Origin of the sequence: uncultured Microbacterium sp. (assembly GCF_947488465.1) — a bacterium.
Taxonomy (GTDB): domain Bacteria; phylum Actinomycetota; class Actinomycetes; order Actinomycetales; family Microbacteriaceae; genus Microbacterium.
In genome coordinates, this window is record NZ_CANKZA010000001.1 from 1 (window position 1) to 56578 (window position 56578).

General features: G+C 65.8%; 53 protein-coding genes, 1 tRNA gene and 2 pseudogenes (1 of these 56 cut by a window edge). 30 read left to right on the forward strand and 26 right to left on the reverse strand.

What is annotated here, in order from left to right:
* Positions 1-321 precede the first annotated feature (321 nt).
* From Q0653_RS00005 to Q0653_RS00015, 3 genes are read right to left on the reverse strand one after another with little or no spacing between them, the layout of a single operon-like run.
* The gene (locus Q0653_RS00005; RefSeq protein WP_298744005.1) at positions 322-1962 is read right to left on the reverse strand and encodes a DNA repair helicase XPB; all 1641 of its coding nucleotides are present in this window, start codon (positions 1960-1962) and stop codon (positions 322-324) included.
* Positions 1963-1997: 35 nt separating this feature from the next.
* On the reverse strand, positions 1998-3716 hold the full coding sequence (locus Q0653_RS00010; protein ID WP_298941674.1) for a helicase-associated domain-containing protein: 1719 nt from the start codon (positions 3714-3716) through the stop codon (positions 1998-2000).
* Position 3717: 1 nt separating this feature from the next.
* A complete protein-coding gene (locus Q0653_RS00015; protein ID WP_298744000.1) occupies positions 3718-3999 on the reverse strand; it encodes a multidrug ABC transporter ATPase in 282 nt (93 codons plus the stop codon).
* Between the two features lie 151 nt (positions 4000-4150).
* On the opposite strand from Q0653_RS00015, the gene Q0653_RS00020 reads away from it, so the two are divergent.
* The gene (locus tag Q0653_RS00020) at positions 4151-4534 is read left to right on the forward strand and encodes a cold-shock protein (RefSeq protein WP_298744039.1); all 384 of its coding nucleotides are present in this window, start codon (positions 4151-4153) and stop codon (positions 4532-4534) included.
* Positions 4527-5156 carry a DUF3027 domain-containing protein gene (locus Q0653_RS00025; protein ID WP_366521943.1) on the forward strand — a complete coding sequence of 210 codons (630 nt, stop codon included), beginning with the start codon at positions 4527-4529 and terminating at the stop codon, positions 5154-5156. Before Q0653_RS00020 ends, Q0653_RS00025 begins: the two co-directional genes overlap by 8 nt.
* 121 nt (positions 5157-5277) lie before the next feature.
* Here the strand turns inward: Q0653_RS00025 and serC are convergent, their stop codons facing one another.
* Entirely contained in the window at positions 5278-6396 is a 1119-nt protein-coding gene (gene serC, locus Q0653_RS00030) for a phosphoserine transaminase (RefSeq protein WP_298743996.1), read from the reverse strand.
* A 99-nt stretch (positions 6397-6495) separates the two neighbouring features.
* On the opposite strand from serC, the gene Q0653_RS00035 reads away from it, so the two are divergent.
* The 6 genes from Q0653_RS00035 to Q0653_RS00060 all read left to right on the forward strand — a co-directional run bounded on the left by Q0653_RS00035 (position 6496) and on the right by Q0653_RS00060 (position 14965).
* A complete protein-coding gene (locus Q0653_RS00035; protein WP_298743994.1) occupies positions 6496-7203 on the forward strand; it encodes a metal-dependent transcriptional regulator in 708 nt (235 codons plus the stop codon).
* Positions 7204-7435: 232 nt separating this feature from the next.
* Positions 7436-8344, forward strand: coding sequence for a M23 family metallopeptidase (locus Q0653_RS00040; protein WP_298941679.1), 909 nt, complete (start codon positions 7436-7438; stop codon positions 8342-8344).
* 194 nt (positions 8345-8538) lie between these two features.
* Positions 8539-9036: an HNH endonuclease gene (locus Q0653_RS00045; RefSeq protein WP_298743990.1), complete on the forward strand. Its 498-nt coding sequence runs from the start codon at positions 8539-8541 to the stop codon at positions 9034-9036.
* Positions 9037-9223: 187 nt separating this feature from the next.
* Entirely contained in the window at positions 9224-9934 is a 711-nt protein-coding gene (locus tag Q0653_RS00050; protein ID WP_261607488.1) for a hypothetical protein, read from the forward strand.
* A gap of 1 nt (position 9935) precedes the next feature.
* Positions 9936-11477, forward strand: a complete 1542-nt coding sequence (locus tag Q0653_RS00055) for a DNA polymerase Y family protein (RefSeq protein WP_298941682.1) — start codon at positions 9936-9938, stop codon at positions 11475-11477.
* Entirely contained in the window at positions 11477-14965 is a 3489-nt protein-coding gene (locus Q0653_RS00060) for an error-prone DNA polymerase (protein ID WP_298943059.1), read from the forward strand. The genes Q0653_RS00055 and Q0653_RS00060 overlap by 1 nt, the downstream gene beginning before the upstream one ends.
* A gap of 63 nt (positions 14966-15028) precedes the next feature.
* Here Q0653_RS00060 and Q0653_RS00065 read toward each other — a convergent pair whose 3' ends face one another.
* Positions 15029-16336, reverse strand: coding sequence for an HNH endonuclease signature motif containing protein (locus tag Q0653_RS00065; protein ID WP_298941684.1), 1308 nt, complete (start codon positions 16334-16336; stop codon positions 15029-15031).
* Between the two features lie 204 nt (positions 16337-16540).
* Here Q0653_RS00065 and Q0653_RS00070 point away from each other — a divergent pair, with 204 nt between their 5' ends.
* From Q0653_RS00070 to Q0653_RS00080, 3 genes are all read left to right on the forward strand, one after another.
* Entirely contained in the window at positions 16541-17098 is a 558-nt protein-coding gene (locus Q0653_RS00070; protein WP_298743983.1) for a hypothetical protein, read from the forward strand.
* A 168-nt stretch (positions 17099-17266) separates the two neighbouring features.
* Complete coding sequence (locus Q0653_RS00075; RefSeq protein ID WP_298941689.1) at positions 17267-18223, forward strand: NAD(P)-dependent alcohol dehydrogenase; 957 nt, start codon at positions 17267-17269, stop codon at positions 18221-18223.
* Between the two features lie 24 nt (positions 18224-18247).
* A tRNA-Arg gene (locus Q0653_RS00080) sits at positions 18248-18319 on the forward strand.
* Between the two features lie 226 nt (positions 18320-18545).
* Here the strand turns inward: Q0653_RS00080 and Q0653_RS00085 are convergent.
* On the reverse strand, positions 18546-19676 hold the full coding sequence (locus Q0653_RS00085) for a site-specific integrase (RefSeq protein ID WP_298941691.1): 1131 nt from the start codon (positions 19674-19676) through the stop codon (positions 18546-18548).
* 487 nt (positions 19677-20163) lie between these two features.
* Between Q0653_RS00085 and Q0653_RS00090 the strand changes: the two genes are divergently transcribed.
* The 5 genes from Q0653_RS00090 to Q0653_RS00110 all read left to right on the forward strand — a co-directional run bounded on the left by Q0653_RS00090 (position 20164) and on the right by Q0653_RS00110 (position 33720).
* Complete coding sequence (locus tag Q0653_RS00090; RefSeq protein WP_298941693.1) at positions 20164-23046, forward strand: SNF2-related protein; 2883 nt, start codon at positions 20164-20166, stop codon at positions 23044-23046.
* A gap of 72 nt (positions 23047-23118) precedes the next feature.
* Positions 23119-25089 carry a site-specific DNA-methyltransferase gene (locus tag Q0653_RS00095; protein ID WP_298941696.1) on the forward strand — a complete coding sequence of 657 codons (1971 nt, stop codon included), beginning with the start codon at positions 23119-23121 and terminating at the stop codon, positions 25087-25089.
* The gene (locus tag Q0653_RS00100; protein ID WP_298941698.1) at positions 25089-28079 is read left to right on the forward strand and encodes a DEAD/DEAH box helicase family protein; all 2991 of its coding nucleotides are present in this window, start codon (positions 25089-25091) and stop codon (positions 28077-28079) included. The genes Q0653_RS00095 and Q0653_RS00100 overlap by 1 nt, the downstream gene beginning before the upstream one ends.
* A 151-nt stretch (positions 28080-28230) precedes the next feature.
* The gene (locus tag Q0653_RS00105) at positions 28231-30804 is read left to right on the forward strand and encodes an AAA family ATPase (protein WP_298941700.1); all 2574 of its coding nucleotides are present in this window, start codon (positions 28231-28233) and stop codon (positions 30802-30804) included.
* A 174-nt stretch (positions 30805-30978) separates the two neighbouring features.
* Positions 30979-33720: an AAA family ATPase gene (locus Q0653_RS00110; RefSeq protein ID WP_298941701.1), complete on the forward strand. Its 2742-nt coding sequence runs from the start codon at positions 30979-30981 to the stop codon at positions 33718-33720.
* Positions 33721-33833: 113 nt separating this feature from the next.
* Here the strand turns inward: Q0653_RS00110 and Q0653_RS00115 are convergent, their stop codons facing one another.
* The 3 genes and pseudogenes from Q0653_RS00115 to Q0653_RS14020 all read right to left on the reverse strand — a co-directional run.
* A complete protein-coding gene (locus Q0653_RS00115) occupies positions 33834-34418 on the reverse strand; it encodes a DUF6036 family nucleotidyltransferase (protein WP_298941702.1) in 585 nt (194 codons plus the stop codon).
* Between the two features lie 2 nt (positions 34419-34420).
* Positions 34421-34786: a hypothetical protein gene (locus tag Q0653_RS00120; protein ID WP_298941703.1), complete on the reverse strand. Its 366-nt coding sequence runs from the start codon at positions 34784-34786 to the stop codon at positions 34421-34423.
* Between the two features lie 66 nt (positions 34787-34852).
* Positions 34853-34996 (reverse strand): annotated as a pseudogene (locus Q0653_RS14020) (helix-turn-helix transcriptional regulator); the annotation flags it as partial.
* A gap of 51 nt (positions 34997-35047) precedes the next feature.
* Between Q0653_RS14020 and Q0653_RS00125 the strand changes: the two are divergent.
* On the forward strand, positions 35048-35212 hold the full coding sequence (locus tag Q0653_RS00125) for a hypothetical protein (RefSeq protein ID WP_298941705.1): 165 nt from the start codon (positions 35048-35050) through the stop codon (positions 35210-35212).
* Positions 35213-35240: 28 nt separating this feature from the next.
* Here Q0653_RS00125 and Q0653_RS00130 read toward each other — a convergent pair whose 3' ends face one another.
* The 5 genes and pseudogenes from Q0653_RS00130 to Q0653_RS00145 all read right to left on the reverse strand — a co-directional run bounded on the left by Q0653_RS00130 (position 35241) and on the right by Q0653_RS00145 (position 39127).
* Positions 35241-35576 (reverse strand): hypothetical protein, encoded by a 336-nt coding sequence (locus Q0653_RS00130; RefSeq protein ID WP_298941707.1) that lies wholly within the window; start codon positions 35574-35576, stop codon positions 35241-35243.
* Positions 35577-35666: 90 nt separating this feature from the next.
* Positions 35667-35768 (reverse strand): annotated as a pseudogene (locus Q0653_RS14025) (DUF2510 domain-containing protein); the annotation flags it as partial.
* Positions 35769-35871: 103 nt separating this feature from the next.
* Complete coding sequence (locus Q0653_RS00135) at positions 35872-36765, reverse strand: HNH endonuclease (RefSeq protein ID WP_298941709.1); 894 nt, start codon at positions 36763-36765, stop codon at positions 35872-35874.
* A gap of 452 nt (positions 36766-37217) precedes the next feature.
* Complete coding sequence (locus tag Q0653_RS00140; RefSeq protein WP_298941710.1) at positions 37218-37763, reverse strand: GIY-YIG nuclease family protein; 546 nt, start codon at positions 37761-37763, stop codon at positions 37218-37220.
* Positions 37760-39127 (reverse strand): hypothetical protein, encoded by a 1368-nt coding sequence (locus Q0653_RS00145; RefSeq protein WP_298941711.1) that lies wholly within the window; start codon positions 39125-39127, stop codon positions 37760-37762. Before Q0653_RS00145 ends, Q0653_RS00140 begins: the two co-directional genes overlap by 4 nt.
* 179 nt (positions 39128-39306) lie before the next feature.
* Here Q0653_RS00145 and Q0653_RS00150 point away from each other — a divergent pair, with 179 nt between their 5' ends.
* Positions 39307-40032, forward strand: a complete 726-nt coding sequence (locus tag Q0653_RS00150; RefSeq protein ID WP_298941712.1) for an NYN domain-containing protein — start codon at positions 39307-39309, stop codon at positions 40030-40032.
* A gap of 10 nt (positions 40033-40042) precedes the next feature.
* Here Q0653_RS00150 and Q0653_RS00155 read toward each other — a convergent pair whose 3' ends face one another.
* The 3 genes from Q0653_RS00155 to Q0653_RS00165 all read right to left on the reverse strand — a co-directional run bounded on the left by Q0653_RS00155 (position 40043) and on the right by Q0653_RS00165 (position 42018).
* On the reverse strand, positions 40043-40597 hold the full coding sequence (locus Q0653_RS00155; RefSeq protein WP_298941714.1) for a DnaJ domain-containing protein: 555 nt from the start codon (positions 40595-40597) through the stop codon (positions 40043-40045).
* Positions 40594-41076 carry a hypothetical protein gene (locus tag Q0653_RS00160; RefSeq protein ID WP_298941716.1) on the reverse strand — a complete coding sequence of 161 codons (483 nt, stop codon included), beginning with the start codon at positions 41074-41076 and terminating at the stop codon, positions 40594-40596. Before Q0653_RS00160 ends, Q0653_RS00155 begins: the two co-directional genes overlap by 4 nt.
* Before the next feature lie 111 nt (positions 41077-41187).
* On the reverse strand, positions 41188-42018 hold the full coding sequence (locus tag Q0653_RS00165; RefSeq protein ID WP_298941717.1) for a nuclease-related domain-containing protein: 831 nt from the start codon (positions 42016-42018) through the stop codon (positions 41188-41190).
* A 222-nt stretch (positions 42019-42240) separates the two neighbouring features.
* Here Q0653_RS00165 and Q0653_RS00170 point away from each other — a divergent pair, with 222 nt between their 5' ends.
* Positions 42241-42921 carry a hypothetical protein gene (locus Q0653_RS00170; RefSeq protein WP_298941719.1) on the forward strand — a complete coding sequence of 227 codons (681 nt, stop codon included), beginning with the start codon at positions 42241-42243 and terminating at the stop codon, positions 42919-42921.
* Entirely contained in the window at positions 42903-43649 is a 747-nt protein-coding gene (locus tag Q0653_RS00175) for a hypothetical protein (protein ID WP_298941721.1), read from the forward strand. Before Q0653_RS00170 ends, Q0653_RS00175 begins: the two co-directional genes overlap by 19 nt.
* A gap of 14 nt (positions 43650-43663) precedes the next feature.
* On the opposite strand, the gene Q0653_RS00180 is transcribed toward Q0653_RS00175, so the two are convergent.
* The 3 genes from Q0653_RS00180 to Q0653_RS00190 all read right to left on the reverse strand — a co-directional run bounded on the left by Q0653_RS00180 (position 43664) and on the right by Q0653_RS00190 (position 46149).
* Positions 43664-44269 carry a DUF262 domain-containing protein gene (locus Q0653_RS00180; protein ID WP_298941723.1) on the reverse strand — a complete coding sequence of 202 codons (606 nt, stop codon included), beginning with the start codon at positions 44267-44269 and terminating at the stop codon, positions 43664-43666.
* Positions 44270-44809: 540 nt separating this feature from the next.
* Positions 44810-45658: an SDR family NAD(P)-dependent oxidoreductase gene (locus Q0653_RS00185; protein ID WP_298941724.1), complete on the reverse strand. Its 849-nt coding sequence runs from the start codon at positions 45656-45658 to the stop codon at positions 44810-44812.
* A gap of 74 nt (positions 45659-45732) precedes the next feature.
* Positions 45733-46149: an OsmC family protein gene (locus Q0653_RS00190; protein ID WP_298941725.1), complete on the reverse strand. Its 417-nt coding sequence runs from the start codon at positions 46147-46149 to the stop codon at positions 45733-45735.
* 97 nt (positions 46150-46246) lie between these two features.
* Here Q0653_RS00190 and Q0653_RS00195 point away from each other — a divergent pair, with 97 nt between their 5' ends.
* The 6 genes from Q0653_RS00195 to Q0653_RS00220 all read left to right on the forward strand — a co-directional run bounded on the left by Q0653_RS00195 (position 46247) and on the right by Q0653_RS00220 (position 50566).
* Positions 46247-46999: an ATP-binding cassette domain-containing protein gene (locus tag Q0653_RS00195; protein ID WP_298743925.1), complete on the forward strand. Its 753-nt coding sequence runs from the start codon at positions 46247-46249 to the stop codon at positions 46997-46999.
* Entirely contained in the window at positions 46996-47667 is a 672-nt protein-coding gene (locus Q0653_RS00200) for a methionine ABC transporter permease (protein ID WP_298941728.1), read from the forward strand. Before Q0653_RS00195 ends, Q0653_RS00200 begins: the two co-directional genes overlap by 4 nt.
* Before the next feature lie 17 nt (positions 47668-47684).
* On the forward strand, positions 47685-48488 hold the full coding sequence (locus Q0653_RS00205; protein ID WP_298743921.1) for a MetQ/NlpA family ABC transporter substrate-binding protein: 804 nt from the start codon (positions 47685-47687) through the stop codon (positions 48486-48488).
* Positions 48489-48625: 137 nt separating this feature from the next.
* On the forward strand, positions 48626-49450 hold the full coding sequence (locus Q0653_RS00210; RefSeq protein WP_298941729.1) for an alpha/beta hydrolase: 825 nt from the start codon (positions 48626-48628) through the stop codon (positions 49448-49450).
* Positions 49451-49491: 41 nt separating this feature from the next.
* On the forward strand, positions 49492-49881 hold the full coding sequence (locus Q0653_RS00215) for a hypothetical protein (RefSeq protein WP_298941730.1): 390 nt from the start codon (positions 49492-49494) through the stop codon (positions 49879-49881).
* Between the two features lie 10 nt (positions 49882-49891).
* The gene (locus tag Q0653_RS00220; protein WP_298941731.1) at positions 49892-50566 is read left to right on the forward strand and encodes a thermonuclease family protein; all 675 of its coding nucleotides are present in this window, start codon (positions 49892-49894) and stop codon (positions 50564-50566) included.
* 9 nt (positions 50567-50575) lie between these two features.
* On the opposite strand, the gene Q0653_RS00225 is transcribed toward Q0653_RS00220, so the two are convergent.
* A complete protein-coding gene (locus Q0653_RS00225; protein ID WP_298743914.1) occupies positions 50576-51169 on the reverse strand; it encodes a hypothetical protein in 594 nt (197 codons plus the stop codon).
* The gene (locus Q0653_RS00230) at positions 51166-51729 is read right to left on the reverse strand and encodes a helix-turn-helix transcriptional regulator (protein ID WP_298743912.1); all 564 of its coding nucleotides are present in this window, start codon (positions 51727-51729) and stop codon (positions 51166-51168) included. The genes Q0653_RS00225 and Q0653_RS00230 overlap by 4 nt, the downstream gene beginning before the upstream one ends.
* A 325-nt stretch (positions 51730-52054) precedes the next feature.
* Here Q0653_RS00230 and Q0653_RS00235 point away from each other — a divergent pair, with 325 nt between their 5' ends.
* Positions 52055-53551 carry a SulP family inorganic anion transporter gene (locus tag Q0653_RS00235; RefSeq protein WP_298941734.1) on the forward strand — a complete coding sequence of 499 codons (1497 nt, stop codon included), beginning with the start codon at positions 52055-52057 and terminating at the stop codon, positions 53549-53551.
* Between the two features lie 38 nt (positions 53552-53589).
* Positions 53590-54087, forward strand: coding sequence for a MarR family transcriptional regulator (locus tag Q0653_RS00240; RefSeq protein ID WP_298941736.1), 498 nt, complete (start codon positions 53590-53592; stop codon positions 54085-54087).
* A gap of 6 nt (positions 54088-54093) precedes the next feature.
* On the opposite strand, the gene Q0653_RS00245 is transcribed toward Q0653_RS00240, so the two are convergent.
* Positions 54094-54570 carry a MarR family transcriptional regulator gene (locus Q0653_RS00245; protein ID WP_298941738.1) on the reverse strand — a complete coding sequence of 159 codons (477 nt, stop codon included), beginning with the start codon at positions 54568-54570 and terminating at the stop codon, positions 54094-54096.
* Between the two features lie 141 nt (positions 54571-54711).
* Here Q0653_RS00245 and Q0653_RS00250 point away from each other — a divergent pair, with 141 nt between their 5' ends.
* Entirely contained in the window at positions 54712-55056 is a 345-nt protein-coding gene (locus Q0653_RS00250; RefSeq protein WP_298941740.1) for a hypothetical protein, read from the forward strand.
* Positions 55053-55379 carry a peptide ABC transporter permease gene (locus Q0653_RS00255; RefSeq protein WP_298743903.1) on the forward strand — a complete coding sequence of 109 codons (327 nt, stop codon included), beginning with the start codon at positions 55053-55055 and terminating at the stop codon, positions 55377-55379. The genes Q0653_RS00250 and Q0653_RS00255 overlap by 4 nt, the downstream gene beginning before the upstream one ends.
* 5 nt (positions 55380-55384) lie before the next feature.
* Here Q0653_RS00255 and Q0653_RS00260 read toward each other — a convergent pair whose 3' ends face one another.
* The 3 genes from Q0653_RS00260 to Q0653_RS00270 all read right to left on the reverse strand — a co-directional run.
* Positions 55385-55729 (reverse strand): protein-L-isoaspartate carboxylmethyltransferase, encoded by a 345-nt coding sequence (locus tag Q0653_RS00260; RefSeq protein ID WP_298941742.1) that lies wholly within the window; start codon positions 55727-55729, stop codon positions 55385-55387.
* A gap of 141 nt (positions 55730-55870) precedes the next feature.
* A complete protein-coding gene (locus Q0653_RS00265) occupies positions 55871-56230 on the reverse strand; it encodes an Lsr2 family protein (protein ID WP_298941744.1) in 360 nt (119 codons plus the stop codon).
* A 13-nt stretch (positions 56231-56243) separates the two neighbouring features.
* On the reverse strand, positions 56244-56578 hold the 3' end of the coding sequence (locus tag Q0653_RS00270) for a LuxR C-terminal-related transcriptional regulator (RefSeq protein ID WP_298743897.1). It continues 529 nt past the right edge of the window; only the last 335 of its 864 coding nucleotides appear in the window; its start codon lies beyond the right edge, outside the window; the stop codon is at positions 56244-56246.

The following is a 56578-nucleotide window of genomic DNA, read 5'->3' on the forward strand; positions in this document are numbered from 1 at the left end:
AATGCGCCCCCTGATGGTGGGCGCAGGACGAGGGGGCTCAATCTGCCCCGTACCAGCGAGGGGGTGGGCAGAATGCGCCCCCTGGATGGGGGTGCCTGGAGGAGGGGCTCAATCTGCCCTGAGGAGGGTGGGGTGGGCAGAATGCGCCCCCTGATGGTGGGCGCAGGACGAGGGGGCTCAATCTGCCCCGTACCAGCGAGGGGGTGGGCAGAATGCGTCCCCTCAATGGCGGGTGTCTGGATGAGGGGGCTCAATCTGCCCTGCATCCGGGCGTGGAGGGGGCACGTTCTGACCCCTGGATGCCGGGCAGACGCCGGTGGTTCAGGCGGCGATGCCGTCCGCATCCAGGATCGTATAGCTGTAACCCTGCTCGGCGAGGAACCGTTGGCGGTTCTGCGCGAAATCCTGGTCGACCGTGTCGCGCGCGATGAGCGTGTAGAAGCTGGCCGTGTGGCCGTTCGACTTCGGGCGCAGCAGCCGGCCGAGGCGCTGGGCCTCTTCCTGGCGTGAGCCGAACGAACCCGACACCTGGATCGCGACAGAGGCGTCGGGCAGGTCGATCGAGAAGTTCGCGACCTTCGAGACGACGAGCACGGGCACGCGTCCCTCGCGGAAGGCGCCATAGAGCTCTTCGCGCTCGTCGACCGGGGTCGAGCCGGTGATCTTCGGCGCGTCGAGGGCGTCGGCGAGCACATCGATCTGGTCGAGGTACTGACCGATCACGAGGATCTGTTCCCCCGCGTGGCGCGCGACGAGGTCGCGCACGACACCGATTTTCGCGTGCGCCGTCGCAGCCAACCGGTAGCGCTCATCGTCGGCTGCTGCCGCGTATTCGAGGCGATCGGATGCCGGCAGATCCACCCGCACTTCGTAGCAGACGGCCGGGGAGATGAACCCTTGGGCCTCGATCTCCTTCCACGGCGCGTCGAAGCGCTTGGGGCCGATCAGGCTGAACACATCGCCCTCCCGGCCGTCCTCGCGCACGAGCGTCGCGGTGAGTCCGAGGCGCCGCCGGGCCTGCAGATCGGCGGTCAGCTTGAACACGGGCGCGGGCAGCAGGTGCACCTCGTCGTAGACGATGAGGCCCCAGTCCAACGCATCCAGCAGAGCGAGATGGGCATATTCGCCCTTCCGCTTCGCCGTGAGGATCTGGTAGGTCGCGATCGTGACGGGCTTGACCTCCTTGGCCTGGCCGGAGTACTCGCCGATCTCCTCGGGCGTCAGCGACGTGCGCTTGAGCAACTCGTCGCGCCACTGGCGGGCGCTCACCGTGTTGGTCACGAGGATGAGGGTGGTGGTCTTGGTCTCGGCCATGGCGGCGGCGCCCACGAGGGTCTTGCCCGCGCCGCAGGGGAGCACGACGACACCGGATCCACCCTCCGTGAAGATGTCGACCGCCTGTCGCTGATAGGGCCGCAGCGTCCAGCCGTCTTCGGCGAGATCGATTTCGTGCGGCGTGCCGGGCGTGTAGCCCGCGTGATCTTCGGCGGGCCAACCGATTTTCAGCAGCTCTTGCTTGATGTGTCCGCGCGCCCAGGCGTCCACGACGAACGTGTCGGGGGCGGGGCGGCCGATCAGCAGCGGTTGGATGCGTTTGTTCTTGGCGACTTCGGCCAGCACCGCGGCATCCATCGCTCGGAGGATCAGAGTGCCCTCGGCGTCGCGTTCGATGACGAGGCGGCCGTAGCGCCCGACGGTCTCGCGGATGTCGATCGACACCGACGGGGGCACCGGGAAGCGCGTCCATTGTTCGAGCGTCGCGAGCATGTCGTCAGCGGTATGTCCCGCGGCGCGGGCATTCCACAGACCCAGGCGCGTGATGCGGTAGGTGTGGATGTGTTCGGGGGCACGCTCGAGTTCGGCGAAGATCGCGAGCTCGTGGCGCGCGCTTTCGGCCTGCGGGTGGGCGACCTCGAGCAGGACGGTACGGTCGCTTTGGACGATCAGGGGGCCATCAGCCATAACGGGAAAGTCTACCCGCGCTGGCTGAGGGAGGCTCAGACCGGGCGGACACTCACGATCGACGAGATCGGCAGGGTCCGTTCGACGTCGGCGCCGCGGTCGCGTCCGCGCAGGCGTCCGCCGCCGAGGCCGGTGACTTCCAGCGTGACCTCTCTGTCGCTGCCATCGGGAAGCCGGACGACGACCACCAAGATCGCGCGTGACCGAGCGGCCTGTTCGAGCTCACGGCCGAGCCAGGCAGCGTCGGCGTCGCTGTCGTGCGCGGCGCGCAGGCGTGCCACGAGCGGCGCGAACGCAGCTCGGGGATCGGGCTTTTCGGCAGCCTCGGGCGCGAGCCGGTGGCGGTCGAGCGTGCGCCGGTTTCCTTCGACATCGACGGCGACGACGGGATAGCGCGCGTCAGCGATGAGCCAGAAGGCGGTATCAGGGCTCGAGCGCGTGGCCAGCCCTTCCCCGTAGGCCACGAGGCCGAGCGGACGCAGAGACTGATCGACGGCGACGGCGCGCAGCAATGCGCCGTCGTCGCTCGTGACGACGGTCTGACCGGTCGGATCGGGTCCGACGCGGATCGCCCCATGACGACTCGCGGATCGCTCGATCTCGTAGGCGAGCGGCTGCGGAAGACCGGTGAGTGACAGCGCCTCGAGGAACTCACGCACGGTGTCGGCCGTCTCGCCTGCCGTGAAGGCTTCGGCGAGGGTCTCGGCCGTGAAGCGGTAGGTGGATGCCTGGGCCCGCGACTCCCGGCGCGTCATCGCGCGCAGGCGCATGTCCAGGTGCGGGGCGAGCGGCCCTGGCGCGATCGCCGTGAGGTCGTTCTGCAGGTACACGCGGTCGACCTCCGGCGGAAGCAGTGCCTGCAGGGCCGCGAGATCCGCGTCTCCTCCCGCGGCGAACCCACGTGCCCAGCCGGCGGGTTCGCCGGCGGGGGAGAGCACCGCCCACCGTTCGAGTTGACCGCGTAGCAGGTCCGCACGCGCCGGCCACGTTGGATCGAACGGGTAGGCGCCGGGCCAGTGGGCCACCGGCATCCAGCCGCCGTCGGGGCTACGGAGCGCGGGCGGGAGGGTGTCACGGAGGCGGCGGGCGACGGCATCCCAGCGGTCGACCGTGCCGCCTTTCATCCACTCGATGCCCGCGCGCGTCACGAGCCAGTGCCGGTCGTCGACGGCGAGCAGTCCCGCGCGCTCGGCGATCGCGATGAGTTCATCGGCGGCGAAGCCATCGATGACCGCTCCCGATTCGACGAAGCGGCGGCGGTCGGCCGCGCCGAGAAGCCCCGAACCGATGCGGGAGGCGGGGACGATCAGTGTCGCCTGCAGCATGTCGGCCAGCGCGGCGGAAGCCGCGAACGCGCGCTCGGCGGCGTGCTCATCGGTCGAGGGAAGCGCGGCCTCGGTGTCCGCGGCATCCGGTGCCACGCGGTTCACGAGCGCGCGTCCCGCGATCACGGCGCTGTACGGCAGACCCTCGTCGTCGACAAGTGCGCGCTCGTGCAGCCGGTCGCGCGCGGCGCCTGCGGGGAGGGGGGAGCCTGCATCGAGGGCGGCGTCCAGAGCGTCGGCGTCGTGGGCCGGCAGCTCGACGAGCGTGCGTGCGATCGATGCCGGGTCGAGCAGGGCATCGGCCGCGTCGAACGCGTCGGACCAGGGGGCCGACGCCGAGGCGTGCCGAAGGACGAGGAGGTGCGCCAGGGACGCGTCATCGAGCTGTGCGAGGCGACTCGCGAGCGATCGTGCGTCAGAGGCGACCACGTCAGCGCGCCTTGTTGGCGCGTGACCTCCGGACGAAGGTCATGATCAACACCGTCAACAGCAGCAGGAAGGCGATGATCGGGGCGATGTAGAGCAAGGCGCTGACGATGGGCCACACGCCCGACTGGAAGTCGGCGTACGCGAGGCCGGATGAGGTGCCGATCATGATCGCGATGAAGCACACGATCGACAAGACCAACAGGCCCAGCGACATGAAGGCGAGGATGCGATCGATGCGGCGAACCGGCAGATCGTCGCGCGAAGGCGGAGTCGAGTGAGACATCACCCTTCAGCCTACTGCGCAATCACGCGTCGTCGCGGTGGTGGTGCCGTAGGCTGGAAGATGGTGCCGTTCGGCGCCCGTTCGCCGTGTCTGCACGGCGCACGCCCCACAACACGTACCCGCTCGGCGGGTGTCGATCAGCGAGGTTGAGATGCCCACCGGCAAGGTCAGGTTCTACGACGAGGAAAAGGGCTTCGGCTTCATCTCCGGCGATGATGGCCAGGACGTCTTCCTGCACGCGACGGCGCTTCCGGCGGGCACATCCGCTGTCGCGCCCGGTACCCGGCTCGAGTTCGGCGTCGCCGACGGCAAGCGGGGTCTGCAGGCGCTCGCCGTGCGCGTGCTCGATGCTCCGGTGAGCCTCGCCAAGCGCAACCGGATGAAGGCCGATGACATGGCCATCGTCATCGAAGACCTCGTGAAGGTGCTCGACAACGTGGGTGGGGATCTGCGCCGCGGGCACTACCCCAACGCGGGTCACAGCAAGAAGGTCGCGGCCATTCTGCGCAAGGTCGCCGATGACCTCGATGCCTGAGACTCCCGACGAACGGCTGATCGGCGCGCACGATCTGGCGCTCGCGGCTCTGCACGAGATCACTCCGGCGCGCACGGTCGGCGCGCCCGTGGGGCACACGGTCGAGGATGACGGCGTCGTCTCGCTCCGCTTTCAGAACCTGCAGCCCGGCTACCCCTCGTGGTTCTGGACTGTGAGTGTCGCGGTGGTCGAGGGATCCGAACCCACCGTGCTCGAGGTCGAATTGCTGCCCGGCGAGGGCGCGCTGCTCGCACCGGAATGGGTGCCGTGGGCCGAGCGTCTGGCCGACTACCAGGCGGCCCAAGCCGCGGCCGCTGCCGAGCACGGTGACGCCGCGGACGATTCCGACGACGCCGAGGATGACGACGACCTCGACGAGCTCGATGACCTGGACGCGTCGGACTTCGACCAGGACGGATCGCCGATCCTGCACGCCGGTGACGTGGACGGGGTCGACATCGACTCCCTCGACGAGGACGCCGACGACGAGGACGAGGACGAGGACGACGACGACGAGGACGACGCCGACTCCCTCGACGAGGACGACGCCGACTCCCTCGACGCGGACGACGCCGACTCCCTCGACGAGGACGACGCCGACGGCTCTGACCGGACTTATTGAGTCGGTTTCGGTCGCGCTCTGCGCGCGGGCCGCGCTCAGTCGCATGGCCGGCGTGGCCGGTGGCGCCTCATGCGCCACACCCGGTCACACCAGCACCACAGACCATACGACTCGAGTGGTATCAGCCGCGCATCGCGTCGATCGTGTAATCGATGCACTTGATGAGCTGGCGGACGTCGTCAGGGTCGATCGAGACGAACGTCGCGATGCGCAGCTGATTGCGGCCGAGCTTGCGGTAGGGCTCTGTGTCGACGATGCCGTTGGAGCGCAGACTCGCGGCGACCGCCGCGGCATCCACCGACTCGTCGAAGTCGATCGTGACGACCACGGGGGAGCGGTCGGCCGGGTCAGCCACGAAGGGCGTGGCCACGGGTGACGCCTCGGCCCACTCGTAGAGGGTGCTCGACGACTCGGCTGTGCGCGCGGCGGCCCAACCGAGTCCTCCGTTACCGTTGATCCACTCGAGTTGCTTGTCGAGGAGGAACAGCGTCGAGACCGCCGGTGTGTTCAGCGTCTGGTTGAGTCGCGAGTTGTCGACGGCGTTCTTCAGGCTGAGGAACTCGGGGATGTACCGACCGGATGCCGCGATCCGCTCGATCCGTTCGATCGCCGCGGGGGAGACCGCCGCGAACCACAGGCCGCCGTCGGAGCCGAGGTTCTTCTGCGGCGCGAAGTAGTAGACGTCGCTGTCTATGACGCGGAAGTTGATGCCTCCCGCGGCGCTGGTGGCATCGATGACGGTGAGCGCGCCCTCGTCGCCGACCACACGGGTGACCGGGGCGGCGACACCGGTCGAGGTTTCGTTGTGCGGCCACGCGTACACGTCGACGCCGTCGACCGGCTCGGCCGCCACGCGGGCGCCGGGGGTGGCCTTGCGCACGTCGGGAGCCTCGAGCCAGGGTGCGCCGGCCGCGGCGGCGAACTTGCCACCGAACTCGCCGAAGACAAGATTCTGCGCGCGCTTTTCGATGAGGCCGAAGGATGCGGCATCCCAGAACGCCGTCGATCCGCCGTTGCCGAGGATGATTTCGTAGCCGTCCGGCAGACGCAGGAGGTCGGACAGGCCCATCCGCACCTGGCCGACGAGGCTCTTGATCGGAGCCTGGCGGTGCGACGTGCCGAGCAGCACCGCGCCGGGACCGGCGAGGGCTTGAACCTGTTCGGAGCGGACCTTCGACGGGCCGCAGCCGAAACGTCCGTCGGTGGGCAGGATCTCGCGGGGCAGCGTCACGTGGGCCATGGACCGATTCTAGGGTCGCGCGCTCCGGATGCCGGACTCGGGGCCGTCACAAACGGATAGGCTGGGAGGGCATTTCCGACCCGTGCACCGAGGCCAGCCATGACCGATCTGATCGACACCACAGAGATGTACCTGCGCACCATCCTCGAACTCGAGGAGGAGGGAATCGTTCCCCTGCGCGCGCGCATCTCCGAGCGTCTCGGTCACTCCGGGCCGACCGTGTCGCAGACCATCGGCCGGATGGAGCGCGACGGCCTCGTGATCGTCACCGACGACCGGTCGCTGGAACTCACGGAATCCGGTCGGCAGAAGGCCGTCGACGTGATGCGCAAGCACCGCCTCGCCGAGCGCCTGCTCAGCGACGTGATCGGGCTGGACTGGGCATATGTCCACGAAGAGGCCTGCCGCTGGGAGCACGTCATGAGCGAGCAGGTCGAGCGTCGGCTCGTCGAGCTGCTCGGACACCCCACCGAGTCGCCCTACGGCAACCCCATCCCGGGACTTGCTCAGCTCGGCGACGTGCCCGCGAACACGTTCGACCAGGGTGTCGTCGGCCTTGTGCGCCTGCTCAACGAAACGGGTGGGCCGGTCGACGGCACCGTGCGGCGTCTGGCTGAGCCGGTGCAGGTCGATCCCGAACTTCTGGAGCAGCTGCGGGATGCCGGTGTCATGCCGGGCGGCACCGGAAACTATCGGTTCAGCGAGGGGTACGTGCTCGTCCAGATGGACGGAAAAGATGAGGGTCTCGAGCTTCCGGTCGAGGTTGCGTCGCACATTTTCCTCGTGGATGCGCGTCCGCGAGCCTGAACGTCGCCAGGGAAGCACCTGGACGCAGGAACCCACAGCGTGACTTATTCGTTACCTTCCGTTACCCTGGGGAAGTCCGTCGGCGAGAAGCCCGCCACAGGATCGCCGCGCGAATTGCCTCACCGGCTCGTCGTTCGCACGGTGCACCCGTACATCTGTGCATGACACTGAGTGCCGACGAGCCAGCATCCCCCCTGCTTTCGGGAGGCGTGCGGAGGCGCCGGAGGATAGCTTGGCTGAACAGTTCGACTCGTCGACGGAACCCGAAACCGGACCGACGAACCCAGATCAGCGCGGCCGCGCGCGACGTTTCTTGACTCAGCGGTCGGCCGCCCGACCTCCTGTCGCCGCGTCGACGGCGGTCGCGAAGACGCCGAAGTCGGCGCGCCCGGGACGCTCGACGGCCCATCCGGTCCGGAGTTTCCTGACGGTCACCGCGGTTGCGGGACTCGTCGCCACGGTCGCCATCCCCGCGTTCGCGGCTGGCGCCGGAACCCCGGCAGAGGCGGTCACCCTTCAGCAGGTTGCGGCCGAGAATGCGCAGTCGCTCGTCGTCGCCTCCGAGGCAACGCCCGAGGCGCTCGCTCGCGACAGCTACTCGGCGACCACGCCCGAAGAGATCCAGACCAAGAAGGACGAAGAAGCAGCGAAAGCGGCAGCTGCTGCGCGCATCGCCGCGGCGGCAGCATCGTCGTCGTCGTCCAGCTTCTCGGTCACCTACAGTGGCGCCATCGCGCAGTCGATCGCCTCGTCCGGTTCGGTCGTGCGTCCGCTCACCTCGTTCAACAGCTTCGGAACGCCGTATGCCGGTCACAAGGGCACCGACTACATGGCCGACCGTGGCACGCCGATCTACTCGATCGCCGACGGCGTCGTCGTCGAATCGGCCGAGAGCAGCAACGGCTGGGGCGTCTACGTCAAGATCGCCCACAACATCAACGGCACCACCGTCACGTCTCTCTACGCGCACATGTCCTATGGCACGCGTCGGGTCACGGTCGGCCAGACCGTCTCGGCCGGACAGCTGATCGGACAGGTCGGTGACACCGGACGCGCGTTCGGCACCCATCTGCACCTCGAGATCTACGTCAGTGGCTCATGGGTGAATCCCGAGAGCTGGTTGCAGGCCAACGTCAGCTGACTGTCTTACACTGATCCCGATGCGCGACGCAGAGGGAGATGAGATGGATCGAGTTCCCCGCATTCGCTTGGCGGATGGGATCGGTCGGCATGTCCTTCGGCATCGTGAGTTCGACTGCCGCGGCTATCGCCCTGGAATTAAGGCACTGTCTTCATGACAGTGCCTTTTTTCGTCCCTTCTCGAGAGGACATCGCATGCGCACTCTGGTCCTGAACGCCGGCTACGAGCCCCTGGCGATCGTCTCGTTCAAGCGCGCCCTCGTGCTCGTCATGAACGATAAAGCGACGGTCATCGAGCGCATCGACGGTGATCCGGTGTGGGGGATCCGGGGGGTCTACGAACGTCCCGCGGTGATCGTGCTGACCCGTTATGTGCGGATTCCGGGTAGTCGCCGGGTGCCGCTCACACGCCGCGGCGTGCTGCGCCGGGACGGACACCGCTGCGCGTACTGCGCGAAGGGCGCCACGACGATCGACCATGTTCTGCCCCGGTCGCGCGGCGGCGCGGACTCGTGGGAGAACCTCGTCGCGTGTTGTCTGCGGTGCAACAACGTCAAGGGTGACCGCACTCCGCAGGAGATGGGCTGGGAACTGCGCTGGATTCCGCAGCCGCCGCGCGGCGGGCAGTGGACTGTGCGCGGCACCGAGCGGGCCGATCCGACCTGGGAGCCCTACCTGTCACTCGCCGCCTGACCCTTGTCCCACTCTGGGTGGGTGTTGTCCCACTTGGGGCGGGGTGTGTCCCATTTGTGGCTGGTTTTCAGGGGCGGAAACAGCCACTTTTGGGACATGGTCACCGCGCGGGGAGCGATGTCGGAGGCCGTCTGTATCTTCGATTCCGCAGGTTGAGTTACTAGAACAAAAGTTCTAGCCTGTCGGAATGAGGTCGATCGTGGGTAACGCGGCGGTCGCAGACGAGGTGACGCGTCTGCGCGCGCAACTCGAGCGCGTGCAGGGGCGGCGCCTCGATGCGCCGGTGTTGCCGGTGCACCCCGCTCTGGCTGCGTTGCTGCCCGGCGGAGGACTGCGTCCGGGATCGGCGTACTCGCTCGGGTCGTCGACCTCGTTGCTGTTCGCGCTGCTGGCGCGCCCGTCGCACGACGGTTCGTGGTGCGGTGTCGTGGGGGTTCCGCGCCTCGGCGCCGAGGCGGCCGAGAGCGCGGGCGTCGACCTCTCGCATCTCGTGCTGATCCCCGATCCGGGGGAACGCTGGCTGGCCGTTGTCGCCACGATCGCCGAAGTGCTGCCGGTGGTGGCTGTCCGGCCGCCGGCACGGGCGAAGGATGCCGAGATCTCCCGCCTCGCGGCCCGCATGCGCGAACGGGGATCGGTGTTGCTGGTTCAGGGCCCGTGGCCGCAGACCGAGGCGATGATCGACATCGCCGATCCCGTGTGGGCGGGCCTCGGCGACGGGTACGGGCTGCTCGAGCAGCGCGAACTCACGGTGACGGTATCGAGTCGGCGGTTTCCCGTTCCGCGCCGTGGCCGGATGTTGTTGCCGGATGCCGGTGGCTCGCTCACCGCGCAGCGTACGGCGCCGGTGCCCGCGCCGGGCTGGGACCGGGCCGAGCGCCTGCCGGCGGCGGTGTGAGATGGGTGACGCTCCCGTACGCACCCTCGTCGTGTGGGTGCCCGATTGGCCCGTCGTCGCCCTCACCCGCGACGGCGACGATCCGCCCGATCCCGCGCTCCCGATCGCGATCTTCGCGAAGGGCGCAGTGGTGGCATGCTCGCCGGCGGCGCGCGCCGAGGGCGTGCGGCGGGGGCAACGGCGCCGCGATGCGCAGTCACGGTGCCCCGCGCTCGTGGTGGCCGAGGACGATCCCGTGCGCGATCAGCGGACGTTCGCGCCGTTGGTCGCCCGGCTCGAAGACCTCGCCCCGGGGGTGCAGCTGCGCCATCCCGGGCTCTGCGCGCTACGCGCACGCGGCCCCGCGCGGTACTACGGCGGTGAGGCAGCTGCGGCGACCGTGCTCGCGGGAGTGATCGCCGAGTTCGGTCTGCCGGATGTGCGAGTGGGAGTTGCCGACGGGCCGTTCACTGCCGAGCAGGCGGCGCGCTCGGGTACGCATCCCGACGCCCCGGTGCGGATCGTTCCGGCCGGAGCGGCGGCATCCTTTCTCGCGCCGTTGCCGGTCACGGTGCTCGCCGAAGACGACATCGTGTCGCTGTTCGCGCGCCTGGGGGTGCAGACCCTCGGCGCTGTGGCGGCCATGCCCGAAGCGCGTCTCATCGAACGGTTCGGCGCCCGCGGGGCGCGACTGCATGCGCTGGCCGGTGGCGCTGATTCGCAGCCGGTGACCGCGCGCACGCCGCCGCCCGAACTCCACCGTGAGGTGACGTTCGAGCCGCCGGTCGAGGCGGCCGAGCAGGTGGCCTTCGGGGTGCGGGTGCCGGCGGAGGAGTTCGTGTCGCGGCTCGGTGCGCTGGACCTCGTCTGCACCGAACTGCGCGTCGTGCTCACCGGCGACCGGGGGGAGCGCAGCGATCGGGTGTGGCTGCATCCGGGGTCGTTCGATGCTGCCGCGATCGTCGACCGCGTGCGGTGGCAGCTGGCCGAGCAGGGTCTGCGCAGCGGTGTCGAGCGCGTCCTCCTCGAGCCGGAAGGGGTGGATGCCGCCTCCCACCACACGGCGCGCCTCTTCGGTGGCGGCCCGGAAGAGCGGGTGCACCATGCGCTGTCGCGCGTGCAGGCGATGCTCGGGCATCGGGGCGTGCTCACTCCGGCGATCGGGGGCGGCCGCTGGCTGGCCGAGCGACAGGTACTCGTGCCCTGGGGAGACGCGGTATCGGGCGTCCGCGATCGAGCACGGCCCTGGCCGGGGAGTCTGGCCGGGCCCCTTCCGGCAACCGTGTTCGCCGAGGTACTCGCGGTCGAAGTGGTCGACGCGGACGGTGACATGGTCGCTGTGGGGGCCCGCGATGAGCCGACGGGGGAGCCCGCGGTGCTCGTCGTCGCCGGCCGAGGTCGCCGCATCCGCGGCTGGGCGGGGCCGTGGCCGATCGTCGAACGCGGGTGGGATCCTGAGCGGGCGCGCCATGCGCACCGGTTCCAGGTGCTCGACGACGACGAACGCGCATGGTTGCTCGTCTGCGAAGAGGGCGCGTGGCACGCCGAGGGGGTGTACGACTGATGGGCTTCCACAATCCCTCGGTGTCGTGGTCCGAGATGGAGCGGCTCCTCAGCGGTCGTCCACCCGACGGCGGTGATGGGCCTGCGTTCTCGCACAAACGCGGCTCATATGAGCCTCCGCCGATCGAGCGTCCGGAGGGCGCGGTACCGTACGCCGAGCTCCACGCACACTCGTCGTTCTCCTTTCTCGATGGCGCGTCATCGCCGGCGGAGCTTGCCGAAGAGGCCGAGCGGCTCGGGCTGCACGCCCTCGCAATCACCGATCACGACGGGTTTTACGGGATCGTCCGGTTTGCCGAAGCGGCCGAGAAGTTCCGGGTGAAGACCGTGTTCGGCGCCGAGCTCTCGCTCGATCTCTCCGCGCCGCAGGCCGGCGCCCCCGATCCGGAGGGCTCGCACCTGCTGGTGTTGGCCCGAGCCGAAGAGGGGTACCACCGGCTCGCCGCGGCGCTCACCCATGCACAATTGGCCGGCGGGGAGAAGGGGCGCCCGCTCTACCGCCTCGACGAACTGGCCGACCAGGCCGAGGGGCAGTGGGCGATTCTCACGGGATGCCGGAAGGGCTTCGTCCGTCAGGCCCTCGCCGCCGAGGGGCCCGCGGGCGCGGCCGCGGAGCTCGACCGGCTGGTGGACCTGTTCGGGCGTGACGCCGTGCACGTCGAACTCATCGACCACGGCGGTCCGCGCGATACGCGGGACAACGATCTGCTGGCCACGCTCGCCCGGGACCGGGGGCTGCCGATCCTCGCGACCAACAACGTGCACTACGCCGTGCCCGAAAAAGTGCATCTCGCGGCGGCGATCGCCGCCGTTCGGGCGAACCGCGGCCTCGACGAGCTCGATGGCTGGCTTCCCGCGCATGCCGGCGCGTACCTGCGCTCCGGCGCCGAGATGGCCCGCCGGTTCCGCCGGTATCCCGGGGCGATTGCGCGGACGGTGACCCTCGCCGATGAGCTGGCGTTCTCGCTCCGGCGCGCCAAGCCCGCGCTGCCGAAGATGGTGGTCCCCGACGGGCACACGCCGATGTCGTGGCTGCGCACGTTGGTGTGGGATGCCGTGCCCCGGAAGTATCCCGACCTGGATGATGACGGCCGCGCGCGCATCGACCGGGAGCTCGCGGTCATCGAACAGAAGGACTTCCCGGGCTACTTCCTCATCGTCCACGGGATCGTGCAAGAGGCGCGGCGGCGCGGCATCCTGTGTCAAGGGCGCGGATCGGCGGCCAACAGCGCCGTCTGCTACCTGCTGGATATCACCGCGATCGATTCGATCTTCTATCGGCTGCCGTTCGAGCGGTTCCTCTCGGCGATGCGCGATGAGGAGCCCGACATCGATGTCGACTTCGATTCGGGGCGCCGCGAAGAGATCATCCAGTGGGTGTACGCGCAGTACGGCAGGGAGCGGGCGGCGCAGGTCGCCAACGTCATCCAATACCGGCCGAAGAACGCCGTCCGCGACATGGCGAAGGCGCTCGGGCATTCGCCGGGGCAGCAGGATGCCTGGTCGAAACAGGTCGAACGGTGGGATGGGCCCGTGGCCGGGTCGCACGACATCCCCGAGCGGGTGCTGGCTTATGCGGGGGAGTTGCTGAAGGCGCCGCGGCACCTCGGCATCCACTCCGGCGGCATGGTGCTCACCGATCGTCCGGTCGGGGAGGTCGTGCCGATCGAGCATGCGCGCATGGAGAACCGCACCGTCATCCAGTGGGACAAGGACGATGCCGCCTGGATGGGGCTCGTGAAGTTCGACCTGCTGGGGCTCGGCATGCTCGCGGCGATCCAGTACTGCTTCGATGAGATCGCCGCGGCGACGGGGGAGACGTGGGATCTCGACGCGATCCCGAAGGAAGAGGCCGCGGTCTACGACATGCTGTGCCGGGCCGATTCGATCGGGGTGTTCCAGGTCGAATCGCGTGCGCAGATGGGGTTGTTGCCGCGCCTGCAGCCGCGGAGGTTCTACGACCTCGTGATCGAGATCGCGCTCATCCGCCCGGGGCCGATCCAGGGTGGTGCGGTGCACCCCTATGTGCGCCGCAAGCTCGGGCACGAGAAAGTGACGTATGCGCACGAGAAGCTCATCCCGGTGCTCGAGCGCACCTTCGGAATCCCGATCTTCCAAGAGCAGCTCATGCAGATGGGGATGGCCGTGGGTGACCTCACGGGGGAGGATGCCGATGTCCTCCGCCGGGCGATGGGCTCCAAGCGCGGCATCGAGCGGATCGAGTCGGTCAAGACGAAGCTCTACGCCGGCATGGAGCGCAACGGGCTCGTGGGCGAGGTCGCCGACGACATCTACGCGAAGATCCAGGCGTTCGCGAACTTCGGCTTCGCCGAGAGCCATTCGCTGTCGTTCGGGCTGCTCGTCTATGCATCGTCGTGGCTGAAGCTGCACTATCCGGCGGCATTTCTGGCGGCGCTGCTGCATGCGCAGCCGATGGGGTTCTATTCGCCCGCGACCCTCACCGCCGATGCCCGCCGCCACGGCGTGCAGGTGCGCCGCCCCGACCTCCACGCATCGGGGGTGGATGCCGGGCTGGAGCCTCTCTCCGTGCTCGAGCCTCCATCCGGTGATCGACCCGCCGCTGATCGAGTGCCGCCCTTATCCGGTGATCGAGTGCCGCCCTTATCCGGTGATCGAGTGCCGCCGCGGAGCGGCGGTGTACCGAGATCACCCACGTCGCCTCCCACCGGCCTCCCGACCTGCACCGACCGCCACCAGCCGCCGGTGCAGGACTTCGACCCCACTGCGCCCGATGTCTCGGCGGCGCATCGCCGTGACGGCGCATTCGCCGTGCGGCTGGGGCTCGCCTCGGTCACCGGCATCGGACGGCCGCTCGCCGAGCGGATCGTCGCCGAGCGCACCGCGCACGGCGACTTCCGCGACCTCCGCGATCTCGTCCGCCGTACCGGGGCCACCGCCGCGCAGGTGGAGGCGCTGTCAACGGCGGGAGCCTTCGAAAGCATGGGCATCACGCGGCGTGAGGGCATCTGGCTGGCGGGCGATGCGGCCCAAGACCGTAGCGAATACCTTGCCGGATCGCTCATGTCGGTGCAGCCACCGTTGTTCGGCGATCAGACGAGCTATGACCTGCTGGCCGCGGACCTTTGGGCCACGGGGATCTCGACCGATGATCATCCGCTCGCGCATTACCGGGGGTCGCTCGACGGGCGGGGAGTGCTCTCTTCGAGTCAGTTGCGCACGCACGAAGAAGGACGCCGGGTCGAAGTGGCGGGGCTTGTGACGCATCGGCAACGGCCGGCGACGGCCTCGGGGATCACGTTCCTGAACCTCGAAGACGAACACGGCCTCGTGAACGTGATCTGCTCGTCGGGGGTGTGGAACAGGTATCGCCGGGTGTTGCGCGATAGTCCGGCGCTCATCGTGCGGGGAATCCTCGAGCGCTCGCCGGAAGGCGTCACGAACCTCCTCGCCGATGCGTTCGAAGACCTGCAGGTCGGGGTGCAGCACCGCTCACGCGACTTCCGGTGACCGCACCCGAGTCGCACCCAGCCGCACCCAAGCTACGCACGAGCCGCCCGAGTCGCGCCCCGGTCAGAACGGCGGCAGATCTTCGATCGTGGTCGCTCCCGTGGGCGTCGTCCAGCGCAGTCCGCCGTGGGGAATGCGGTCGAGACTCCACAGGCTCTCGTCTTTGACGGGGTGATGCGAGGCGCACTCGGGTGTGAGGTTGATCGACGAGGTAGGGCCGCCGTCGGCCCAGCGTTGTCGATGGTCGATATCGCACGATCTCGACGAGCGGATGCAGCCCGGGAAGACGCAGGTGGGGTACCGGACGCCGAGCCACCGCCGAAGGTCGGCGGGCACGCGATACGCGCGTCGCTCGACGTCGAGCACGGTGCCGGTGAACGGATCGGTGAGCACACGCCGCCACTGTGGGGCATCGGCCGCGAGGCGGAGGGCGGTGTCGAGGGGGATCGGGCCGTATCCGGCGAGCGTCGCGGGTTCGGCGCTCTCGCCCGAGGTGCCGAGTAGCGTCATCGCGGGGATCGTGATGTGGACCGTGGCCGAGGTGCCCGATTTCACATCGTCGGATTCTCGCGTGAGCAGATCGACCAGCACATCGGCGCGAATCTGGGCGAGTGTGCGCTCTTCGCCCTCGAGCGCGGCGAGATGGCGCGCGCGGCCCTCGATCGAGTTCTCGATCGCGGCGGCGTCGGTGGCCGGCACGAGCGCGTAGATCTCTGCCATGCCGTCGAGCGACGGATCGAAGGTGACGCGGCGATCGGCCGCGGCGCGGGCGTGACGCGCAGAAAGCGACTCGGAGTGCGCGCGCTCACGCGCTGCCCGCGCCCGCCGCCGAAACCGGCCCGGCGCCAGTCGGCACGCGATATCGGCGAGTGCGTTGTCGAAGGCCGACCATGCGCCCGGGTCATCGTCGGGCAGAGTCGCGGCCAGTTGTGCGGCGAAGGCCGTGTTCTGATCGGGGACGAGCCCGAGCAGGCACTGCTGCCACAGCAGCGGCAGGCGCGTCGACAGGATCTCGGCGCGATGGGCGCGGTGCCGGATCTGGGTGTCGCTGAGGCTCACGCGCACGCCCAGATCGGCCGCCGCGGAGCGCACCCCCATCGCGCTCCGGTAGGCGCGGATTTCGGTCACCGAGCGCCCGCGCGGATCATTCCACGCCGGATCGAGGGTGGGGTCGGGGCCGAGCCACGGGTCGGGCTCCGTGAAGGCGCGCTGCAGCATCCGATGGAAAAGGAGGTCTTGCTCGGCGGCCGCAGAGCGTGCGCGCCGGACGATGAGGTCGATTTCTTCGAGCTCCACATCGAGAGTGGAGCGGTGTTCGGGCTCGTCCCACGGCGAATCCCCGTCGGGGTCGTTCGTCGTGAAGTACGTCATGTTCTGACGCTACGCGGGGGCTCCGACATTGCCGTGCGGCAGGTCTTAGTTGCATTCACACAAATAGAACCCGGTAGTGGTCAGACCACAGTGGAGGATCGACATAGAGTTTTTTCAGGTTACTCCCAGGTAGCGCAAGACTGAACTCATCACACCGGATCCGGCGCACAAGGCTCGGACCGAAGCGAAGAGAAAGGTCCTCTCATGTCCGCCCCCACCGTCGCCCCCGTCCTGACCGGAAAGTCCGCTCAGACCACGACCGCGACCACGTCGGCCCTGCCGATCGCGATCGCGGTCACCCGCATCCTCATCGGCTTCTACTTCCTGTGGGCATTCCTCGACAAGGTGTTCGGGCTCGGATACGTCACGCCGGCCGAGAACGCGTGGATCGCCGGCGGCAGCCCGACGACCGGCTTCCTGACCCACGCGACCGCTGAGAGCCCGCTCGCCGGATTCTTCACCGCCATCGCCGGCAACCCGCTCGTGGACTGGCTGTTCATGCTCGGCCTGTTCGGTATTGGTGCAGCGCTCATGCTCGGTGTCGGTGTGCGCATCGCCGCGGTCGCCGGTGTCGCGATGCTGTTCCTCATGTACCTCGCCGAGTTCCCGCTGACCCTGACCGGTGCCACCAACCCGCTCATCGACAGCCACATCATCGAGATGGGCATCATGGCGATCGCGTTCTTCGCGGTGCCCGACCAGCGGCTGAGCTTCGCCGGCGTGTGGCGCGCCATCGTCGGAGACAAGACCTGGCTCTGGTGAGTTTCCCCCCCAAAGGGATTGCTGAACCGCGTACCTGACACCCCCGGCAGCGACACGCTCCCGCAATCCCCGACGTCCCCGTGGCCCCTCGCCACGGGGACGTCGTCATGCGTGGCGCGAGAAGCGACGGCCTCGCGCCCGCGGCGCCCGATCGGTCACACTGGGCAGATGAGAGCTGTCGTGTTCGACCGGTATGGCGGCGTCGACCGCTTGCGTCTGATCGATGCCCCGGTGCCTGTCCCCGGGCAGGGACAGGTGCTCATAGAGGTCGTGGCGACCTCGCTCAACCTCAGCGACTGGGAAGTGCTGCACGGGTCTCCCGCCTACGCCCGCATGGGCGGGCTGTTTCGCCCCGCGCGGCGCATTCTTGGTTCGGACATCGCTGGCGTCGTCGCGGCCGTCGGCCCGGGTGTCACCCGCTGGCAGGTCGGCGATGAGGTCTACGGCGACAATCTCGACCTCAAGGGCGGCTTCGCCGAGTTCGCCGTAGCGCCGGAGCGTGCCCTCGCCCGCAAGCCCGCCGAGCTCACCTTCGAGCAGGCGTCGACGATTCCGCAGTCCGGGGCGATCGCCGCGCAGGCCGTCGCGCGGGCGAGGCCGGGGGAGCGGATGCTGCTGAACGGCGCCGGTGGTGGCGCCGGCGTGTTCGCGATTCCGCTGGCGGTGGCCAGCGGCATCCACGTCACGGCCGTCGACAACGCCGGCAAACTCGACTTCATGCGCGAGCTCGGCGCGGCGGAAGTCATCGACTACCGCGCGGCCGACTTCACCCGCGCCGGCCCGTTCGACCTCATCGTCGACCTCGTCGCGCGCCGCTCGGTGTTCGCCTATCGCCGCGCACTCGCGCCCGGCGGCCGCGCTCTCGTCGTCGGCGGAACCATGCGGGCGCTCCTGCGCATGCTGACTCTCGGCACGCTCGTCGGGCGCCTGAGCGGCACGCGGCTCGGCGTCTTGGCGGTGCGCGAGGGGCCTGACCATTTCGCTCCGGTGGCGGATGCTGTCGCCTCCGGCGCCGTGACGATCAGGATCGACCGCGTCCTTCCGCTCGAGCGGGTGGCCGAGGCGCTGACGTTCCACGGCGAGGGTCGCGCGCTCGGGAAGGTCGTCGTGCGCGTGCGGGCGTGAGCCGCCTTTAGAATTAAGGGGCCAGCCTCTGTAGCTCAATGGAAGAGCAGTTCCGTCCTAAGGAAACGGTTGGGGGTTCGAATCCCTCCAGGGGCACACCTGTTTTTTATGTCCGACCTGGTTTTTATTGACTTTCGAGGCCACTCGGAACGCGTTTTTGGCCGCTTTTTGGCCGCATTTGAGAGTGCTGTGAGCCGTCAATGAGCAGATCCAGGGCCCTGCAGGGCGCTTCATTTGGCGTCTCAGAACGCCGATTTTGATGGTTTCGACCGTTTCGAGCGTCACGGGGTACGTCCGGAAACTGAGCATTCTGCTCTCCGCGTCAGCGCGGCCGGCGGTAGCGCGTTTGCGGACCCGCGGGCAGCGCTATCAGCGGCATGGCGTCGTTGAGGCGCGATGCGACGGCATCCAGATCGTCGTCGAACAGATCGGCATAGGTGTCGAGGGTCATCGCTGCCGACGCGTGCCCCAGCATCCGCTGCACGGCTTTCACGTTCGCGCCGGAGCTGATCGCGAGCGATGCGGCGGTGTGGCGGAGATCGTGCGGGGTCAGCCGCGGGATCGATGGATCGACCGCCTGCGCGCGCTTCACCGCGTTCGCGAACCAGCCCTGACTGCCGGAGTTGCGCATGTGACTGATCCCGTCGCCGAAGAGCAGTCCTTCTGGACCCTTGCCGGCGCAGGCCTGCTCGATCATCGGAGCGAGACGCTCCGGGTAGGGGACTGAGCGCTTCTCATGCGTCTTCGGCGTGCCGACATGGATCTCGTAGCCGATCATCACCGCGTTCTCCTCGATGACGAAGCGCTTGCGTAGCCGGTTCACGCTGCGCACCCGCAAACCGGTCGCCTCGCCCCAGCGCAGGCCGGTGTAGGCGAGCGTCAGAACCATGGTCGGATGCGCCGAGCACGCCGCCAGCGTCGCCACCTGGTCATGTGTGAGGTAGACGCGGCGCTTGCCCGGACCGTTTCGGGGGAGATTGCGAATGTGGCGGGCCGGATTGTTCGAGAGGCGACGATCATCGATGGCGACGTCGAGGATGCCGGCGAGGACGCCGAGCGCCCGAAGGACGACGGTGCGCGACTTCTGCGTCGCGAGCTCGGACACCCAATCCTGAACCTCAGACCGCCGGATCGACCAGATCTCCCTGTCTGCCCAGACCGGAGCGACGTGGTTCTTCCACGCCTGCTCGAGCGTCATGTAGTACGAGGGCTTCGACATCGGTGGCCGCTTGGAACGCAGCCAGCTGTCGACGAACATCCGGACCGGTACCCGCGACGCCACGGGATCGATGTACTCGCCCTTCGACTTCGACACCGTCACCAAAGAGAGGTAGTGCTGCGCTTCGCGCATCGTCGTGAAGCCGCGCTTCTGTGACTCGGTGCGATCCGGCTTGCGGTAGCGCACGCGGTAACGGCGCCCCTTCACCGTTTCATACGAGGTGATGGTGCCCATCTCGACCTCCGCTCGCGCCCGGGTTCATGGTCGGTATTGGGTCAGTGTCGACCACCCGTCGGGCGTCGTCAAGAAGGCGGCGGATCGAAGTGGTTAGGTGGCGGCAAACGTTGGCAATTGACAATACGAATGCCGACTTCCACATCTCCGTGCAACCGCGAGCTCCATCTCACCGAGGGAGCGCAGTCGCCTGGCTCTCCCACCGGTCACCTCACCGAAGATGCCCCCGCTAACGATGCATGCGATCGCCGGCATCGCGCGGTAAGTCACTTGAGAAGCTGGTCCCGGCGGCTCTCAAGGTCTGGTCGGGCCGATGCGTGGTGTTAGAGGTTGCCAAGTGCCCGGTACGGTGTGAGTGCACATGAGAAGTTCCTAATCGCCGCTGGAAGCGAAGGGCCCCGCGCCGCATGACACCTATCACGACACGATCGTCGCGTTGCGTGTCTTGCGCGTTGTCCTCGTGCGGTGCCGCCCACGGCGGTTGTTGATGACTTTGCTCAGCGACTACCAGGCGAAATACTTCTCGCACGAGCTGCAGCGCAGCTACGCGAACGATCATGTCGGCAAGCTGGCCGGGCTGCTCTTCGACGCTCAGGTAGAGCCGAAGCCGCATCAGATCGACGCTGCCCTGTTCGCCTTGCAGACACCTTTCCTGCCCGGTGTGATCCTGGCGGACGAAGTTGGCCTCGGTAAGACGATCGAAGCAGGAATCGTCATCTCGCAGTACTGGGCCGAGCGGAAGCGGCGCATCCTCATCATCGCGCCGTCGAGCCTGCGACAGCAATGGAAGCAGGAGCTCTTCGAGAAGTTCTTAATCCCCTCGACGATCATCGAGGCAAAGGCGAAGGATTCGCTGCTGGCTAAGTCCGACACGCGAGCGGCCGAGGTGCTCATCTGTTCTTACGACTTCGCGCTGCGTCACGAGACATCGCTCCTAAAGTCATGGGATCTCGTGGTGGCGGATGAAGCTCACCGGTTGCGGAGCTATTGGAGCGGCAAGGCCAAGATGGCCGAGGCCGTCTCGCACATTGCGCGAAGCGCGCACAAGACCGTGCTACTTACGGCGACGCCTCTCCAGAACAAGCTCGAGGAGCTCTTTGGTCTGGTATCGATTTTCGATCCGGACTACTTCTACTCGCTTGATGCCTTCCGTGAGCGCTACATCAAGAACCGTGATCTGACGGGCGACGACGATCTGGTCGAGCGTGTTGCGGCGATCTCGAAGCGCACGCTCCGCAAGGACGCCAACAAGTACATTCGATTCACGCAGCGCATGCCGCTAACGGTTGAGTTCACGCCCTCGCCCGAAGAGGTCCGGCTCTACGATCTCGTGAACGACTACCTGCAACGCGACGAGCTCTTCGCGTTCGCCGGCAGTCAGAGGCACCTCTCGGCGCTCATCATCCGGAAGCGTCTCGGGTCGTCAACTTTCGCAGTCGCGAGCACTCTCGAAAACATCGCCAACCGTCTGGCCGACGAAGCGGCATCCGGAATGCGCCGTGACAATCGAGGTGGTCTGTTCCTAGCGGAATTCGAAGCCGACGACGAGCTTGAGCCGGAAATTGTCGAAGAAGCTGAGGAGACAGCTGCGCCAAGTGCCTCTTCACATCTGGACGGCGAAACGCTCAAGAGGATGCGCGCCGAGGTTGACGAGCTGCGTGAGTATGCTGTGCTGGCTCGTTCGATCACCGCCAACCAGAAGGCCGTGAAGCTGAATGAGGCGTTGGATCTCGGCTTCGATCGACTTCGAGAGCTGGGTGCCGCCGAGAAGGCAATCATCTTCACCGACTCGACAAAGACGCAGGAGTACATCGCACGAACACTTGCTGATGCCGGCCGCGGCAAGGGGGTTGTACGGTTCAACGGCTCCAACAACGCTCCTGAGCAAACTGCGATCTACAACGCCTGGCTCAAGGCCAACCAGGATAGCGACCTAATCACTGGGATCCCGGCTGTCGATCGGCGGAAGGCACTCGTCGATTACTTCCGCGAGCACGGCACGATCATGATCGCCACGGAAGCGGCCGCTGAAGGAATCAACCTGCAGTTCTGCTCGATGCTCGTCAACTACGACCTGCCGTGGAACCCGCAGCGAGTCGAACAGCGCATCGGTCGCGTGCATCGCTTCGGGCAACAGCACAACGTCGTCGTCGTGAACTTCAGCAACAAGGGCAACCTCGCCGAGCAGCGCATCCTGGAACTTCTAACCAACAAGTTCCAACTGTTCTCAAGCGTGTTCGGTGCGAGCGACGAGGTGCTTGGCGCGGTCGAGGACGGACTCGACTTCGAGAAGCGGATTAGCGACATCCTCACCCGCTGCAGGACGGCGGGCGAAATCGATGCTGCCTTCAAGGAGCTCGAGGACCAGTTCGCGGGCGAGATATCGCAAGAGATGGCAAGTGCCAAAGCTAAGGTCTTCGATAGCCTCGACCCGCACGTACAGGATCGGCTGAAGGCATACGACGAGCAGTCGGGTGACGTGCTCAATAAATTCGAGCGACTTTTGCTGGCGATCACGCAGTATGAGCTCCGCGACGTTGCCTCGTTCGAGGGGGACGGTCGCACCTTTGTCCTGAATGAGGCGCCGACGAGCGATGCGAAGCCGGGTCGTTACTTCTTCAAGTCGAAGCCGCTCCCGAACGCGCACCAGTACCGGTACGCCAGCCCACTCGCCCAGCACGTCGCGGAGACCGCCAAGTCGCACCAGACTCCGCCGCGCGAGCTGACCTTCTCGATAAGCCAATCCGCTCGCGCCACAAACGCGGTCAAGAGACTCCAGGGCAAGAGCGGCGAGCTGACCGTCGATCTCCTTACCTTCACGATGCGAGCCCGTGACGAAGACATCTCCGAGTCGTACATGCTCGCCGGCGGCGCGACCGACGACGGCGTCTACCTAGACGAAGAGTACGTCGCCGACATTCTGGACCTCGCTTGCCTGCAGATCGCCCCCGATCCCGTTTCGGTCGACACTGGCCAGCTCGAGCCTCACCTCAAAGCGCGAGTTTCCGAGTTGGAGAAAGAAGTTCAGGGCCGAAACTCTCGCTACTACGACCAGCAGGAAGAGCTCCTCTATAGGAATCAGCAGGACCGCAAAGCCGAGCACGAGGGCAAGATCCGCGAATACCGCGCCAAGGAGAAGGACGCACGCAAGGCTGCGCGTCAGGCTGACGACCCGATGGAGCAACTGAAGCTGAAGCGCGAGGCGCGCAAGTGGGAGCGTCGCGCCGACGAGGCTGATGACGATTTCCGCGACGACCGGAAGAAGCTTCAAGTCGAGATCGACGAGAAGCTGGACATGATCGAGCAGTCACTCCAAGGGACGCAAAGCACGGAACATCTCTTCGCCATTCGCTGGCGGATCGTCCCGTGATCAGTAGCGAGTGCTGACGCTGAACATTCACATAGACATTGACACTGTGAAACTGAGGAAGGAAAATCCCCGATGAGCGAACAAATTCACGAAACGGCATCTACCACCCCGAAATTCCAGACCGAGCTCGCAGCGCAGCTGGCTGACCTGATTCCCGAGGCCATCGCCGACGGCAAGGTGGACGTGGAGAAGCTCAAGGAATTACTCGACGGTGATGCTGCTGACGGCAGCGAGCGCTTTGGTTTGTTCTGGCCTGGCAAGAAGCGTGCGTTGCGCGCCGCCCAGGAGCCCACCACCGCGACGCTTCGCCCTGACATCGATAACTCGATGGATTGGGACACGACGAAAAACGTGTTCATCGAGGGTGACAACCTCGAGGTTCTGAAGATTCTGCAGAAGCACTATCACGCCAGGATCAAGATGATCTATATCGACCCGCCGTACAACACCGGCAAGGACTTCGTCTACCCGGACAACTACAAGGAAGGTCTCGAAACCTACCTCGATTGGACGCGCCAGGTCAATGAGGAGGGCAAGAGGCTCTCAACCAACGCCGATACCGAGGGTCGCTACCACTCCAACTGGCTCAACATGATGTACCCGCGATTGAAACTCGCGCGGAATCTGCTGACTGCCGACGGGGTCATCTTCATCTCAATCGATGACCATGAAGAAGACAACCTGCGAAAGCTAGCTGGCGAGGTCTTCGGTGAGCGAAATTTCCTCGGAACAATCATTTGGCGGACGGCCACGGACAACAATCCGACAAACATTGCGACGGATCATGAATACGTGCTCGCCTATGCCCGTGACTTCGCTCATCTAAGCAACTGGGAGGCGCCATCAGACAAGGCTCAACTTATTGCTGAGCAGTATCAGGTACTTCGCGCTGAACATGGTGATGACAATGAGGCGGTACAAAAGGCACTCAGAAAATGGATCCGGAACGCCACCAAGGATGGAGACGTCGATCTCGACGGCGTCGCTCACTACTCGTACGTGGATAGCCGTGGCGTCTACTATCCCGGAAATTCGGCAAACACTAAGCCGGGTGACTATACCTACGACATCTTGCACCCGGTTACTGGACTTCCGACCGTGAAACCGCGGAACGGCTGGCGTTGGCCGAAATCGACCTTCGATCGAGCCAGCGACATGGGCGATGTCCATTGGGGAAACGATCACACGTCGGTCCCGAGGATCAAGAAGCGCATCGAGACAGCGACCCAGCTCCTCAAGAGTTTCTACTACGAGGACAACAGAGCTACCACCGCCCAAGTGGCAGATCTTCTTGGTGGGGTTAAGGCGTTCGATAACCCGAAGTCGATAAAACTCCTGCAACGGCTACTGAAGTTCGCTACTGACGGCGATGACGTGGTCCTCGACTTCTTTGCCGGGTCAGGCTCAACGGCCCATGCCGTGATGGACCTGAATGCTCGAGATGGTGGCCGCCGTCGGTTCATCCAGGTGCAACTCCCGGAGCCGACTCCGGAAAACTCTCCCGCGAGGGTCGCGGGTCACCACACGATCGCTGATGTTGCGCGGGCTCGGTTACGTGCGGCGTCGGCCCGGACTGCGTCGGATTACGCGTCCGAGATCAATGATCGCCATGAGCAAATCGACCTAGGATTCCGTTCATACGAACTTGCTGAGACCAACTTCTCCAAGTGGAAGGTGTCAAGCGATATTGACCGCAAACAGCTCGAGCAGCATCTCTTCGATCTCCGTGAGTCGAGCAGTGCCGACGACGCATCTGCGGACAACCTCCTTTCAGAGATCCTGCTCAAGCAGGGCTACTCACTCACTGAATCGATCGCAGCTCTGGACGTGGACGGCCTCACCCTCCGATCGGTGGGTGGCGGCACTGTTCTCGCGTACCTTGACGAGGGCGTCAAGCCGACGCTTGAGCAGCTGCGCTCGGTTGTCGACGAAGATCCTGCCCGCCTGATCGTCCTCGAGGACGCGTTCCAGGGCGACGACCAGCTCAAGACCAATGTGGCTCAGCTCTGCAAGAGCAAGGGCATCGAGCTTTGGACGGCGTGATGAGCAGCGGATTCAAGTTCGATTCCAGTCAGCAGTACCAGCTTGATGCGATCAAGTCGGTTGTCGACCTCTTCGATGGCCAGCCGAAGGATGCCGAAAAACTAGAGACGACGCTGCGAGGCCAGGTCGCCGCGATCGACGAGACGAGCAACGCAGCGCTGGACCTCGACCTGTCCCAGGAAGTGGGCGCGGTCGGCAACCGCTTGGTCCTCGACCGCGACACTGTCTTCGCAAACCTTCAGCGCGTGCAAGACAAGAATGGGCTCGAAGTCTCCTCCAAGCTGTTCGACGACGCGCTCGACTTCGACATTGAGATGGAGACTGGCACCGGCAAGACCTACGTCTATCTTCGTACGATCTTTGAACTTGCCGAACGGTACAATTTCACGAAGTTCGTGATCCTGGTTCCGAGTGTCGCGATCCGCGAGGGTGTCAATACGAGCATCCGACTCATGCGCTCGCACTTCGAAGACCTCTACAAGAAGCGCAACATCACCTTCGACTCGTCGGTCTACAGTGGCCAGAACGCGGAGGAGGTGCAGTCCTTCGCCACCTCGACCAATGTACAGATCATGGTCATGACGATCGCTTCCCTGCGAGGCGACAAGAACACGCGCGTCATCCACCAGACCCGTGACAAGCTGAACGGGCTCCGACCGATCGACTACCTGAGGGCGACTCATCCGGTTGTCATCATGGACGAGCCGCAGAACATGGAGTCCCTGCTGTCGCAGTCCGCTGTCGGCGAGCTCGATCCAGTCTTCACTCTCCGGTACAGCGCGACGCACAAGAAGTTACGCAACGTCGTCTACCGGCTCGACCCTGTCGACGCTCACGACCTCGGCCTCGTGAAGCAGATCGTGGTGGCGGACGTTCAGCAGCAAGGCGCAGACGCTACGCCGTACATAAAGCTCGTTGACGTCCGAAACGATAAGGGCTGGGTTGCGCGCCTGGAGTTGTCGTGCCGCAAGGCGGACGGTTCGCTGGAGCGGCGCATCGTCAACGTCAAACAGAACCAGGAACTGTCAGATCCAAGGCTGACCGGCAACGCTCGCTATGCGGGCTGGCGCATCAACGAGATGAGCCTCGAGCCTTCATTCGTCGACCTGACGCTTTACTCGGGTTACCTGCACCAGGGCGAGGCTATCGGCGGGGCCTCGGGCGCGATCTACAAAGAGATGATCCGCGAAACCATCAAGGAGCACCTCCGCAAGGAAACGCAGCTGCGAGCCAAGGGCATCAAGGTCCTCAGCCTGTTCTTTATCGATAAGGTCGAGAGCTTCCTCGGCGATGGCGCCAACAACGTTGACGCAAACGGCCAGTTCGTTCAGTGGTTCGACGAGCTGTTCCGGGAGGAACGCGCGAAGTCCCAGCAGTCGCAGGAGCTCCTGCCCCAAGACCCGGCCGACCTGCGACGCGGCTACTTCTCCGTCCTCAAAGGAACAAAGGGTGCGGCCGACACCTTTCAGGACACTACTGGTGCAACCAAGGCCGACGACGACGCCTATGAGCTGATCATGCAGCAGAAGGAACGCCTGCTCGATGAGAACGAGTCGGTGCGATTCATTTTCAGTCACTCGGCGCTCCGGGAAGGTTGGGACAACCCGAACGTGTTCCAGATCTGCACGCTGCGCGAGATGGGTGCGGAGACGGAGCGGCGGCAGACGCTAGGTCGAGGGCTACGTCTGCCGGTCGCTCAGCGCGAAGGCGGCTACGAACGCGTCGCGGATCGTGGCATCGCGACGTTGACCGTCATCGCGAACGAGTCGTATAAGCAGTTCGCGGACGCGCTGCAGAAGGAATATAAGGACGCCGGGGTCGAGATTGGCCGCGTACGCAAGGCCGAGTTCTCAAAAATCCCGCTGCAGGCAACGGACGGATCACTCACGGACGAGAACCTTGGCTACGCCGGTTCTGTGTCGATCTGGGAGCACCTCCTGTCGCAGCGCTTCATTGATCAGGACGGCGTCGTGCAGCCGAAGTTCCAGCCGAACACGCTCGGCTTCAGCTTGAACATGCCGGTCGACTTCGCGTGGGCGGAGCCGTTCGTCATCGAGCTTGTCGACCGCGCCAACATCGGGAATTACATCAAACCGAAGAGCAAGCGACAGGCTCGAACACTAAACAAGCAGCTGTTCGCTAACCCCGAGTTCGAGCAGTTCTGGGAGACGATCAGCCGCCGCACGACCTACCGGGTTGAGGTCGAGCGAGACAAGATCATCGAGAAGTCGATTGACGCGATCAAGGTTGCTCCCGAGATCGAACCGTTGCGCATCCAGGTCACCCGCGCGGGCGTGAAGGTGCTTCGTGGCGGCGCCAAGGGTCAAGAACTCGGTTCACGCCAGCAGGAGCTCAAGGGCAGCTACGACCTGCCGGACATCATCGGAGAGCTTCAGGAGGCGACTTCCCTCACCCGGAAGACCATCGTCGACATCCTTGTCGGGGGCGGCCGGCTTGAAGAGTTCATCGCTAACCCCAACGACTTCATTGCAATGGCGAAGCGGATCCTGCGCAACACACTCGCTGAGCTCGTCGTCGACGGCGTCCAGTACGAGCGGATCGTGGGCTCTGTCTACGAGCTGCGCGAGCTCCGCAAGGATGGCGAGGAGGAGAAGGAACGCTTCCTCGACCAGATGTACAAGCTCGAGAACGCTGAGAAGTCGAACTTCGATTACGTGGTCTACGACTCCGATCCGGAGCGTCAGTTCGCTGAGCTTCTCGACGGACGCGAGGACGTCAAGCTTTTCATGAAGCTTCCGGACAAGTTCAAGATCGACACCCCTGTCGGACCGTACAACCCTGACTGGGCCATCGTGAAACACGAAGACGGCGAGGAGCGTGTGTACATGATCCGCGAGACGAAGAGCACCGAGGAAGAGGTGAAGCGGCGCCCGACAGAGAACGCCAAGATCAAGTCCGCCAAGCGTCATTTCGAGGCCATCGGAGTCGGCGATTATGCAGTGTCTGTGCCCGGGAAGTGGCGAGTGTGATGCTTACATTCGGACCCGTCAACACCAAGGCGCTTGAGGTTGTCTCCCAACTCTGTGCTGACGGCGGAGACCGTGAGAGCCAACAGTGTGCAATCGAGCCGCTCGGCACGTTCCTCGAACGATTCTCTGGACTCTCTGTAGGAGCTAGTAAATGACCCTCAATGAGGACCTGGCGAGTTGGCTTGCTGCGCGGCCAGATTGGCAGAAGGACGCTGTCGCGCGCTTCTGCCGCAACGAGACACTGCCTGCTGACGACGTGTCTGCCATCGCGGACCAGCTGATCGCGGGAACGTACCCGGTTGCCACAAACGTAAAAGCCGCTGACATCCCGGGCTCGACAGCCGCAGGAGACCCCGTCAGTCTTGTTCAGGTATCGGGCGTCGAGGGTGTCAATGCTCTCGCAGAAGGCCAGACGCTCTCTTTCGGCGCCGCGGGACTGACGGTCGCCTTCGGTAACAACGCCAGCGGGAAGTCTGGCTACGCGCGGCTCATCCGTGAGGCCGTCACCGCTCGCGTCAAGGGCGCGCAACTACTCGGTGACGTCTTCTCGGATACGGATACTGCGCAGGCGGCGAAGCTCGACTACAAGGTTGGTATCAACGCCGAGACGTGGGATCTAGGTGAGCCACAGAGCACCGAACTGTCCCGAATTCGCTTCTACGACGAGGACTGCGGTGATGCGTACGTCACGACTGCCTCGGAGGCCAACTACCGGCCATCAGCGCTCACAATTCTTGACCAACTGTCCGAAGCTTGCGAAGCGGTCGCCGCTGAACTCACGCGCCGGCTTGGTGCGAACCAGACCGAGCGACCGCAGCTTCCGGTACTCCATCCAGACACTCCCGCGTCGGCGTTCCTCTCAGGCATCTCGGCCACCACCACTAAGGACGCGATCGAGGAAGCCATCACACTGGCAGAGGATCATGATGCGCGGCTAGTGAAACAACTCACGGCGGAGGCGCGACTCAAGGGAAGCGACCCGACGAAGGAGAAGAATCGGCTCACAGCGCTCGGTCGCGACTGGTCGGCTGTTGCAGCTCACGCCAAGGCAGTGGAAGACGCACTGGGTGAAAGCGAGCAGCGCGAACTCAGAGACCTGCAACAGAGGGTCGTCCAGCTCCAGGAAGCGGCGCGCATTGCATCTGCTCGCTCATTCGACTCTGAGCCTCTGCCGAGTGTTGGTTCCGAGACTTGGCGGGCGCTTTGGGAAGCAGCGCGCAAGTTTTCACTGATCGACGCATACCACGATCATGATTTCCCGGTGACAGGCAACGACGCGGTCTGCATGCTCTGTCAGCAGCCCTTGAGCGAGCAGGCCGCCGACCGACTCAGTCGATTCGAGGCGTTCGTCAAGGACACAACGTCACGAGACGCAGACACAGTCACCAAAGCGCTTGCAAGCTTCCGAAGTCACTTCGTCGACCTTCAGACCCTACCGATCGCGGTCTCTACCGCAATTAACCGACTGCAAGACGCCGGCGAAGACATGCAGTCGGTGCTTGACTGGTTCGATGCTGGGACGCGCGCAGCTGCTGCGGCCGTCGCCTGGATTGATAGCGAGGCAGGCGTCGATCTGCTTCCGCTCGCGCACTCGTTCAGAGGTCAGGCCGATACGCGCGCGCAAGCGTTGACCACGGAGGCGCGAGAAATCGACGCTTCAACATTTGCTCAAACACTTAGCGCGACGAGCAAGAAGGTCGTCGAACTGCAGGACGCCAAGACACTCCACGAGGCAAAGACGACCATCGAGACCGAGGTAACACGACTTGCCCAGCGCAAGGCGATCGAGGACGTTCGCCGCCTCACCGCAACAAACGCGATCACAACGAAACGCGGCGAGCTGACCGAGACCTACGTCACGGCCGAGGTTCGGGATCACTTCACACGAGAGACCGAACGCCTCGATCTGCGGAGAGTCACGCTCAACCGGACCGGACGTGGGCGAAACTCCGCGCTCGAACATCAGCCGAGCCTCCTCGGGTCACGCCGAAACGCTGGCGTCGACCAGGTGCTGAGCGAAGGAGAGCAGACGGCGCTCGGCTTGGCGGGATTTCTCACAGAAGTTGAGCTGGACAAGTCGCTCTCGAGTGTTGTCTTCGACGATCCCGTCTCGTCGCTCGACGCCGAGCGAAGGGCGAAGGTCGCTCACCGCCTGGTCGAGCTTGCAAGCGAGCGACAAGTGATCGTCTTCACGCACGAGATCACCTTCGTCCACGCGCTGATCAAAGCGGCGAACAGCAAGGCGGTCGCCGCGACTACACGATCGATTCAGCGAATGGGCGGCACTCAGCCGGGCCTCATCGTTGATCACCTCCCTTGGGCGGCAAAGGATGTTCCGGAGAGGATCAACAAGCTCGAGGCAGACTTGGCGCGCTTGAGAAAGGAGCGCGATGCTCTGACGGACGACGACTACACGGATCGGACTGCACAGATTGCTGGCCGACTCTCCGAAACCCTTGAACGGGCGATGAACCTGCACATCGTCAATGAGCTCGTGGATCGTGGGACGAACGAAGTACAGACGAAGATGCTCAAGATTCTTCCGAAGTTCACGCAGGCTGATCATGACGAATTTCAGCTCGCCTACTCGAAGACATCAAGCTGGGCAGCTCGACATGACAATGCGCCCGAGGAGAACTACGTGGCTCCGACGGTCGACGAGCTCTGTGAGGAGGTCGCCTGGCTGAAGGGATGGCACGCTCGCATCAAGCAGTACGCGAGATGATCCTGTCTAGCCCCGGCGAGCACTGCCACAAGGTCAAGGCTGACCCCTGGGGAAAGAGCGCAATGCACGCAGGCACCCGAGGTGGACGGCGCCCTTTAGCGCCACCTTGCTACAGCTACCTGCAACGCGTAAAAATACCTGGATAAGGGCAAAAAACGAGCCTACCCTGGCGGCATGCGCGGAGGCCTGGAGCGATGGAAGCGGGGAGTCGGATCCCGCGGGTCTCGGAACGCCGTTGCGTACGCGCTGGAAGGTACGTGCGACGCCCATCTGTCCTCCACGACGGGCGTCGAAGCCCTCGATTCATACAGTGCGGCATCCGATGCGACCGTCTCTCGGTTCATCGTCGACAACGGCGTCATCACGACCGACCGGATGAGTGCTGGCGGCCTTCGTGTCTGGCTTTCCGGATACGACCCGATCACGGGGGAGGAGCGCGGCCACCAGCGGCTGAGCCCCGACGCTGACCTGCTGCTCGACGGGACGCTCAACCACCCGAAGTCGTTTAGCCTCGCGGCGCTGCTGCATCCGGAACTCGCGGACGAGTTTGAGGTGCTGCAAGATCGGCTGCGCGAACGCATCCTGCTCACTTGGCAGACCGAGCTCAACGCACGGCGCGGGCATGGCGGACTCATCCGTGAAGCGATCACGCGCATCGAGGTTGTCGAGCTACGGCACCGGCGGTCGCGCGCGCTCGACCCGCACATCCACCGTCACCTGTGGCTGAACATCAAGGTGCTCGGCGCGGACGGCAAGTGGTCGAATCTCGACTCGCGTGTCGCAATGAAACTGCACACTGTCATCAATGCCGAAGGCGAGCTTGCCGCCCGAACCGACCCCGCGTGGATCGCCGCACTCGCCCGACACGGGTACACGCTCGACGACGCGGGGGAGATCGCCGAACTTGCCGGCGCCGTCCGTCCGCTCTCGCGCCGCTCATCGCAGATCGAGACAAACCGTGCGCGCCTGATCGCGGAGTGGACGGCGGCGCACGGCGGTTCGGCGTCGAGTACGGAGGTGCTCCGGCAGATCGATCGGCGCGCGTGGGCGGTCGCGCGACCGAACAAGCCGGCCGACCTCGACGAGGTGTCATGGGAGTCGCGCATCCGCGACGAGATCGCGTCGATCGATCCCCACCTGCTCGCCGCACGGGCACCGATCACGATCGCTGCGACCGATGTGCACGCGCTCGATCTGGACCTGCTCGCCGCCGCGGCGATCGTTGACGCGGACGACCGGTCCACATCATGTGGCGGGCGGTTCAGCACTTTCGACCTTCGCGCTGGCGCGACACGTGCTCTCTCACGCACCGGAGTCGTCGCGCCGCGCGAACAGCTCGACGGGGTGATCGCGCAGATCTCGGCCCGCGCGACACAGACGGTTTATCGGCTCGTCGGCGAGGTGCCGCCGGCGCATGTGAAGGCCTTCATGGCGACCGAGACCGTGCGCGCGAAGATCAGCCTCGCCGGACGCCTCGATGCGCTCGCCCAAGCGGGTTGTTCACTCCTGCCGGCCGAGCTACGGCGGTTGTCGGGTAGCGAGGACAGGTCGACACTCGACGCGTCGCAGAGCGTCGCTGCGCGCGCGATCGCGGGGACCGATGGACTCGTGACGGTCACGGGCCCCGCCGGCACCGGCAAGACCACGATGCTGCGCACGGCATTCGCAGCTCTCTGGGGGCAGAAGCGGCGGATGCTCGTTGTCGCTCCTACACGGAAAGCCGCGTCGGTGGCTTCCCGCGAGATCGGGGCTGCGGCATCCAGCATTCATGCGCTGCTCGCTGACCACGGCTATCGGTGGGGCGTCGACCAGGCGGGCGCGATGATGTGGACTCGGCTGCGGGTGGGCGAGGTCGATCCCTCGACGGGTGCGATCTATGCCGGACCTACGCAGCACGCGCTGCGCGCTCGGGATCGGATCGTGGTTGACGAGGCGGGAATGGTCGAGCTGCAGGCGGCGAACGTTCTCGTCGAGCTCGCGCTCGAGCATCGCGTGGGAATAGCGTTCGTCGGTGACCCGCACCAGGCGCTGCCGGTGGGACACGCAGGTGCCATGGGCTCCGCGATCCGGCACGCGAACGCGGCGGTGGAGCTCGACACGGTGCACCGGTTTCGCGATCCGGAGTACGCGGCACTCACGCTACGGCTTCGCGAAGCGAGCGATCGCGACGGTGCGCTGGTGGTCGCGGGCGAGCTCGCCGAGCGCGGCCACGTCGTGCGGGTCGACCATCATGACGCCGCCCGTGAGCAGATGATCGACGCCTACTTCGAATGGCACGCGCGCGGCAAGCGGGTGACGTTGGTGTCCGGCACGAACGCTGAGGCCAATGCCATCAATGACGCGATCCAGCAGCGTCGAGTCGATAGCGGCGAGCTGGATCCCCGCGTGGTCGCGTGGGGCATGGGGGAGCAGCGCCTCCTTGTCGGCGACACCGTGCAGACCCGCCGCAACGATAAGCTCACCGGCGTCGAGAACCGTGCGCAGTGGGTTGTGCGCGGCATCCGCGACGATTTCGTGGACCTTGTGTCGGTGGGCGACAGTGGCGAGCTGCGGCGCGTGTCGGCCGAGTATGCGCGGGAGCATGTGCAGCTTTCCTATGCGTCGACGGTGCACGGCGTGCAGGGCGACACCGCCGACGCGTCGGTGGTCGGTCCCGATGTGGATGCCGCTGGGCTTTACGTCGGTCTCACCCGCGGGCGGGTGCACAACGCCGCGATCGTGGTCGCGGGGACGGATGCCGCAGCTCGCGAGTGTCTCGCCGAGTCGATGCAGCGTGGCACTCCGGAGTTGACGATGCAGGACGCCGTGCGCGCGGCGGCGGCGGAATTGCGGCGGGCTGCACGGGAGCGGGATGTCACTGTGTGGACCGGGCCGGTCGTCGGAGCGCCCAGCGCGGGGCGCGGGATCGGGATGTAGGGGAAGCTCGGTCGGCGAGCGCTTCGCGCGACACCTGTTGCCTCGACCCCGGCTTATCACCACCTATGGCGCTATCTGTCTGTAGCGGCATCCGCTGCTTGGCCGCTTTCTTGCTACAGAACGAGTGGAGCCGGACGGGCGACGGGCGAGGGAAGGCCAGCCGCAAGGATTCGTTCCACCATCCCAACCGCTCGGTCGGTGAGCGAGTCGCCCGGGTAGAAGTCTTCGTACAGGTCCTCGGCGGCCGCGAGTGTGTTGATCTCGCACAGTGCAAGGAGCGGCCGAATGTCGTTGGTGTCGCGGCCTGGCCGGTTGGCGCGAAGCTTCATGGCGAGGAGCGTTTCCTTCGCCGCGACTTGGATCACGATGCCGTCGGCGTCGAAAACTGTTTCCCACTCGACTGCACGGCGACCGAAAGTCGGGATCGCATCGGCTCGTTCGACTGCGAAGTTGAGCCAGAGTGGATCCCACCCATGCTGAACCGCGACCCGCGTCGCCGCGGCGGCGACGGCTTCGTCGCTTCCTGGCTGGATGTGAAGCGAGTCCAGGTCTTGCGTCGTTCCGCGGTCGAAGTAGAGGAGGGCCAAAGCCGCGCCTCCAACGATCCGAATGCCCGCGACCTCACCGGCGGAGCGAAGCTCGCTGATGAGTTCGCGAAGAGCACCGATGATGTCGCTTCTGTCGAGGGAAGTTGCCATTCTCAGATGCTCGCGAATGTGTCTCGCCAGACAAGTACGCCGCGCTCGGCGAATTCACTCGGGACTTCATCGAGCGGCGGAGTCGGGTCTGCGGGGTCAACGCCCAGGGTCGTTGAGGTGCGGAGGAACCGGCTGGGCGCTCGCGTCCAATCGGGAAGGGGGAGCCCTTCTTCGTTGAGTCGCCATGCGACGAGTCCAGCGATCGCGGCATCCCATACGGCGACGCGGGTCGACTCTGGCTCGGCGATAGTGAGGATGCCGCGCACGAGGCCACGTTCGACAACCAGGTTGTCGTTGAGCTGCAGCAACGCCCGCAGCGCACGATCCTTGTCTCCGGTGCTGAGTCTCAGGCGGATTTCGGCGGCCACGGTCGCAGCGTCGTCTCGCGTCGACGGAGCCGAGTAAAGGCGATATCCCGAGCCTGCGAGGAGGCGACTGATTGTGCTGAAGTCGGCATCCCGCCCATTCTCGGAACGCGAAATGCTCCCCTGATCTACGCGCGCGCGCTCCGCGAGCTGCGCCTGCGTGAGGCGTCGGCTTTTTCGTGCGGCCCGTACGAGTGTTGATGCGTTGGTCATGTGCGTCCCCAAAATGTTCCTGGAGACATATTACTCCGCGCGAGGATGCCGGTGACTACGACAGCGAAACCCCGAAACATCACGAACGGCCTCACAGCTCTCTCCGACGAGACGCCCTGGACCGACATCGGAGATCACGGCGACCCGCTTGACCGCATCGACGCATTCAACGACGGCCGCATCGGTGGGGTTGTCAGCTGCCGCTCATCTGGCTAGCAACGACGCCCCGGCCACGGCTCCCCGTTTAGCGTGGCAGAAGCGCTAAGAACCGTGAGTACGCAGCAAAGTAGTCCGAGATGATCTCCGTAAAGGTCGCGTCCACCTCGTACTCACGTGGCTGCACTTCGACCTCGATCCGAGCAACCTTTTCTGGGCCTATCCCGAACAGATGGCGACCACCCGTCTTCACCTCGACGGACTGGGTGCGGAGCTTGTTCACATGCGGCAACGCTTCCGTCCGAACCTCTCCACGGCCAGTTACGTCCGTCACTGACGTTGGAGTGGTGGACCAGTCCTGATCGGCGTTGACCGAGAATTCTCCAACGACCTTCGCGCCGTACCTGTTGTTGAGGTAGGTCATGGTGAGATCGTGCGCGAGTCTCTCTCGACTCACCGGCGCAGAACTCGCATCACGATCAGCCGTGTGCTCGAAGTGCGTCGCTTTGCCGGGTGCCTCGGCGACGTGGTTCGTCCACGCCGCCCCGTCCCAATAACGCTGGCTACCGTCCGATTGCGGGTACCACCCAGCTGGGGATGTGGTCATCGTGATCATTCCTCGGGATTCGGTAGCGGGATACGAAATGAAGAGATCGCCGCCATCTGGCAGCGGCCGCGGTCAAAGACGACGGGAGGTCGGAGCTACTTGATCTTCCCCGCTATTGCCGTGCGAACAGCTCGAACTTCTGCGCGAGTCGGTCTCGGTCGGGACGCGCCGCTCGGCTTGAAGGAAGTCGGATCGATCGCCCGTGCATATCCTGCAGACCGTGTCGAAGCATCGGGCCGTCGATCTCGTCGAGTAGTTGCTGGTCGATCCTCACTTCAAAGTCGGGCGTGATGCCCATCAGTGAGCGATCGTAGGCGGCGTGGTGAATCTTGCACATCGCGAGCCCATTCGTGACGTGAGCGACGCCGTTCTCCTCCGCGTCAGGGACGATGTGTGCCGCATCCAGCAACTCCGAGTGCCGGAGATCGCACACCGTGCACGCGCCGGAGTATGCGTGCAGGACACGCGCCCGAAAGATTGGCTGGTGAAGTCGGGTGTGCACGATCGACTCGGCATATCGTCGCTTCTGCTCGTCGTAGGCCAACGGATCACCGAGGAAGGAAAGTGCTTGGTCGAGCGGAAAGCGCACGACGCGGGCGATTGGATCGTTTTGCGCGATCACGATCGGGTAGTACGGGATATAGAACCCTTCTCGTACCGCGCGGAAGTAGACCAAAGGATCGCCGTTGGCCCAGGCTCGCACAAGCTTGGTGTTGTCGCCGCCCTCGCCCTCGCGATAGTGATAGGTCACCCATCCGTCGTCTGATTCGTAGTCCGAGTACTTGTTGGCCTTCCACCCCGACATGATCGACAGCGTCGCGGAGAACGTCGCAGGGTTTCGGATGCCTTTGCCACGGTCGAGTAACGGGATCTGCTCGTCGCCATAGCAGTAGCCACGGAGCACAGAACTGTGGATCTCGTAGCCGCCCTGACCGATGAACTGCTCGTCGAGCCAGCGGAAGATATCTGCGCGGATCGCGCGTTCCTCTTCGCGGCTTCTCATCATGAGATGCCAGTAATCGTGAACCCCAGCTCAGCAAGCCGGCCGGCGGCGCCCGTCCTGCCTCCACTGAACTCATCCGATGTCAGTGGGACCCCATGCTGGTACCCGTAGGAAACACCGAAGATCGCTTTCGAATCGTAGCGGCCAGTCTCTGTGGTGAGTAGATAGAGCCGTGCCGGCCCGAACCCATACTTGTGAAGAAACGCAACGCGTCCGATTCGGTCGAACTCGTCGAGAGTTCGATGGACTGCCGAACGATCGGTGAGGTCGGAGTATCGCAGCACCCTCTCAATCTAGGCCCCGCGGGCGTGGTCTCTACGGCCCTACAGCTTGTCAATCCATGTCTCTTCTTCGCGGTCATCCCACGAGTCCCCGGTTCTCACTCGAGGTGGAGCGTCGGGGCGCCGCGAGATCGGGTCGTGGAGCGCCACCAAAGCGTTGGGCGGCGCAGGCCGCTACAAAGACGGGGCGGACAACCCAGCCGCGATAGCGCGGCATTCGGCGCGCAACAGCGCGAGCTCGGGGAGTGCACGCGGGTTGTCCTGAAGGTTGAACAGCGGGGTGTGCTCGCAGATCAGTGCGACCTCGGCACCGTGCTCTTCCGCCTGTGGGAGGACCGCCCAGCTCACCTCGAGGTTGGCGTTGATCCATTCCACGATGGCTATCCGATCGGTGGGCGCGAAGCGGTAGTTCTGGATCCGCGAGCGGCCGGCGAGCGATCCGTGTGGTGGGCGATGGCCGAGCACCGCGCCGATGCTGCGGATGAACGTGCCGTTGCCTCGCGCCCGGAGCTCATTGCCGAGCAGACGCTTCAAAAGCGTCTGTCGTTCGGCTTGCCCGATATAGACGAGGCGAGTGCTGCGTTCGTCGAGTAGCGTCTGGAATGGCTCCGGAAGCTCTGCGCCGGTTCGGAGGCGGATCGCGTAGACACCGAAGTTATCGGGGACGATTGCGTCAATCTCGCGTGCCGGTCGGAACGAGCGGTCATCCAGCAGATTCATGATTCGTCGGCGTCGGCGTCGGCGTCGGCGTCGGCGTCGGCGTCGGCGTCGGCGTTGGCGTTGGCGTTGACGCGGCCCGTCGTATCGCCGCGACGTAGCTTCGATACGACGTTGCTCTTTGCCATGCCTGCCGCGTCCTTCGCAGTACTGGCAGCTTCCGTACTGAACGTTCCGACGGCCGATGCCCCTCGGATGCCGAGCTTCGCCGCAGTCTGAATGCCGGCCACCCCAGTATCACGAACGGTGTCCCGTGCTTCGCCCGCAGCGACCGTCCAACGCTTCTTCTTGAGGGCTACGCGGCTACCGGTGATGCCGATGGTCTCGTGGAAGACCAGCACGCCGTTGCCGACCTCGTTGCTGGAGCGCACCACCTCACCAGGCTTCAGGGGATGAAATAGCACCTTCTTGTTCGCCGTCACGGCGGCTGCATCCATCCGCGCGAGCAGCCGCTCGGTACTCTTCGCGATCAGGTCGCGGCGCCGACTTCGGCCCGCCTGGATGGCTTCGCGGTGCCGGTCGAGCTCCTCCGGGCGAGAGTCGAGGACTCTGTCAAGCTCGAGGACTGCTAGGCCGTCCTGGAGCTGAAAGCAGCGGGCCAGGACGGACAACCACTCTTCGACTTCCCCTTCGGCTTTCTTCGCGTTCGTTGCCAAATCTCCGACGCGCGACTTCTTCTCCATCTTCTCGGCGAGAGCGTCCAGGCGTCGCAGCGCATATGACTGCGTCTCCGCAATGGTTTGAGCCACACCGTGGAGGCTGGACCAGGTCACCTCAGAAACGCGCCCGACGTGCTCGCGCTTCAGCATGGCGTCGTCAATGACGAGTCCGACGCCGATCATGCGCGCGATCGGCGCGTCATTCTGCGCTCGCAGGATGTCGTCGACCTTTTCGTCGATCACGGCGAGGTAATCCGTGATCTCCTGCATCGTCTGCTGCATGGCGAGCTGGGCCATGATGCCCGCGGCGCCAGCCAGTAGTGCTGGGTTGGTGAGAACGGAGCCAACGGTGCCGGGCTTCACGAACTCCATGATTTTGGTGATCTTGCCATTGCTCGTGGTCACGACGGCACGGCTGACGCTGTCAGACGAACCCTTCATGGTGTTGCCGAGCTTGAGCGCCTTGGCCGATTCATCGGTGAGTTTCACCCAGCGCCCGGCGTTGGCAGCGACCTCGGATCCGCCCTTGGCTGCGGCCGAGCCCGCATTGAGTGTCGCGCTGAGCGTGTGTGACAGGTCCAGTTGTCGGGAGGGGACACCTGCTGTGAAAAGGAAGCGTTCGACGGCCAGCGGATCGCCGATAACGGCGATGCCGTCTCCGTCGCTGACGATCTCGATCTCGTCCTGCGGCTCGTCCTCGTCCGACATCTATGCCCCGTTCAGCGTGCTGATCTGCTGTGTTGAGGCTACCGGGCACGAGCGCTGCCCTGCGGCGTCGGCATCCCGCACGTTGAAAATCTCACAACGCCAAACGACCAATGCGCCAACCGTTCGGGCGATGAGGTGAGGCTGTCGTTGACTGGCTCGTGTCCTGCCATGCTTTAGCAATGGCCCCACCCGCTGATCTCCTCGCGGTTCTCATTGACGCCGACAATGTCTCGGCCTCCAAAATCGACGCGGTGCTCGCGGAGGTCGCTCGCTTCGGCACGGCATCCGTCAAGCGCATCTATGGTGACTGGACGAACACGCAGCTCAGCACTTGGAAGCAGGCGGCGAGCGAGCATGTCATCCAGCCGGTGCAGCAGTTTGCCAACACCGTCGGCAAGAACGCCACGGATAGCGCGCTGATCATCGATGCGATGGATCTGCTCTACACGCGCCGCTTCAGCGGGTTCTGCATCGTGTCGTCGGACAGCGACTTCACTCGTCTCGCGACACGCATCCGCGAGGAGGGCGTCACGGTGCACGGGTTCGGGGAACGAAAGACGCCGGTGGCCTTCCGCAACGCGTGCGACACGTTCACCTACCTCGATGTGTTGGAAGAGCCGCAGGCTGAGCCCGCGGTGGCGCCGCTCGCGCGCAAGTCGACGCTGGCGCTCCGGCAGGACACCAAGCTCGTGGCTGGCCTGCGCACATGCATCACGACCGCGTCCGGCGAAGACGGCTGGGCGAACCTCTCCGCTGTCGGCTCGCTCATGCGCAAGCAGCAGCCCGACTTCGACTCCCGCAACTGGGGCTACGCCAAGCTCTCCGACCTCGTGAAGGCGATCGGGCTGTTCGGGATCGAACCACGACCCACAGGCGGCATACAGATTCGCAACACGTCGAAGTAGACCCCGCCGACTACAGCACGTAGGCGGCAACGTAGCTGCCGCCGACGATCACCACCGCCAGCGCGCCGACGCTCGACCATGCGACAACGCGCGGCCAGTCGATCCACCGGCGCGTGCGCGTTCCGGGGCCGAAACCCGCGGCATCCGATGCCTTCACGAACTCGTCGAAGCGGATCGTGACACGCGGCGCCTCCGCACGCGGCCGCGACTCGCTCGTGCGCGGGCGTGCACGCTCACGCTGTGGCGCGGGAGCGGTCGCGGTCTGGGAGTGCGTGCCACCGGCTGTGGTCGGCGGTGCGTGCGTCGCGCCGCCGGAACGGGCCGTCGCTGCACCAGCAGCGGGCGCGGCGACGCGGGTGGAATCGCTCGTGAACTTCACGAGGATGTCGTGTGCTTCGCGGGCGCGAGCAAACTCGCGGCCGAGCTGCCGTCGCCTCGCCTCATTCTCGGACGGATGCCGGTCCGGATGCACCGCGCGGGCGCGTCGACGGAACGCCTCGCGAATCTCTGCCACGTCCGCGTCGCGGGACACGCCGAGCGTCTCCCGCGCTTCATCGAGCGTCACGAGGCATCCAGGATGTAGCGCTGGTATTCGCGAGCGAGCCGCTCGTTCCGGGAGCGCTCGGCACCCGTCGTCACGTGGACGAGCAGCTCGCTCGTCATCCGCTTTCTCCGCGCGCGGAACACGATTAGGCAGACGAGTCCGATGACGAGGAACAGCATCGCCGCCAGCGTCAGAATCGTGAGCTGGAGAACCGTGGCACCGACGAGTGCTACGGCGCAGGCGACGGCCGCGATGTTCGATGCCCGCATCCATCCCTGCAGCGGCGCGTAGTACTTTCTCGCGGCGATATCCCAGGTCTTGTTGGGCGTCCAGAACCGCCAGCCCTTCGGGGCGGGTTTCAGTCCGGCTGCCGGCGTCCAACCTTCGGGGGGCTGCCAGAACGTATTCGCGCGGATCCACTGGTCAGTGGGAGTCGGCCAGCCGCGGGGCGCCAGATAGTCGCCGCGCACGCCGGAGACGCGGATTCGTCGGGGGGTCACGAATCTGTCCTTCGCTATCGAGATGATGTTGATCAGCAGAGTAGCGGGACCCAGCAGCCGGGCCGCTCGCGGCGCCCGCATGTGTGCCGGCGAGACGCACGTGAGCGGAGCCTACCCGCCAAGCAGGCGGCCGAAGTAGTCGAGCGCCATCTGCACACTGACACCCAGGATCGCAATCAGCAGGGCACCGCCCCAGATCATCCGAACGCGCTTCGCGCCGACGACCTCCCGGTGCAACGCGTCGAAGCCGGAAACGTCGGTCTCGTGTTTGGGCTCGCTTGTCCAGGTTGCGGCATCGCGCACGAGCGTCGACAGCGCGGCCGTCTGCGACTCATCGAGTCGAGGCTTCTGCTTCTTCAGCCAACGGGTGAGCCGCGCGATATCCAGCACGGCGATGTCCGCGGGCTGCTCTCGAATGGTGATCTGCTTGGCGCCGACGATGGCGATGACTCCGCCTACGGGAACGTCCGTTGCGGCAGCAGCGGATAGGAGCTTCTGCGTTCTCGTCGCTTCGTAGCGCGTGTTGCGCAGGTGGTCCGTGGCCTGTCCGTTGACGAGCAGTCGGCGGCTACCCACCCACACCCGCGCATCCTCATGGAACTTGGTATTGATCGTGAACACGCCCGCCGTGCCAACGACGACGTGGTCGATATCGCTGCCGCGCGTCCCGATTGGCACCGAGTGCAAGACGGTCCACTCGTCGCCGAGCGAGTCGAGACGGCTGGCGACGTCGAGCTCGCCGAGTGCGCCGACATACCAGGGACGCGATTCGTCCGACAGCGGCGATCGTCCGAACCTGCGCGCGACTGCACCGCGCGGTGGAACGTCAGCCTGGACACGCAAGCATTCGGCCATGACGGATGCCGCGGCTACAGTCCCGAATGTCGACGAGGTCGGAGCGGGGGAGTCGAGCGGCAGCTGAGGGGGGAGTTCAGATGTCATCGGGCTGAGTCTAAGGAGGTTGGGGGTGCCGGCGTGTGCAGGTCGACGAGCGAGCGCAAGTCGCCCCCGCATCGAGCATCGGCACGAGCGGGTCCTACGTGCCGGTGCCGCCGGGCAGCGGTCCCGACGGCGGGGAGTGTCATCGGCGAACGCACACCGACCGTTTGCGCGCGGCGCGCCAACTCTGTGTCACAATAGTTCCAAGTTTGGAGGTATTCTGCAATGGTCGACTTGACGGCGACCGAACTCGCCAGCCGCCTCGGAGTCTCGCGGCGCCACGCCATCGACCTCCTCGCCGAAGGCTCCATCGCCGGGCGCAAACTCTCCTCCGGCGCGTGGCTGGCCGACGCTGACTCCGTGCTCCGCTACGAAACGTCTGCTCGCCGCGGCGGTGGTCGAAAGCTCGACGTCGACACCGCGTGGGGACTGCTGTGGGAGCTCAGCGGCCTCGAGGCGACCTGGCTAACCCCCAGCACCCTTTCGCGCACACGCCGACGACTGCGCACATGGGGTGCCGACGAGCTCGCGCGCGCCGTCTCAGGGCGCACCCGAGCGCACCGCTACCGTGCCGCCAATGCCACCAAGGCCGGGGAAGAGCTCATCGCTACCGGCCGCTCCGCCGCCGGCCAGCTGCGCGTCGGACTCATGGACGACACCCGCCAGGTTTCCGGCTACGTCCGCCGCGGCGGAATCGACGAGTACGCCCGCACGCACTTCATGGTGGCCTCGACCAGCGGCCAAGACGTCCTCTACGACAACACGCTCCCCATCGCATACGACGGTGAGGCGATGCCGGCCGCGGTTATCGCCGCGGACCTCGCCGTCAGCACCGACACAAGGGAACGCAGTGGCGGTCTGCGAGCTCTCGACGAGCTGAGGAACGCATGGCTGGCCTCGAACTGACCGTGGACATGGGGGACGACGACCTTCTCCCCGCATGGCGGACGGTCATCGACGTAGCCGGCACCGGGATCTCGGAGAACCTCACACTTGTGGGTGGCCTCATGGTCGCAACCCACGGCAGTAGGGCCGGGGTGGCGATGCGCCGGTCCACCGACGACATGGACGCGCTCGTGGACTACTGGGCCGACCGCAGCTCTCTGGCCGGGACCCGGGCCGCCCTGGCCCAGATCGGGTTCGAGCTCGTCGAGAGCGAAGAGCATGCCTATCGATTTGTGCACGCGGACGGCCGCAAGGTAGACATCATGGTCGCCGACCATCTGCCCTCCCGGATGCGGCCGAGGCTCGCGCAACGACCCGCGTTCGCTGCGCCCGCCGGAGAGCAGGCTATCCGCCGCCGCGACACGTACACGCTGATCTTCAACGGCGGTGCCCGCGTCGTCCTCGGTGTGCCCGATGAGCTCGGCGCGCTGGTCGCCAAAGGAGCGGCATATCTCGTGGACAACCGCGATCGGGCCCGCCACCTCGACGATGCCGCCGTCCTCCTTGCCAGCGTCACCGACGCGTCCGAGCTCGCCTACGACACGATGAGCGCGAACGACCGGCACAGGCTTCGCGCCATCCTCGAGAACGTAGGTGACGAGCGGCACTCGAGCTGGGTGAATCTCGATCGGGCCGACCGAGAACGGGGGCTCATGAACGCCACACTCATCGCAGGCGCGGTCGGGTGACTGGCTTCGGCGCGTCAGGTGTTGATCCCGAATGCGCGCAGCAGCGGGACGCGGGGGATCATCCGGCGCGGGCCGAGCTGGATCGTGGGGATGGTTCCGCTTTCGATGCCGAGCTTGATCGTGCGGTAATCCTCGATGTGCGCGGCGTCTACGTCCGGGTTGGCGTCCATATAGGCCTTGGTGGCTGAAAAGGTTGATGGCGCGTTGACGAAGGCGGCGACATCCGAAATCCACGCGGAGTCCCGCTCGATCACCGGGGTGAGCGTTGCGAACTGCTCCGTTGCGGGATTGAAGGCGATCTTGATGCGCTTTTTCTTGTAGCTCTTGTCGACAACAGGCTGGCCGACGAGTGCCGCGGTCATTGCCGTAATGCGCTGTTGCCCGTCAATGAGGATCTGCCGAAATGATGACTTTGACCCGTCTTTGAGGCCGACATCGGCGCTCTGCCACGTGATCAGGTAGCCGATCGGGAACCCGTTGTAGAGCGAATCAAGAAGATCGCGGACCTTGGTGGAGTCCCACACAAAGGGGCGTTGCATTTCGGGGATAGCAACTTGCCCGGACTTCACCCACGTTAGGAGGGTCTCGACTGAGTGCTGTTGAACGGTGTACTTCGACAAGCGCGCGTCCTCCGTGCGTCTCTTGGACCATGATTGCTTCGCTTTCCACGCATCATGCCGGATGCCCCGAAGCGCAGCGCCCGCGCAATCATCTTGGCTGGAAACTGGTTCTCCGCCGTTTTGGCCTGATCCTCAACCGCCACCTAAGGCGAAACCGCCAGCAGCTCGTTCCTCACGTCCAGTCTCTGTTCCGCGATATTGCAGCTCAGCGCTGATCCAGGGTGTCCAGCGCCGTCGCGCCGGCGAGGAAGAGTCCACCCGCGGCCTCCCAGGTGAGCGTCTTCGGCTTCTGCACGATCGCTGCCACCGGCACGGTGATATATGTCGCGTGCGCGCCAGATCGCAGATGGCCGACGACCTCCGTGCCCGGGACGGAAATCCCGTGCGTTCTCGCCTGAGGCGACCACGATCCCCGCGACCTTGGTCCGATCAGGCTTCTTCGCCATGGTTCACCTCGCGGAGCGGGTGTTGCTTAGCCTATCTAGCAAAATTGCTGTGGGGTGGGTTCCGTCTCCGTCGAAATCCGGATGACCGCCGCGCTCACGGATGCCGCACGCCACCGCCCGCGAGCACCGCACGGTATCCCTCGCGGAAGCTCGGATACGTGAACGTGAACCCCGTCGAGCGCAGGAGGGCGTTGGAGATCCGCTTGTCGCCAGCGGCCTGCCGCCCGGTCGCCTCACCCTGAGTCGGCAGTGCAACGCCCATCTCCGCGGCGAGAAAGCGCAGCACCTCATCCAACCTCGCCGGTTCGTCGTCGCTGCCCAGCACCAGGGGTGGGGGATTTTCGAGACCGGCGAGGTGCACGATGGCGGCAGCGGCGTCATCGCGATGGATGCGGTTCGTGTGCGGTGATGTCGCGGGAGCCGCGAGCCGGGCGGTGCCTGAGCGCACCTGCTCGATGAGCCGCTCGCGGCCTGGACCGTAAATGCCCGACAGCCTCACCAGTGTCGCCGCCGGCGCCCGCGAGCGCAGGAGCTTCTCTGCCTCGAGCAGCACGTCGGCGGTGGCCGAGCCTCCTACGGCGGGAGTGCTCTCCGTGACCGTCTCCCCGCCGTCGACGTCATACACCGCCGTCGACGAGACCACGAGCACGCGAGGATCGGCCGGGGACGCCTCGATCCCGTCGAGAACATTCCGGAGCCCGGTGACATACGTCTCGCGGTAGGCCGCGGCGGTGCGGCTTTCGGCGGTAAGGGCGACCACGACCGTCGTGGTGTCGTCATCGATCGTGGGGACCTGGTGGCGGAGGTCCACCGAGCGCCCCTCGGTCGGTGCTCGCAGCAGCTCCGCTTCGCGTCGCATGCCGACCACGCGATGGCCCTGCGCGGCGAACCGCAGGCCGACCTCCGTGCCGAGGTCGCCGCATCCCGCAATGATCACTGTCATGTGATCAACCCTGTCACCGTGGCGGGATGCCGGGTGACGTCGGCGGGCAAGGCGTCCGACGTTGGCAGCGGGATCTACGGCGCCGAATACGGCTCCGCGTGTGCCCTCACCGTCGTTGCCTCGCGCAGCAGCTTCGATACCGGGCACCGCGCCTCCGCGGCGGCGAGGAGCTCTTCGGTCTCGGCCATGCTCCCGCCCTCGAGGGAGAGATAGGCATCCAGGTGAAACTCGAACCCGGGGCCGGGCTCGGCATCCATCAATGCCACGTCGACGCGCACGGCTGTGCGGGCGGCGCCACCGTTGATGACGTGCGCGGTGGCGTTCAAGCATGTGGCCCACGCGAGCGCCAACAACTGCTCGGGGTTGGATGCCGCCGGATCGAGGTCGGCGCTCAACGGTGAGGCCACCGGAACGTCCATGCCTCCGACGACCCGGCTCCAGCCGTCGGCACCGTCGGTGTTGATGATCTCGGTCCGGTACCTGACGCTCATTTCTCAATTATAATTGGACGCGGTACAAGAACAGCGCTGCACTGGTCGCCGAACAAGGGAAGCACGACACGAGATGGCGACACCGGGCACTGCCGTTGTGGAATTCACGGACGTCACGAAGACGTTCGGGGATCACGCGGGCGAACCTCCCGCGCTCCACGACATCACCCTCGCGATCGCGCGCGGCGAGATCTTCGGGGTCATTGGCGAGAGCGGCGCCGGCAAATCGACGCTCCTGCGGATGATCAACGGACTCACGTCGCCGGACTCCGGCTCGCTGACGGTGCTGGGCCAGCCGATGGCGACCCTCGCCCGCGGGCCGCTGCGCGACCTGCGCCGTGACATCGGTGTCGTGTTCCAGGGCATCGACCTGCTTACCAGCCGCACGGTGCGACGCAACGTCGCGGTGCCCCTCCGGTTGCGGCGCGGCACGGGCGCGGCGATGTCGCGCGCCGAGGAGCGTCGCGCGGTCGACGAGATCCTCGAGTTCGTCGGGCTGAGTCACCGCGCCGACCATTACCCGGCGCAGTTGAGTGGGGGAGAGAAGCAGCGCGTCGGTCTTGCTCGCGCGCTCATCACCCGCCCGGCCCTGCTGCTCTGCGACGAGCCGACCTCGTCTCTCGACACCTCGACCACGGGCGACGTTCTCCGCGTGCTCGAAGGCGCCCGCGAGCGCTTCGGCACGACCGTCGTCGTCATCACCCACGATCTCGATGTCGTCAAGGCGATCTGCGATCGGGTGGCGCTGCTCGAGCACGGCCGGCTCCGCGAGGAGTTCCACATCCAGAAGACCGACTACCGGACCCTCCCGAACTACTACGAGCAGGTCACGCGGGAGCTGCGGCCATGACCTGGCTCACCGACCTGCTCGCCGAGTACGGCGACGACATGCTCGAGGCGCTCGCCGAGACCGGCTACATGCTGGTCGTCTCGCTGGCGGCGGCCGTGATCATCGGCCTGCCCCTCGGCGTGACCGTGTTCCTCACCCGCGCCGGCGGCTTCGCCGAGAACCGTGCGCTGTGGCGCGTGGGAAACCTGTACATCAACATCGTCCGCTCGTTCCCGTTCCTGCTGCTTGTGGTCTTCCTGATCCCGTTCACCCGGCTCGTGATGGGAACCACGTTCGGCACGCAGGCCGCGACGCTGCCGCTGTGCGTCGTGGCGGTCGCGATCTACGCGCGCCTGGTCGAGCAGATCCTGCTCGAAGTGCCGCCCGGAATCTCGCGTGTTGCCACCTCCATGGGCGCCACGGTGCCGCAAGCGGTGGGCCAGTTCTTTCTCCCCGAGGCGCGCTCCGGCCTCGTCTACGCGCTGACCTCGGCCGCGATCAGCCTGCTCTCGTACTCGACCGTGCTGGGTGTCGTCGGTGGCGGGGGGATCGGCGACTTCGCCATGCGCTACGGCTACCAGGAGTACAACAACGCCCTCATGTACCTCACCATCGCGATCATCATCGTCTGCGTGCTGCTGATCCAACTGATCGGCCATCGCATCTCCGTCCGTCTCGACCACCGTTGAAACCCACAAGGAACTCCATGCGCTCTTCGTCTCTGCCCGGCCTCGGCCTGCTACTCGCCTCTGCCGTCCTCGTCTCGGGGTGCGCGGCATCCACCACCGACGAGGGCGACATCGTGACCCTGCAGGTCGCGGCCGTCACGTCGCCCATGACGGATGTCGTCGAAGCGGCCGGTGAGGCCATCGACGACGGCTACGAGATCGAACTCGTCGAGGTCGCCGACTACGTCACCGCGAACACGATCCTCCAGGCCGGCGACGTCGACGCGAACTTCTCGCAGCACGTGCCCTACATGGAATCGTTCAACGCGGCCAACGACGGCACTCTCGTGGGGGTGCAGCCGGTGTACGACTTCATCATCGCGTTCTATTCGAAGACACTGACCGACATCGACGACCTCGAGGTCGGCGCCACGGTCGCGATCCCCAACGATCCCTCCAACACCGGCCGGGCGCTGCGGCTGCTCGCAAACGAGGGGATCATCACGCTCGATCCGGCGATCGACCCGTATGCGGCGACACCCGAGGACATCACCGAGAACCCGAAAGAGCTCCAGTTTCTGCAGGTCGCGATCAGCGCGCTGAACACGGCGTACGACGAGGCCGACCTCGTCTTCCAATGGCCCTCGCACATCGCGGCGCTCGGGCTCACCCCGCAGGACGACGGCCTCATCACCGAACTCGACGACACCTTCGCGCTCAACCTCGTGGTCCGGGGCGAGGATGCTGATTCCGCCGCCACCGCGGCGCTGAAGAAGGCGTTCACGAGCGACGAGGTGCGCGAGTTCATCGAGTCGAACGGGACCATCACCACCGCGTTCTGAGGGTTGACGATCGCGCATCGTCGGTCAGCGCGGGGTCGCGACGTTCGGCGCGGGGCGGTGGCGAGGGTTCGCTGAGGGATTTGGTGCGGAGAGCGTTTCGGATCGGATGCGCGCCGCTCTCCGGCTACCCTCGGCCCATGAGCGTTGCCCTCGACGTCCCGCTTGCCGATGGAAGAGTGCTCCGTGCGTACGACTCGGGCGGAAGCGGCCCGGTCATCATGTGGTTCCACGGCTCTCCCCAGACCGGACGCGTCCTGCCGCCGGTTCTGGAGGCAGCGTCGGCGCGCGGCATCCGCATGCTGTCGTACGCACGCCCGTCCTACGGCGGGTCGACGCCGAGGCCCGGGCGCGACGTGGCGTCGGCCGCCGCGGACATGGCGGCGGTCGCGGATGCCGCCGGTGTCGAACGGTTCGCGACGCTGGGCGCCTCGGGGGGAGGGCCGCACGCGCTCGCCGGAGCCGCGCTCCTTCCCGGCCGCGTGACGGCGGCCGCGACCCTCGCCGGGATCGCGCCGTTCGAGGACGATCCAGGGTGGTGGGGCGGCATGGCGGCGCCCGGCGGTCTCCGGGCCGCCCGTGACGGCCGCGATGCGCGCGCGTCGTTCGCTGAGACCGAGGAATTCGAGCCGACCAGCTTCTCAGGCGCCGACTACGCCGCGCTCGATGGGCCGTGGGCGTCGCTCGGCGAGGATGTGGAGGCATCCGCGCAGTGGGGCGATGACGGACTCATCGACGATGATCTCGCCTTCACCCGGCCGTGGGGTGTCGACCTCGCCGACATCCGTGTGCCCGTGCTCCTGGTGCAGGGGAGCGATGATCGGGTGATCCCGCCCGAGCACGCCGAGCGGCTGCACCGCAGCATCGGCTGCTCGGAGCTGTGGCGCCGCGCGGGGGCCGGCCATATTTCGGTGCTCGACGCCGTGCCCGACGCGATGGACTGGATCCTCGCGCAGGAGCGGTGATCGCACACTGACGTGTCGGAGGTGGGTCGTAGTCTCCACGTGTGGCCACTCTCGAGGATGTGCGCGTGATCGCCGCCGGCTTGCCGGGGAGCGAAGAGCGTGCGATGACCGGCGGCGCTGCGTGGTTCGTGCGCGGAAAGCTGTACGCGTGGGAGTGTCACCCCTGGCCCAGCATCCCGGTCGATATGCGCGAGATCATCGCATCGGAACTCGTCGTCGGGGTGAAGATCGCCGACCCGATGGATGCCGTGGCCCTCCGCGAGATGGCACCCGACGTGTTCCTGCGCACGACGACGCGCTGGGGCGAGCCCAAGGTCGCGTTCCGGATGGCGGGCATCGGCGGGGATCATCTCGCGGAGCTCGTGACCGAGGCGTGGCGGGTGCAGGCGCCGAGGTATCTGCGGCGCGAGCATGGCGACGTCGACATTTAGGCTCGTGATCGTGCGCGGAATCTGGGGTGCGGCCCTCGCGGTCGCCGTGGTGGTGTGCGTCGTCGGATGTGCGCCTGGTACCCCGTTGTCGGGCAGTGCGACGGTGACCATCGCGTCGATCATCGACGGCGACACGATCGAGACGAGCGCCGGCACGGTGCGCCTCATCGGCATCGACGCGCCGGAACGTGATGTCTGCGGTTACGCGGAAGCCTCGGCACTCGTGTCGTCGCTCCTCGTGCCGGGTGCGGTGGTCGGCCTCGAGCTCCCCGACGGGCAGAACGACGCCGACAGACACGGCAGGATGCTGCGTTACGTCACCACGGACCAGGGGATCGATGTCGCGTCATCGCTGCTCACCGCCGGTCTCGCCGTCGCCCGGTACGACTCGGGCGACGGCTACCCGGCGCATCCGCGCGAGGCTGCCTACCGCGCCGCGCAGGTCGCGTCGATCGGTGGAGACGGGTCCGTGATCACGGTGGACTGCGCCGGCGCGGCGGCGGTGCCCCCGCCGTCAGGGGAGTGGTGGACGCAGTACACGTCGTGCACGAAGCTCAAGAGCAACGTCGCCGGGCATCCGATCGGACCGTTCTCGCGTGACGACCAACCCGGCGCCTACGCATGGTTCGCCACCGGGACGGGCAACAACGGCGACGGCGATGGAGACGGATGGGCGTGCGAGTAGGGGCGCGCGCTACGCCAAAACGGGTGGCTCGGCAGTCTGCGGAATGGCGGGATCATCGAGGGCGGCCTGCACCACAGCTGCCGCTGCGAGTGTGAACTCCTCGCCCGGGTAATACATGCCGAGGTGCTTCTCCGCATCATCGATCGTCGCGATTCCGCACAGCGGCAGGAGCACGCGCAAATCGGGAAGCTCACGACGTCGCCGGCGTTGACACGCGAAGAGCTTCATCGCGAGAAGCGTCTCTGCTGTGGCGACCTCCACGACGATTCCGTTCTGCTCATGGAGGACCGACCACTCGGCGGTGCGCTCTCCGAACCCAGACGGGAGAAAGTGCACAGCCGCGGAGTTGAGCCAGTCCTCTTGCCAAGTGAACGCAACGGCAACGTGGTGAGCCGCCTCCAGAATGGTTGTCTCCGGTGTGAGCTCGGCGTCGAGGTCCACGGTAGATCCGCGGGCGGCGTTGTAAGCGAGCGCTATCGCCGCCCCGCCAACCAAGCGGATGCGCGCGCTCGAACCCGTTCGACCCAGCTCCGACACCAGCTCTCGGAGCCCTCGGACGATATCGTCGCGATCCAGCCGGACGATGGGCCGCTCGGCGCTCATGCGCTTGCGAGCTCGTCTGCGGTGATCCAGATACCGCGACGGCGAAGCGGCTCAGGAACATCTTCGGCATCCGGCGCCAGACGACCGGCCGTCCAGGGATCCCACCGACCCACAGGGTTTCCGGTAGCTCGCTCGGCCCACGCGGGTGTGCGCAGGCCGGCGCGAGCGAGTTCGATCTCGACGGTGCCGGCGATCGCCGCATCCCACTCGACAGATATCGCTGGAGGAGGGTCTATTGTCAACGCGGCCTTCGCTAGAAGGTCGGAGGCCTGTAGGTTCGCTACGAGCTGGACAAGGGCTTGAATGCGCACAGTCGAGTTCTCGCTCAGAAGGATCGACTCTGCGATGTCGCGCGCGCTTGCTCGTCCCTGAGTATCGATGACGAGCACGCGTGCTCCGAGTGCATGCGCCGCCGCGCCCGTCGTGCTGGACCGGGGGTCACGACGTCCAGTTTCGATGGCGTAGATGTTGCTCGCGTGCGTCCCGATGCGACACGCCAGAGCAGCGGCTGTCATGCCCTTTGCCCGGCGGATATGCGCGAGCTGTGCGGAAACACTCATGCGTGACTCCTCAATCGATGGTTCCATGATAGGTCGAATTCGACCTATCATGCCAGGGCGGCGGGTTCGCGACCGCCATTAACCCACGCGCGCAGCCAGGGCCGGCTCGCTCGGGGAAGGAGTTCGCTTTTCCTGCCACGGATCATGAACGCGGCGATCAGTGAGGCGGCGACATCGTGATCGCGGAGGTGAGGGATACCGCCGAGTGGCCGTCCGTGGACATCCTCGGCCGTCGCTTAGAGTCGAAGGCGGCGCCATCGCTCGCATCCCCTTCTTCCCGCGTCGACTGAGGTCGATGCGCACGTATTCCCCTCTCGGAGGCCCCATGTCGACCGCGACCGCGTCTCGCTACCGCATCGAACCCACGGTCTTACAAGCCCTGCGCAGCCCGCGCCTGCTGACGCGCGAAGTGCTCGCGGGGCTCGTCGTCGCGCTGGCGCTCATCCCCGAGGCGATCGCGTTCTCGATCATCGCGGGAGTCGATCCACGACTCGGCCTCTTCTCTTCGTTCATCATGGCCGTCGCGATCTCGTTCCTCGGCGGCCGGCCGGCGATGATCACCGCGGCGACCGGTGCGATCGCGCTCGTCATCGCGCCCGTCGCCCGTGAGTACGGCATGGATTACTTCATCGCCACGGTGCTGCTGGGCGGACTCATCCAGATCGTCCTTGCCGTGCTCGGGGTCGCGAAGCTCATGCGCTTCATCCCGCGATCGGTGATGGTCGGATTCGTCAACGCGCTCGCGATTCTCATCTTCACATCGCAGTTCTCGCAGCTCGTCGATGTGCCGTGGCTCGTGTATCCGCTGGTCGCCGTCGGGCTCGCGATCATGTATCTCATGCCGCGGATCACGAGGGTGATCCCGGCGCCCCTCGTCGCGATCGTGCTGCTGACGGCCGCGGTCGTCGTGTTCGCCTGGAACGTCCCGAACGTCGGTGATCAGGGGGAGCTGCCGACGAGCCTGCCCGAACTCTTCTTGCCGCAGGTGCCGCTGACGTTGGAGACACTGCAGATCATCGCCCCGTACGCGCTCGCGATGGCGGTGGTGGGACTCCTCGAATCGCTCATGACCGCGAAGCTCGTCGACGACATCACCGACACCCACTCGCGCAAGACCCGCGAAGCGCTCGGCCAGGGCGCGGCGAACATCCTCTCCGGCGCCTTCGGGGGCATGGGAGGCTGCGCCATGATCGGCCAGACGATGATCAACGTCAAGGCCTCGGGGGCGCGCACGCGCATCTCGACCTTCCTCGCGGGCGTCTTTCTGTTGGTGCTCATCCTCGCGCTCGGGGACGTCGTCGCCATCATCCCGATGGCCGCGCTCGTCGCCGTCATGGTCGTCGTGTCGATCGCGACCTTCGATTGGCACAGCATCCGCCCCGCAACGCTGAAGCGGATGCCGAAGAGCGAGACCGCCGTCATGCTGATCACGGTCGTGGCGACCGTGTGGACGCACAACCTCGCGATCGGCGTCGTGCTCGGGGTCATCGCCGCGATGGTGATGTTCGCACGCCGCGTCGCCCACTTCATCACGGTGACGCGCACCGCCTCTGAGGGGGTGGCGCACTACACCGTCGACGGCGAACTCTTCTTCGCGTCGAGCAACGATCTCACCACCCAGTTCGACTACTCCGGCGACCCCGAACGCGTGGTGATCGACATGACGCGCTCACACGTGTGGGATGCGTCGACGGTCGCCGCCCTCGATGCGATCGTCACGAAATACGAGAAACAGGGCAAGAGCGTCACCATCGAGGGCCTCAACGACACTGCCGCGGCGCTGCACCGGCGACTCACCGGAAACCTCGGCGCCGAGCACTGACCTGCGAATTCGAGTCGCATCCACCAGAATGGTTCTTCGTGACGGGGGAAACCGAAGAAGAAGGCTCGGCGTATTGGTATGCCGACACGGATGAGGCGACCAGCGCTGCCGTACTGCAGGCGCTCCGCAGTTACCGTGCGGCCGAGATGGCGATGCGCCGACGAACCCAACGGTCGATGGAGATGGGCGAGAACGAACTGCTGGTCCTCCGCTACCTCGCACGAGCGAGCAAACGCGATGAGCCGGTGACGCCGGTGCACCTCGCCCGGTATCTCGGCATCACGTCGGCGTCGACGACGGCCTTGCTCGACCGCCTCTCGCGGAGTGGTCACATCACGCGCATGGCGAACCCGGCCGACCGCCGCAGCATCCTGATCACGTCGAGCGCGAAAGCCGAGGAAGAAGTGCGGCACACGCTGTCGGCGATGCACGCACGCATGATGGATGTCGTGCGGCCGATGACCGCCTCCGACCGGGCGAGCGTCATCGGCTTCCTGCAGGCGATGCGCGACGCCGTCGACGAGATCGACGCGTAGCGGTTCTCAGCGCGTCGGAGTGAGCTCTGCGGTGGCGTCAGCGGCGTCAGCCAGCGAGGAGAAGAAGGCGATCACATCGCGACGCTCCTCCGCCGACATGCCGTCCATGAGGCTCGCCAGACGGCCCTCGAACACCTCATAGGTCGACGCGATGGCGTGCTCTGCGTCGGCGGTCGCCTCGATGAAAATGCTGCGGCGGTCGCCCGGGTTGCTGGCGCGCACGACCATCCCTGCCTTTTCGAGCCGGTCGAGGAGGGCAGTGGTGGATGCCGAACTCACGCCCAGGTGCCGCGCGATCTCGCTCGGTTTCACACCGTGCGCGCTCGCGCGCTCGCTGAGAAGAAAACGAAGGATCGCCAACTCGTTCTCGCCGAGGCCGGTCTGCGTGCGCACGCGGACGAGCATGGCGGCATCCGCCGCGCGGAATCTCTCGTAGGCGCGCACGACCGCATCCACGTCCTGCACATCGTCGCGGTCGGTCATGTCTCACCCCCGTGCCGAAAGGCACAATTCCAGCTACTCGGTTGATTTACTATACACCCGGCGACTATCTCACTTGACTAACTACTTTTCTTGTGAGTAACCTTTCGCTAGAGCAAAACCGACCACGAGGGAGCGCACACAATGGGACGTCTCTACTACGGCAACACCACCGAGGGCATCGAGATCCCCGACCGCGAGCTCGCACATCTCCGTGTTCTCGCCACGACGAAGCTGCGTCGCTCGGAGAGCTTCTCCGTCTCCTGGACCACACCGGAGTGCCCCGAGGGTCGCTCGACGATCTGGCTGCACTGCTCGATCCCCCTGCGCTTCGAGCTGGAAAGGGCCGAGGAAGCTCTCGACCGGCGCTACCTGGAGGAGCTGGCGAACGCGGCGAACACCTCGGGTGGCGTCACGTTGGATCTCACGGCCGCCGAACCAGTCGCGCGTCCGGTCGCCGTGACGACTGATCTGCGGAGGGCAGCATGAGCCTCACGATTCCCAGCGTGTCGAGCCCGACGTGGGCTCGTGTCGACGCCGGCCTGTATGTGGTCTCGCGCGCGGGGGAGTACCTCGGCTCGGTCGACCGATCCAACGACGGCGCCTACTTGGCTTTCGATGGCCGAGCCACGCCCGTGGGGCGCTACGACACCCTCAGGGAAGCGAAGAGCGCGGTGCTCTCGGTGCCGGACCCTGAGACGGCACGGCGTGAGCGTCACACACAGCGAGTTTTTCAGCGGGTCGCCGCCGTATCGGGCGTGGTGGCCGGGAGCCTCGCCCTGACCGCGGGAACGGTCGTCCCGTTCCTCTGAGTCGGTTAGGAAGATGCAGCGACCCGTGCTTCGTCGGTCTTCAGCTGAAGGTACGTGCACAGGTTCGCCAGCGCCAGCAGGTCCTGCGCGAGTTGTGAGACGCCGACGCTGTCGAGATCGAACGTCTCAGAGCGCGGCTCGAAGGTGACGATCCACTTCGGCACACCCTCGGTGACGACGGGCTGAATGTAGGTCACCGTCGACACGGTGCGCAGCGTGACGACCACAAGACCTGATTCGGGCCCTGCCGTGTAATCCTTTTCGAGGACATCGACGGCGGTATCGACATGTTGCTCGGAGCGGAATTGCTCCACCCAGGACTGCACCCGGGCTTGATCACGGTACGGCATAGAACCTCATCTTGACTTCGGTGCTGACAGCGGCACACGTATATTATGCGTCAGCTGTGCTGGGTATCCATCGGTCACCGCGAGCCAGGGGAGCGGTACCCGTCGGCGCGGTGCGCCACGGGCCGCTACCGTGACCGACGGTCAGTGCGCGGCGTCGTACGCCTCGAGAATGGATGCCGGCACGCGCCCGCGCTCGGACACGGTGTAGCCGTTGTCGGCCGCCCACGCCCGGATCGGCGCATAGTCGCGCTGCCCCGCACGCTTCTGCGCCGTCCCACGGGCCCCGCGTGCGCTCGCCGAGCCACCGCTGCGCGCGGACACCGACCGCGCGGCCGCGATGAACGGCGCGAACGCGGCGCGCAGAGCGTCGGCGTTCTCTTCGGTGAGGTCGATCTCGTACGCGGTGCCGTCGAGAGAGAACAGGACGGTCTCACCCTCGCCGACCTCCAGAACCGATCCGTCCAGGTCGTCGACGAGCTGATGCACAATTCTGCGGGCCATGGGGGAAGTGTAGTCAGGGGAGTAGCCCGGCGCGGCGCGCCTTGGTCACCGCGGCGTGGCGTGTTCCGGCGTCGAGCTTGGCCATCGCCGATTGCAGGTATGACTTGACTGTGCCTTCACGCAACGTCAACGTCGCGGCGACCTCCGCGTTGGTCTGACCGAGCGCGGCACAGGCGAGCACATCCAGCTCCCGCCGCGACAGTCGCACGTCGAGTGTCTCGGTCGGCTCGGTGCCGTCCCGAGACATCTCCGACAGGCGCGCCTCCAGCACTGACAAGCGGCGCCGGATCGAGGCATCCGGCACGTCGGCGGCGATGCCGCGCAACTCCGCGTACGTCTCGCGGAGCT

What these genes read in the sequence shown, in the direction of transcription:
- Q0653_RS00165 (WP_298941717.1), bottom strand. Translation starts at nt 42,018, where the DNA reads ATGACATCTGAACTCCCCCCTCAGCTGCCGCTCGACTCCCCCGCTCCG.
- Q0653_RS00205 (WP_298743921.1), top strand. Translation starts at nt 47,685, where the DNA reads ATGCGCTCTTCGTCTCTGCCCGGCCTCGGCCTGCTACTCGCCTCTGCC.
- Q0653_RS00110 (WP_298941701.1), top strand. Translation starts at nt 30,979, where the DNA reads ATGCGCGGAGGCCTGGAGCGATGGAAGCGGGGAGTCGGATCCCGCGGG.
- Q0653_RS00020 (WP_298744039.1), top strand. Translation starts at nt 4,151, where the DNA reads ATGCCCACCGGCAAGGTCAGGTTCTACGACGAGGAAAAGGGCTTCGGC.
- Q0653_RS00250 (WP_298941740.1), top strand. Translation starts at nt 54,712, where the DNA reads ATGGGACGTCTCTACTACGGCAACACCACCGAGGGCATCGAGATCCCC.
- Q0653_RS00185 (WP_298941724.1), bottom strand. Translation starts at nt 45,658, where the DNA reads ATGACAGTGATCATTGCGGGATGCGGCGACCTCGGCACGGAGGTCGGC.
- Q0653_RS00145 (WP_298941711.1), bottom strand. Translation starts at nt 39,127, where the DNA reads ATGTCGGACGAGGACGAGCCGCAGGACGAGATCGAGATCGTCAGCGAC.
- Q0653_RS00230 (WP_298743912.1), bottom strand. Translation starts at nt 51,729, where the DNA reads ATGAGTGTTTCCGCACAGCTCGCGCATATCCGCCGGGCAAAGGGCATG.
- Q0653_RS00190 (WP_298941725.1), bottom strand. Translation starts at nt 46,149, where the DNA reads ATGAGCGTCAGGTACCGGACCGAGATCATCAACACCGACGGTGCCGAC.
- Q0653_RS00050 (WP_261607488.1), top strand. Translation starts at nt 9,224, where the DNA reads ATGAGGTCGATCGTGGGTAACGCGGCGGTCGCAGACGAGGTGACGCGT.
- Q0653_RS00075 (WP_298941689.1), top strand. Translation starts at nt 17,267, where the DNA reads ATGAGAGCTGTCGTGTTCGACCGGTATGGCGGCGTCGACCGCTTGCGT.
- Q0653_RS00265 (WP_298941744.1), bottom strand. Translation starts at nt 56,230, where the DNA reads ATGGCCCGCAGAATTGTGCATCAGCTCGTCGACGACCTGGACGGATCG.
- Q0653_RS00260 (WP_298941742.1), bottom strand. Translation starts at nt 55,729, where the DNA reads ATGCCGTACCGTGATCAAGCCCGGGTGCAGTCCTGGGTGGAGCAATTC.
- Q0653_RS00200 (WP_298941728.1), top strand. Translation starts at nt 46,996, where the DNA reads ATGACCTGGCTCACCGACCTGCTCGCCGAGTACGGCGACGACATGCTC.
- Q0653_RS00090 (WP_298941693.1), top strand. Translation starts at nt 20,164, where the DNA reads ATGACTTTGCTCAGCGACTACCAGGCGAAATACTTCTCGCACGAGCTG.
- Q0653_RS00085 (WP_298941691.1), bottom strand. Translation starts at nt 19,676, where the DNA reads ATGGGCACCATCACCTCGTATGAAACGGTGAAGGGGCGCCGTTACCGC.
- Q0653_RS00065 (WP_298941684.1), bottom strand. Translation starts at nt 16,336, where the DNA reads ATGACGTACTTCACGACGAACGACCCCGACGGGGATTCGCCGTGGGAC.
- Q0653_RS00045 (WP_298743990.1), top strand. Translation starts at nt 8,539, where the DNA reads ATGCGCACTCTGGTCCTGAACGCCGGCTACGAGCCCCTGGCGATCGTC.
- Q0653_RS00025 (WP_366521943.1), top strand. Translation starts at nt 4,527, where the DNA reads ATGCCTGAGACTCCCGACGAACGGCTGATCGGCGCGCACGATCTGGCG.
- Q0653_RS00140 (WP_298941710.1), bottom strand. Translation starts at nt 37,763, where the DNA reads ATGAATCTGCTGGATGACCGCTCGTTCCGACCGGCACGCGAGATTGAC.
- Q0653_RS00225 (WP_298743914.1), bottom strand. Translation starts at nt 51,169, where the DNA reads ATGAGCGCCGAGCGGCCCATCGTCCGGCTGGATCGCGACGATATCGTC.
- Q0653_RS00255 (WP_298743903.1), top strand. Translation starts at nt 55,053, where the DNA reads ATGAGCCTCACGATTCCCAGCGTGTCGAGCCCGACGTGGGCTCGTGTC.
- serC (WP_298743996.1), bottom strand. Translation starts at nt 6,396, where the DNA reads ATGGCCCACGTGACGCTGCCCCGCGAGATCCTGCCCACCGACGGACGT.
- Q0653_RS00210 (WP_298941729.1), top strand. Translation starts at nt 48,626, where the DNA reads ATGAGCGTTGCCCTCGACGTCCCGCTTGCCGATGGAAGAGTGCTCCGT.
- Q0653_RS00005 (WP_298744005.1), bottom strand. Translation starts at nt 1,962, where the DNA reads ATGGCTGATGGCCCCCTGATCGTCCAAAGCGACCGTACCGTCCTGCTC.
- Q0653_RS00170 (WP_298941719.1), top strand. Translation starts at nt 42,241, where the DNA reads ATGGTCGACTTGACGGCGACCGAACTCGCCAGCCGCCTCGGAGTCTCG.
- Q0653_RS00235 (WP_298941734.1), top strand. Translation starts at nt 52,055, where the DNA reads ATGTCGACCGCGACCGCGTCTCGCTACCGCATCGAACCCACGGTCTTA.
- Q0653_RS00245 (WP_298941738.1), bottom strand. Translation starts at nt 54,570, where the DNA reads ATGACCGACCGCGACGATGTGCAGGACGTGGATGCGGTCGTGCGCGCC.
- Q0653_RS00130 (WP_298941707.1), bottom strand. Translation starts at nt 35,576, where the DNA reads ATGACCTACCTCAACAACAGGTACGGCGCGAAGGTCGTTGGAGAATTC.
- Q0653_RS00105 (WP_298941700.1), top strand. Translation starts at nt 28,231, where the DNA reads ATGACCCTCAATGAGGACCTGGCGAGTTGGCTTGCTGCGCGGCCAGAT.
- Q0653_RS00070 (WP_298743983.1), top strand. Translation starts at nt 16,541, where the DNA reads ATGTCCGCCCCCACCGTCGCCCCCGTCCTGACCGGAAAGTCCGCTCAG.
- Q0653_RS00150 (WP_298941712.1), top strand. Translation starts at nt 39,307, where the DNA reads ATGGCCCCACCCGCTGATCTCCTCGCGGTTCTCATTGACGCCGACAAT.
- Q0653_RS00035 (WP_298743994.1), top strand. Translation starts at nt 6,496, where the DNA reads ATGACCGATCTGATCGACACCACAGAGATGTACCTGCGCACCATCCTC.
- Q0653_RS00060 (WP_298943059.1), top strand. Translation starts at nt 11,477, where the DNA reads ATGGGCTTCCACAATCCCTCGGTGTCGTGGTCCGAGATGGAGCGGCTC.
- Q0653_RS00015 (WP_298744000.1), bottom strand. Translation starts at nt 3,999, where the DNA reads ATGTCTCACTCGACTCCGCCTTCGCGCGACGATCTGCCGGTTCGCCGC.
- Q0653_RS00055 (WP_298941682.1), top strand. Translation starts at nt 9,936, where the DNA reads ATGGGTGACGCTCCCGTACGCACCCTCGTCGTGTGGGTGCCCGATTGG.
- Q0653_RS00115 (WP_298941702.1), bottom strand. Translation starts at nt 34,418, where the DNA reads ATGGCAACTTCCCTCGACAGAAGCGACATCATCGGTGCTCTTCGCGAA.
- Q0653_RS00175 (WP_298941721.1), top strand. Translation starts at nt 42,903, where the DNA reads ATGGCTGGCCTCGAACTGACCGTGGACATGGGGGACGACGACCTTCTC.
- Q0653_RS00100 (WP_298941698.1), top strand. Translation starts at nt 25,089, where the DNA reads ATGAGCAGCGGATTCAAGTTCGATTCCAGTCAGCAGTACCAGCTTGAT.
- Q0653_RS00135 (WP_298941709.1), bottom strand. Translation starts at nt 36,765, where the DNA reads ATGATGAGAAGCCGCGAAGAGGAACGCGCGATCCGCGCAGATATCTTC.
- Q0653_RS00095 (WP_298941696.1), top strand. Translation starts at nt 23,119, where the DNA reads ATGAGCGAACAAATTCACGAAACGGCATCTACCACCCCGAAATTCCAG.